At 69.3% G+C, this 56,296-nt stretch carries 55 protein-coding genes (2 of these 55 only partly in view); 40 read left to right on the top strand and 15 right to left on the bottom strand.

Annotated features, from left to right (window positions below; all coding sequences use genetic code 11):
* The 3 genes in view from K6T84_RS10060 to nusB are tightly spaced (at most 15 nt apart) and all read left to right on the top strand, a layout consistent with a single transcriptional unit that may run on beyond the window.
* Positions 1 to 393, top strand: the end of a protein-coding gene (locus K6T84_RS10060; RefSeq protein ID WP_225400189.1) for a M24 family metallopeptidase. It extends 717 nt beyond the left edge of the window; 393 of the gene's 1,110 nt are visible here — the last part of the coding sequence; its start codon lies off the left edge, out of view; its stop codon occupies positions 391 to 393.
* A 15-nt stretch (positions 394 to 408) separates the two neighbouring features.
* A complete protein-coding gene (efp, locus tag K6T84_RS10055; RefSeq protein ID WP_224860731.1) occupies positions 409 to 972 on the top strand; it encodes an elongation factor P in 564 nt (187 codons plus the stop codon).
* A gap of 2 nt (positions 973 to 974) precedes the next feature.
* On the top strand, positions 975 to 1,490 hold the full coding sequence (gene nusB / locus K6T84_RS10050) for a transcription antitermination factor NusB (protein ID WP_225400188.1): 516 nt from the start codon (positions 975 to 977) through the stop codon (positions 1,488 to 1,490).
* Positions 1,491 to 1,496: 6 nt separating this feature from the next.
* Here the strand turns inward: nusB and K6T84_RS10045 are convergent, their stop codons facing one another.
* The gene (locus K6T84_RS10045) at positions 1,497 to 1,772 is read right to left on the bottom strand and encodes a hypothetical protein (protein ID WP_225400187.1); all 276 of its coding nucleotides are present in this window, start codon (positions 1,770 to 1,772) and stop codon (positions 1,497 to 1,499) included.
* A gap of 143 nt (positions 1,773 to 1,915) precedes the next feature.
* Here K6T84_RS10045 and K6T84_RS10040 point away from each other — a divergent pair, with 143 nt between their 5' ends.
* Positions 1,916 to 4,633, top strand: coding sequence for an aminotransferase class I/II-fold pyridoxal phosphate-dependent enzyme (locus tag K6T84_RS10040; RefSeq protein ID WP_225400186.1), 2,718 nt, complete (start codon positions 1,916 to 1,918; stop codon positions 4,631 to 4,633).
* Positions 4,634 to 4,723: 90 nt separating this feature from the next.
* Here K6T84_RS10040 and K6T84_RS10035 read toward each other — a convergent pair whose 3' ends face one another.
* Positions 4,724 to 5,689, bottom strand: a complete 966-nt coding sequence (locus K6T84_RS10035; protein WP_225400185.1) for an ERCC4 domain-containing protein — start codon at positions 5,687 to 5,689, stop codon at positions 4,724 to 4,726.
* A gap of 112 nt (positions 5,690 to 5,801) precedes the next feature.
* On the opposite strand from K6T84_RS10035, the gene K6T84_RS10030 reads away from it, so the two are divergent.
* From K6T84_RS10030 to K6T84_RS10020, 3 genes are read left to right on the top strand one after another with little or no spacing between them, the layout of a single operon-like run.
* On the top strand, positions 5,802 to 6,377 hold the full coding sequence (locus tag K6T84_RS10030) for a TetR/AcrR family transcriptional regulator (RefSeq protein WP_225400184.1): 576 nt from the start codon (positions 5,802 to 5,804) through the stop codon (positions 6,375 to 6,377).
* 40 nt (positions 6,378 to 6,417) lie between these two features.
* Positions 6,418 to 7,578, top strand: a complete 1,161-nt coding sequence (locus K6T84_RS10025; protein WP_225400183.1) for an acyl-CoA dehydrogenase family protein — start codon at positions 6,418 to 6,420, stop codon at positions 7,576 to 7,578.
* 8 nt (positions 7,579 to 7,586) lie between these two features.
* Positions 7,587 to 8,210, top strand: a complete 624-nt coding sequence (locus K6T84_RS10020; RefSeq protein ID WP_224860717.1) for an FMN-dependent NADH-azoreductase — start codon at positions 7,587 to 7,589, stop codon at positions 8,208 to 8,210.
* Position 8,211: 1 nt separating this feature from the next.
* On the opposite strand, the gene K6T84_RS10015 is transcribed toward K6T84_RS10020, so the two are convergent.
* Positions 8,212 to 9,414 (bottom strand): serine hydrolase domain-containing protein, encoded by a 1,203-nt coding sequence (locus K6T84_RS10015; protein WP_225400182.1) that lies wholly within the window; start codon positions 9,412 to 9,414, stop codon positions 8,212 to 8,214.
* Between the two features lie 119 nt (positions 9,415 to 9,533).
* On the opposite strand from K6T84_RS10015, the gene pyrR reads away from it, so the two are divergent.
* The 12 genes from pyrR (at position 9,534) to metK (ending at position 22,621) form a co-directional block, all read left to right on the top strand.
* Entirely contained in the window at positions 9,534 to 10,109 is a 576-nt protein-coding gene (gene pyrR / locus K6T84_RS10010; protein WP_225400181.1) for a bifunctional pyr operon transcriptional regulator/uracil phosphoribosyltransferase PyrR, read from the top strand.
* Positions 10,106 to 11,080 (top strand): aspartate carbamoyltransferase catalytic subunit, encoded by a 975-nt coding sequence (locus K6T84_RS10005; protein WP_225400180.1) that lies wholly within the window; start codon positions 10,106 to 10,108, stop codon positions 11,078 to 11,080. The genes pyrR and K6T84_RS10005 overlap by 4 nt, the downstream gene beginning before the upstream one ends.
* Complete coding sequence (locus K6T84_RS10000) at positions 11,077 to 12,381, top strand: dihydroorotase (protein ID WP_225400179.1); 1,305 nt, start codon at positions 11,077 to 11,079, stop codon at positions 12,379 to 12,381. Before K6T84_RS10005 ends, K6T84_RS10000 begins: the two co-directional genes overlap by 4 nt.
* Positions 12,378 to 12,896, top strand: a complete 519-nt coding sequence (locus K6T84_RS09995; protein ID WP_224860707.1) for a PH-like domain-containing protein — start codon at positions 12,378 to 12,380, stop codon at positions 12,894 to 12,896. Before K6T84_RS10000 ends, K6T84_RS09995 begins: the two co-directional genes overlap by 4 nt.
* Entirely contained in the window at positions 12,893 to 14,020 is a 1,128-nt protein-coding gene (gene carA, locus K6T84_RS09990; protein WP_225400178.1) for a glutamine-hydrolyzing carbamoyl-phosphate synthase small subunit, read from the top strand. Before K6T84_RS09995 ends, carA begins: the two co-directional genes overlap by 4 nt.
* Before the next feature lie 94 nt (positions 14,021 to 14,114).
* A complete protein-coding gene (gene carB, locus K6T84_RS09985; RefSeq protein WP_225400177.1) occupies positions 14,115 to 17,459 on the top strand; it encodes a carbamoyl-phosphate synthase large subunit in 3,345 nt (1,114 codons plus the stop codon).
* On the top strand, positions 17,459 to 18,280 hold the full coding sequence (pyrF, locus tag K6T84_RS09980) for an orotidine-5'-phosphate decarboxylase (protein WP_225400176.1): 822 nt from the start codon (positions 17,459 to 17,461) through the stop codon (positions 18,278 to 18,280). Before carB ends, pyrF begins: the two co-directional genes overlap by 1 nt.
* 399 nt (positions 18,281 to 18,679) lie before the next feature.
* Positions 18,680 to 18,997: an integration host factor, actinobacterial type gene (gene mihF, locus K6T84_RS09975; RefSeq protein WP_085263782.1), complete on the top strand. Its 318-nt coding sequence runs from the start codon at positions 18,680 to 18,682 to the stop codon at positions 18,995 to 18,997.
* A gap of 7 nt (positions 18,998 to 19,004) precedes the next feature.
* Positions 19,005 to 19,607, top strand: coding sequence for a guanylate kinase (gmk, locus tag K6T84_RS09970; RefSeq protein ID WP_225400175.1), 603 nt, complete (start codon positions 19,005 to 19,007; stop codon positions 19,605 to 19,607).
* A gap of 62 nt (positions 19,608 to 19,669) precedes the next feature.
* The gene (rpoZ, locus tag K6T84_RS09965) at positions 19,670 to 19,984 is read left to right on the top strand and encodes a DNA-directed RNA polymerase subunit omega (protein ID WP_224860690.1); all 315 of its coding nucleotides are present in this window, start codon (positions 19,670 to 19,672) and stop codon (positions 19,982 to 19,984) included.
* Positions 19,985 to 20,007: 23 nt separating this feature from the next.
* Entirely contained in the window at positions 20,008 to 21,258 is a 1,251-nt protein-coding gene (gene coaBC, locus K6T84_RS09960; RefSeq protein WP_224860688.1) for a bifunctional phosphopantothenoylcysteine decarboxylase/phosphopantothenate--cysteine ligase CoaBC, read from the top strand.
* A 151-nt stretch (positions 21,259 to 21,409) separates the two neighbouring features.
* Positions 21,410 to 22,621, top strand: a complete 1,212-nt coding sequence (metK, locus tag K6T84_RS09955) for a methionine adenosyltransferase (RefSeq protein ID WP_224860686.1) — start codon at positions 21,410 to 21,412, stop codon at positions 22,619 to 22,621.
* An 86-nt stretch (positions 22,622 to 22,707) separates the two neighbouring features.
* Here metK and K6T84_RS09950 read toward each other — a convergent pair whose 3' ends face one another.
* The 3 genes from K6T84_RS09950 to K6T84_RS09940 are packed head-to-tail and all read right to left on the bottom strand — an operon-like array spanning position 22,708 to position 25,500.
* Positions 22,708 to 24,189 (bottom strand): flavin-containing monooxygenase, encoded by a 1,482-nt coding sequence (locus K6T84_RS09950; protein WP_225400174.1) that lies wholly within the window; start codon positions 24,187 to 24,189, stop codon positions 22,708 to 22,710.
* Positions 24,186 to 24,569: a VOC family protein gene (locus K6T84_RS09945; RefSeq protein WP_225400173.1), complete on the bottom strand. Its 384-nt coding sequence runs from the start codon at positions 24,567 to 24,569 to the stop codon at positions 24,186 to 24,188. Before K6T84_RS09945 ends, K6T84_RS09950 begins: the two co-directional genes overlap by 4 nt.
* A 4-nt stretch (positions 24,570 to 24,573) precedes the next feature.
* Positions 24,574 to 25,500: an alpha/beta hydrolase gene (locus K6T84_RS09940; RefSeq protein ID WP_225400172.1), complete on the bottom strand. Its 927-nt coding sequence runs from the start codon at positions 25,498 to 25,500 to the stop codon at positions 24,574 to 24,576.
* Between K6T84_RS09940 and K6T84_RS09935 the strand changes: the two genes are divergently transcribed.
* Positions 25,499 to 26,221 carry a lysoplasmalogenase gene (locus K6T84_RS09935; RefSeq protein WP_225402018.1) on the top strand — a complete coding sequence of 241 codons (723 nt, stop codon included), beginning with the start codon at positions 25,499 to 25,501 and terminating at the stop codon, positions 26,219 to 26,221. The genes K6T84_RS09940 and K6T84_RS09935 overlap by 2 nt on opposite strands.
* Positions 26,222 to 26,228: 7 nt before the next feature.
* Here K6T84_RS09935 and K6T84_RS09930 read toward each other — a convergent pair whose 3' ends face one another.
* On the bottom strand, positions 26,229 to 27,581 hold the full coding sequence (locus K6T84_RS09930; RefSeq protein WP_225400171.1) for an alpha/beta hydrolase: 1,353 nt from the start codon (positions 27,579 to 27,581) through the stop codon (positions 26,229 to 26,231).
* Positions 27,582 to 27,730: 149 nt separating this feature from the next.
* Here K6T84_RS09930 and K6T84_RS09925 point away from each other — a divergent pair, with 149 nt between their 5' ends.
* Positions 27,731 to 29,674 carry a primosomal protein N' gene (locus tag K6T84_RS09925; protein WP_225402017.1) on the top strand — a complete coding sequence of 648 codons (1,944 nt, stop codon included), beginning with the start codon at positions 27,731 to 27,733 and terminating at the stop codon, positions 29,672 to 29,674.
* A gap of 137 nt (positions 29,675 to 29,811) precedes the next feature.
* The gene (locus K6T84_RS09920) at positions 29,812 to 30,687 is read left to right on the top strand and encodes a universal stress protein (protein WP_225400170.1); all 876 of its coding nucleotides are present in this window, start codon (positions 29,812 to 29,814) and stop codon (positions 30,685 to 30,687) included.
* Positions 30,688 to 30,702: 15 nt separating this feature from the next.
* Here the strand turns inward: K6T84_RS09920 and K6T84_RS09915 are convergent, their stop codons facing one another.
* Complete coding sequence (locus K6T84_RS09915; protein WP_329786674.1) at positions 30,703 to 31,686, bottom strand: alpha/beta hydrolase; 984 nt, start codon at positions 31,684 to 31,686, stop codon at positions 30,703 to 30,705.
* A 117-nt stretch (positions 31,687 to 31,803) separates the two neighbouring features.
* On the opposite strand from K6T84_RS09915, the gene fmt reads away from it, so the two are divergent.
* From fmt to ribD, 4 genes are read left to right on the top strand one after another with little or no spacing between them, the layout of a single operon-like run.
* Positions 31,804 to 32,736 (top strand): methionyl-tRNA formyltransferase, encoded by a 933-nt coding sequence (fmt, locus tag K6T84_RS09910; protein WP_225400169.1) that lies wholly within the window; start codon positions 31,804 to 31,806, stop codon positions 32,734 to 32,736.
* Entirely contained in the window at positions 32,733 to 34,097 is a 1,365-nt protein-coding gene (locus K6T84_RS09905; RefSeq protein WP_225400168.1) for an RsmB/NOP family class I SAM-dependent RNA methyltransferase, read from the top strand. Before fmt ends, K6T84_RS09905 begins: the two co-directional genes overlap by 4 nt.
* A 4-nt stretch (positions 34,098 to 34,101) precedes the next feature.
* Positions 34,102 to 34,779: a ribulose-phosphate 3-epimerase gene (rpe, locus tag K6T84_RS09900; protein WP_224860670.1), complete on the top strand. Its 678-nt coding sequence runs from the start codon at positions 34,102 to 34,104 to the stop codon at positions 34,777 to 34,779.
* A 32-nt stretch (positions 34,780 to 34,811) separates the two neighbouring features.
* Positions 34,812 to 35,795, top strand: a complete 984-nt coding sequence (gene ribD / locus K6T84_RS09895) for a bifunctional diaminohydroxyphosphoribosylaminopyrimidine deaminase/5-amino-6-(5-phosphoribosylamino)uracil reductase RibD (RefSeq protein ID WP_224865810.1) — start codon at positions 34,812 to 34,814, stop codon at positions 35,793 to 35,795.
* A gap of 1 nt (position 35,796) precedes the next feature.
* On the opposite strand, the gene K6T84_RS09890 is transcribed toward ribD, so the two are convergent.
* Both K6T84_RS09890 and K6T84_RS09885 read right to left on the bottom strand, forming a co-directional pair.
* Entirely contained in the window at positions 35,797 to 37,338 is a 1,542-nt protein-coding gene (locus tag K6T84_RS09890) for an MFS transporter (protein ID WP_224865808.1), read from the bottom strand.
* The gene (locus K6T84_RS09885; protein ID WP_225400167.1) at positions 37,338 to 38,036 is read right to left on the bottom strand and encodes an LppX_LprAFG lipoprotein; all 699 of its coding nucleotides are present in this window, start codon (positions 38,034 to 38,036) and stop codon (positions 37,338 to 37,340) included. Before K6T84_RS09885 ends, K6T84_RS09890 begins: the two co-directional genes overlap by 1 nt.
* 41 nt (positions 38,037 to 38,077) lie before the next feature.
* Here K6T84_RS09885 and K6T84_RS09880 point away from each other — a divergent pair, with 41 nt between their 5' ends.
* The 10 genes from K6T84_RS09880 (at position 38,078) to K6T84_RS09835 (ending at position 48,686) form a co-directional block, all read left to right on the top strand.
* A complete protein-coding gene (locus tag K6T84_RS09880; protein WP_225400166.1) occupies positions 38,078 to 38,686 on the top strand; it encodes a riboflavin synthase in 609 nt (202 codons plus the stop codon).
* A gap of 97 nt (positions 38,687 to 38,783) precedes the next feature.
* Positions 38,784 to 40,061 (top strand): bifunctional 3,4-dihydroxy-2-butanone-4-phosphate synthase/GTP cyclohydrolase II, encoded by a 1,278-nt coding sequence (locus K6T84_RS09875; protein ID WP_224860636.1) that lies wholly within the window; start codon positions 38,784 to 38,786, stop codon positions 40,059 to 40,061.
* Entirely contained in the window at positions 40,062 to 40,544 is a 483-nt protein-coding gene (gene ribH / locus K6T84_RS09870; protein WP_224860634.1) for a 6,7-dimethyl-8-ribityllumazine synthase, read from the top strand.
* A 44-nt stretch (positions 40,545 to 40,588) separates the two neighbouring features.
* A complete protein-coding gene (locus K6T84_RS09865) occupies positions 40,589 to 41,008 on the top strand; it encodes a PH domain-containing protein (RefSeq protein ID WP_408066087.1) in 420 nt (139 codons plus the stop codon).
* Between the two features lie 10 nt (positions 41,009 to 41,018).
* Entirely contained in the window at positions 41,019 to 42,983 is a 1,965-nt protein-coding gene (uvrC, locus tag K6T84_RS09860; protein ID WP_224860630.1) for an excinuclease ABC subunit UvrC, read from the top strand.
* On the top strand, positions 42,980 to 43,915 hold the full coding sequence (gene rapZ, locus K6T84_RS09855) for an RNase adapter RapZ (RefSeq protein WP_224860628.1): 936 nt from the start codon (positions 42,980 to 42,982) through the stop codon (positions 43,913 to 43,915). Before uvrC ends, rapZ begins: the two co-directional genes overlap by 4 nt.
* Positions 43,912 to 44,991 carry a uridine diphosphate-N-acetylglucosamine-binding protein YvcK gene (gene yvcK, locus K6T84_RS09850; protein WP_225400165.1) on the top strand — a complete coding sequence of 360 codons (1,080 nt, stop codon included), beginning with the start codon at positions 43,912 to 43,914 and terminating at the stop codon, positions 44,989 to 44,991. The genes rapZ and yvcK overlap by 4 nt, the downstream gene beginning before the upstream one ends.
* Entirely contained in the window at positions 44,982 to 45,965 is a 984-nt protein-coding gene (whiA, locus tag K6T84_RS09845) for a DNA-binding protein WhiA (RefSeq protein ID WP_526025538.1), read from the top strand. Before yvcK ends, whiA begins: the two co-directional genes overlap by 10 nt.
* A gap of 98 nt (positions 45,966 to 46,063) precedes the next feature.
* A complete protein-coding gene (locus K6T84_RS09840; protein ID WP_225400164.1) occupies positions 46,064 to 46,870 on the top strand; it encodes an esterase/lipase family protein in 807 nt (268 codons plus the stop codon).
* A gap of 55 nt (positions 46,871 to 46,925) precedes the next feature.
* Positions 46,926 to 48,686 carry a DUF3556 domain-containing protein gene (locus K6T84_RS09835; protein WP_224860622.1) on the top strand — a complete coding sequence of 587 codons (1,761 nt, stop codon included), beginning with the start codon at positions 46,926 to 46,928 and terminating at the stop codon, positions 48,684 to 48,686.
* Here the strand turns inward: K6T84_RS09835 and K6T84_RS09830 are convergent.
* On the bottom strand, positions 48,670 to 49,305 hold the full coding sequence (locus K6T84_RS09830) for a DsbA family oxidoreductase (protein ID WP_224860620.1): 636 nt from the start codon (positions 49,303 to 49,305) through the stop codon (positions 48,670 to 48,672). The genes K6T84_RS09835 and K6T84_RS09830 overlap by 17 nt on opposite strands.
* 162 nt (positions 49,306 to 49,467) lie before the next feature.
* Between K6T84_RS09830 and gap the strand changes: the two genes are divergently transcribed.
* From gap to secG, 4 genes are read left to right on the top strand one after another with little or no spacing between them, the layout of a single operon-like run.
* The gene (gap, locus tag K6T84_RS09825; RefSeq protein ID WP_224860618.1) at positions 49,468 to 50,490 is read left to right on the top strand and encodes a type I glyceraldehyde-3-phosphate dehydrogenase; all 1,023 of its coding nucleotides are present in this window, start codon (positions 49,468 to 49,470) and stop codon (positions 50,488 to 50,490) included.
* A gap of 5 nt (positions 50,491 to 50,495) precedes the next feature.
* On the top strand, positions 50,496 to 51,722 hold the full coding sequence (locus K6T84_RS09820; protein ID WP_224860616.1) for a phosphoglycerate kinase: 1,227 nt from the start codon (positions 50,496 to 50,498) through the stop codon (positions 51,720 to 51,722).
* A 21-nt stretch (positions 51,723 to 51,743) separates the two neighbouring features.
* Positions 51,744 to 52,529 carry a triose-phosphate isomerase gene (gene tpiA / locus K6T84_RS09815; protein WP_224860614.1) on the top strand — a complete coding sequence of 262 codons (786 nt, stop codon included), beginning with the start codon at positions 51,744 to 51,746 and terminating at the stop codon, positions 52,527 to 52,529.
* Between the two features lie 29 nt (positions 52,530 to 52,558).
* Entirely contained in the window at positions 52,559 to 52,801 is a 243-nt protein-coding gene (gene secG / locus K6T84_RS09810; RefSeq protein WP_224860612.1) for a preprotein translocase subunit SecG, read from the top strand.
* Here secG and K6T84_RS09805 read toward each other — a convergent pair.
* The 4 genes in view from K6T84_RS09805 to zwf are tightly spaced (at most 55 nt apart) and all read right to left on the bottom strand, a layout consistent with a single transcriptional unit that may run on beyond the window.
* A complete protein-coding gene (locus tag K6T84_RS09805; protein ID WP_225396323.1) occupies positions 52,798 to 53,196 on the bottom strand; it encodes an ATPase in 399 nt (132 codons plus the stop codon). The two genes, secG and K6T84_RS09805, sit on opposite strands and share 4 nt — an antisense overlap.
* Before the next feature lie 21 nt (positions 53,197 to 53,217).
* Entirely contained in the window at positions 53,218 to 53,970 is a 753-nt protein-coding gene (gene pgl, locus K6T84_RS09800; protein WP_225396322.1) for a 6-phosphogluconolactonase, read from the bottom strand.
* Positions 53,967 to 54,881 carry a glucose-6-phosphate dehydrogenase assembly protein OpcA gene (opcA, locus tag K6T84_RS09795; RefSeq protein WP_224860606.1) on the bottom strand — a complete coding sequence of 305 codons (915 nt, stop codon included), beginning with the start codon at positions 54,879 to 54,881 and terminating at the stop codon, positions 53,967 to 53,969. Before opcA ends, pgl begins: the two co-directional genes overlap by 4 nt.
* 55 nt (positions 54,882 to 54,936) lie before the next feature.
* Positions 54,937 to 56,296 carry the 3' portion of a glucose-6-phosphate dehydrogenase gene (gene zwf / locus K6T84_RS09790; protein WP_224860604.1) on the bottom strand. 194 nt of this gene lie beyond the right edge of the window, so 1,360 of the gene's 1,554 nt are visible here — the last part of the coding sequence; its start codon lies off the right edge, out of view; the stop codon is at positions 54,937 to 54,939.

Here is a 56,296-nt window from a genome sequence, read left to right as displayed (position 1 = left end):
ACCTTCGTGCTGGGCCCGGCCGCCGACTGGCAGCGGGACATCTACCGGTTGGTCGCCGACGCCCAGCGGGCCGGCCGGATGGCGCTGGTACCCGGCGCGGGATTGCGTGACGTCGACACCGCGGCGCGCACGGTGATCGCCGATGCCGGCTACGGGGAAAGCTTCGGCCACGGCCTCGGCCACGGGGTGGGGTTGCGGATACACGAAGCGCCGGGGATCAATGCGACGGCCGACGGTACACTGCTTGCCGGTGCTGTGGTGACTGTGGAACCCGGCGTCTATCTGGCTGATCGTGGCGGCGTCCGCATCGAGGACACGCTCGTGGTCGCGGATACTGCCGGGCAGGCCCCGGACCTGCTGACTCGGTTCCCCAAGGAACTGACCATTCTCTAGGAGACGTGAACGACCGTGGCTTCAACCGCTGACTTCAAGAACGGCCTGGTACTGGTGATCGACGGCCAGTTGTGGCAGATCACCGAGTTCCAGCACGTCAAGCCGGGCAAGGGCCCGGCCTTCGTGCGCACCAAGCTCAAGAACGTGGTGTCGGGCAAGGTCGTGGACAAGACCTACAACGCCGGTGTGAAGGTGGAGACCGCCACCGTCGACCGCCGCGACGCCACCTACCTCTACCGCGACGGCAACGACTTCGTGTTCATGGACAGCGAGGACTACGAGCAGCATCCGCTGCCCGAGGCGCTGGTCGGCGACTCGGCGAACTACCTGCTGGAGAGCATGCTGGTGCAGATCGCCTTCCACAACGGGGTACCGCTGTACCTGGAGCTGCCGGTCAGCGTCGAGCTCGTCGTCGCGAACACCGAGCCCGGCCTGCAGGGCGACCGCTCCAGTGCGGGCACCAAGCCGGCCACCATGGAGACCGGCGCCCAGATCAACGTGCCGCTGTTCATCAACACCGGCGACAAGCTGAAGGTCGACACCCGCGACGGCAGCTACCTGGGACGGGTCAACTCCTGATCATGCCCGCTGGCAAGCCGGTTAAAGGCCGGCACCAGGCGCGTAAGCGTGCGGTCGACCTGCTCTTCGAGTCCGAGGCGCGGGGACTCACACCGGCCGAGGGCGCACAGCTGCGGGCGGCGCTGGCCGCCGAGCAGCCCGACGTCGCGGCGCTGCACCCCTACACGCTCACGGTGGCCAATGGTGTCAGCACCCACAGTGCTCACATCGACGACCTGATCACCTCCCACCTGCAGGGCTGGAAGCTGGAGCGTCTGCCGGCCGTCGACCGGGCCATCCTGCGGGTGGCGATCTGGGAGCTGTTGCACGCCGAAGACGTACCGGAGCCGGTCGCCGTGGACGAAGCGGTGAAGCTGGCCAAGGAACTGTCCACCGATGAGTCGCCGGGCTTCGTCAACGGCGTACTGGGCCAGGTGATGCTGGTGACCCCGCAGCTGCGTGCGGCGTCGCGGGCGGTCCGGGAGTCCGTCGAGAGTACCGAGCCAACCGAACCCGCCGAGCCCGCTGAGCCCGAATAGTTCGCCTCAGTGCCGCGGGGGACAGCTGCCCTGCGGCCCGCGTGCTACACAGCGAGCGAGCTCGCCGCCGCTGTCGCGCAGGCACCACAGGTAGAAGGTGTCGCCGATCTTGTTGACGCCCTCGAACGGCTCAGCGGTGATCTCACCGCCGTCGACGGTGACCGATTCGCCGGCCACCGATGCGGCGAATCCGGCCGCGCTCAGGCGATCGCAGGCCTCCTGCGCGGTCTGTGCGCCGGCCAGCGCGGCGGTATAGGTGTCGATCTCGGCGATGTTGCCCACCTGACCGAGGCTACCGACGCCCCCGACCCGCGCCCACGGTATTTAGCAGGTGGATCGCAGGCCGTTGTGCCCTTGCGCGCCCACCGGACCCCACCCCCGGCGAAAGCACCCCATCGCGCGATGAAGCGGGCCACACTGGCCCTATGACGTCTGGCAGTGACGGGCGAGGGCGCAGGCTCAGGGTGTCGGCGCTGGCGGCGGTGGCCAATCCGTCGTACTCGAGGGTCGACACCTGGAACCTGCTCGACGACGCCTGCCGGCAACTCGCCGCGGCCGACCGGACCGGGCTGGACACCGCCCATCACGCCGCCCAGGTGAAACGCCTGCTGGACAGGATCGGCGCCTACGAGCGGTACTGGCTGTTCCCGGGCGCGGCGAACCTGGCGACATTCCGCGGCTACCTCGAGTCGATGGCCACGGTCTCACTCACCGAGCACGTCTCCCTGGTCGTGCGGTTGCTGTCGGACTACGGCGACCGGGCGGCGCTGTTCGACCTGGGCTCACCGCTGTCGGACCAGGAGCTGGTGGCGGCGGCCCGCCACCAGCAGTTCTACACGGTGCTTTTGGCCGACGACTCGTCGCCGAACGCCCCCGAGTGCCTGGCCGAATGCCTGCGTGAGCTGCGCAATGCCGACGACGAGGTGCAGATCGAGCTGCTGGTGGTGTCCAGCGTGGAGGACGCCGTGACCGCGGTGGCGCTCAACGGCGAGATCCAGGCCGCGATCGTTCGCCATGACCTGCCGCTGCGGTCGCGCGACCGAGTGCCGCTGATGAACACCCTGCTGGGGGCCACCGACGACGCCGGGATCGTCGACTGCGGCCGTGATGCCATCGAGTGTGGCGAGTGGATCCGCTTGCTGCGTCCGCACATCGACCTCTACCTGCTCACCGATGAGTCGATAGCTGCCGACACCCAGGCCGAACCCGACGTCTACGACCGCACCTTCTACCGGCTCAACGACGTCACCGACCTGCACAGCACCGTGCTGGCCGGCATTCGGAAGCGTTATGCGACACCATTTTTCGATGCGTTGCGCGCCTATGCCGCCGAGCCGGTCGGTCAGTTCCACGCGCTTCCGGTGGCGCGCGGAGCCAGCATCTTCAACTCCCGCTCCCTACAGGACATGGGAGAGTTCTACGGCCGAAACATCTTCATGGCTGAAACATCCACCACCTCAGGTGGATTGGACTCGTTACTGGACCCGCACGGCAACATCCGGGCGGCGATGGACAAAGCCGCTCTGACCTGGAATGCCGACCACACCTATTTCGTCACCAACGGCACGTCCACGGCCAACAAGATCGTCGTGCAGGCGTTGACCCGGCCGGGCGACATCGTGCTGATCGACCGCAACTGCCACAAATCCCACCACTACGGCCTGGTGCTGGCCGGTGCGTACCCGATGTACCTGGACGCCTACCCACTGGCGCCGTTCGCGATCTACGGAGCGGTGGCGTTGCACACGATCAAGCGCGCGCTGCTGGACCTGGAGGCCGCCGGTCAGTTGCACAAGGTGCGGATGCTGCTGCTGACCAACTGCACCTTCGACGGGGTGGTCTACAACCCGCAACGGGTGATGGAGGAGATTCTGGCGATCAAGCCGGACATCTGCTTCCTGTGGGACGAGGCGTGGTACGCGTTCGCCACCGCGGTGCCGTGGGCCCGGCAACGCACCGCGATGGTCGCCGCCGAACGGCTTGAGGCCAAGATCAATTCAGCCGAGTACGCCGCGGAATACCGGGCGTGGTGTGACGCGATGGCCGGGGTCGAGCGCTCCCAATGGACCGAGCATCGGCTGCTGCCGGCCCCCGGCACCCGGATACGCGTCTATGCCACCCACTCCACCCACAAGTCGCTGTCCGCGCTGCGGCAGGCGTCGATGATCCACGTGCGCGATCAGGACTTCAACTCCCTGGCCCGCGAGTCGTTCACCGAGGCGTTCCTGACCCACACCTCGACCTCGCCGAATCAGCAGCTGCTGGCATCGCTGGACCTGGCCCGACGGCAGGTCGACATCGAAGGGTTCCAGATGGTCCGGCGGGTCTACGACATGGCGCTGGTGTTTCGCCACCGCGTCCGCAAGGACCGGTTGATCGGCAAGTGGTTCCGCATCCTCGACGAGGACGACCTGGTGCCCGACCGGTTCCGGGCGTCGACGGTGAGCTCCTACCGTCAGGTCCGCCAGGGTGCGCTGGCGGAGTGGAACGAGGCCTGGCGCTCCGACGAATTCGTGCTCGATCCCACCCGGGTCACGCTGTTCGTCGGCAAGACCGGGATGAACGGCTACGACTTCCGCGAGAAGATCCTCATGGGCCAGTTCGGAATTCAGATCAACAAGACTTCGATAAATTCCGTGCTGCTGATCTTCACCATCGGGGTCACCTGGTCCAGCGTGCACTACCTGCTCGACGCGCTGCGCCGGGTCGCCACCGACCTGGATCGCGCCTGGAACGCCGCCAGCACCGACGACCGGGCGCTGCAGCAGCGTCGCGTCGCCGAGATCACCGGGGATCTGCCGCCGCTGCCGGATTTCAGCGAGTTCGCCGACGTGTTCCGGCCCGACGAAGCGAGCCCGTTCGGCGACATGCGGTCGGCGTTCTACGGCGGCTACGAGGAGTCCGATCGCGAGCACGTGTTGATCACCGACGCCGCCCTGCGCGTCGCCGACGGCGCCAAGCTGGTGTCCACCACCTTCGTGGTGCCGTATCCGCCGGGGTTCCCGGTCCTGGTCCCCGGGCAGGTGATCTCCAAGGAGATCCTGTTCTTCCTGACCGAACTCGACGTCAAGGAGATCCACGGCTACAACCCCGACCTGGGGTTGTCGGTGTTCACCCAGGAGGCGCTGGCCCGGTTCGGCTGACGTCTTTCTCCCGCGAGCGCGCGTGTTTGTCCGCCGACACGCCGTCTGCGGTGACATTCTGGGCGCGCTCGTGGCCCGGCTTGAGCGGCATCACCCGTGCCGATCCCGCCACGCTTCGATGATCTCGGGCCGCAGCCGACCCCGGTCCGACACTGGAAGACCGGCAGAGCGCGCCCACGCGCGGACCTCGGCGCTGCTGGGCCCGGGTTGAGCCGGGGCGGCGACGATCGTAGGTTCAGGACCCAACGTGGTTGCGGCGTAGCTGTTGTCGGCCGCCCAGGTGTGTGCGGCGGCCAGATACCGGTAGGTGTACTCCTGGGCCAGTTTGCGGGTCTGGCAGAACACGATCGGCACGTTCGGGAAGGCCACCTGCAGCTCGGCCAGGCTATCGGCGATCGCAGCGGGCCGGGCATGGGTGAGGGTGAAGATCTCCGAGAACCGGTCTTCGACGACGACGACGGCGCGGGGCAGCGCGGCGAGCTCGGTCAGCTGGTACTTGAGCGTCCCGGTGAGCAGACAGCTGGCCAGATCGGCCAGAGATTTGCGTTCGACTGCCGCCAGTAGTCGGCCCTCGATGGTCAGCCCGTAGTCCCCGCAGGGCAGGGCGCGGCGGCTGGTGGTCACCGGTTTGCCGGCGAAATCGTAGCCGTAGCGTTCGTGGGAGTCGACGATGATCGCCAGCTCGGCGATGCCCGCGGCCCGAGCGGTGGGGGTGCGCACCCCGGGCCGGGACTGCTTGGCGGTGCGCGGGCTCTGCCAGAACACGACGTCGCGGCCGCGGGCGGTGGTGAAGACCAGCTGGGAGCGATTCTCCCGCGACCGGGCAGCCACGACATCGATCGCGGCGCCGCGCCGCCGGCAGGAGCGCAGTTCGACCGATTCGACGATCGCCGGCTCGTCGGGCCAATAGTCCGCGGACAGCGGATGACAGTACAGCGCCTTGGTGCGCGGCCAGACGTCGGAGGTGGCGAACACCTGCCCGCCATCCAGCGGCAACCGCAGCAGATAACGCAGCCGGGAATCCGCATTGGGATTGGTGGCGATCAACAGCTCCACGACACCCGAGGCTAGTGTGGGCGTCGCGCCTAGGCAGACCCGGCTGCACGCTCGCGGCCCAGCCCGCGGAAACCGGACGCACCCGCATCCGGGGTCAGTACGCTGACTCGCCATGGCTGCCTCCGACTCCGCCGGCTATGGAACCAATGCCCGCCTGTCGGTGCAGGACTGGGTGCAGGCCGGCTTCGAACTGCTGGCCTCAGAGGGCATCAAGGCCCTGACCATTGACCGGCTCTGCCGGGGGCTCGGGGTCACCAAGGGCAGCTTCTACTGGCATTTCACCGACCTGAAGGCCTATCGGCAGGCCCTGGTCGACACCTGGGCGGCCGTGCGGGACGCAGACCGCGGTGACTTCGACGCGATGGATGCGCTGCCGCCGCGTGAGCGACTGGTCGCGATGATGAATTCGTTGGTGGGCCCGCGGCATTGGATGCTGGAGCGCGCGATGCGGGAGTGGGCGCGGTCGGAGCCCAGCGTCGCCGAAGCGGTGCGTGCCTCGGATCGCCGGGTACACAAGGCGGTTCGGCAGGTGTTTCTCGACTACGGCTTTGACGCCGAGGAGGCCGAGATGCGTGCGGGCGCCACTTTCGCCGCCGGGATCGGGTTTCTGCACCTGTCCGGTTCACGCCCGGGCCGGCTTGCCGCGGAACGCCGCGAGAAGTTCGTGGATGTGATGCTGCGGCACTGATCCATACCGTCCATACTAAAAGGTATGGTAGCGTCCGGGCATGACAGTCAGCACGGACTACGGTGTGACCGATGCCTTCATCGCGGCCCTGGCGCAACGCGCCGCCGAGGCTGAAGAGCTGCGCCGGCTTCCGGCCGAAACCCTCGAGGACTACCGAGTCTCCGGGCTGGCCGGTCTGCTGTTGCCGGCCCGCTACGGCGGCGAGCAGGCCGACTTCGGCCAGATCCTCGACCCGATCCGGCGAATGGCGCACGGCTGCGCCTCCAGTGCCTGGACGCTGGGCTTCTACACCCTGCACAACTGGATGCTGGCGCTGTTCGGCGAGCAGGCCCAGGACGAGGTGTTCGCCAATGGGCCGGTGCGCTGCCCGGCACCGCTGGCCCCGACCGGCCGCGGGGTGCCCGACGGTGAAGGCATCCGGTTGTCCGGACGGTGGTCGTGGGCCACCGGGGTGATGGATGCCGACTGGATCCTGGTCGGCGCGATCTGCGGGCCTGACGACGCGCCCTACCCGGCGCTGGCGCTGCTGCCGGCCGGTGACATCACCGTCGAGGACGTCTGGCACACCGCCGGCATGCGCGCCACCGGCTCCAACGACGTCGTCGTCACCGACGCCTGGGTGCCTGCCCACCGCCTGGTCAAAGTCGTCGACATCTACTCCGGCACCGCGCCGGGCGCGGCACTGCACGACGCCTCGGCCTACCGGTGGCCGATGGTCCCGGCCCTGGCACTGGTCGCGGCGATGCCCGCGCTCGGCTCGGCCGAGCGGGTCGCCGACCTCTTCGCGCAGCGCCTGTCCGAGCGGGTGCTGGCCTATTCCGGTGCGGCGCAGAAGAATCAGCCCGCTGCGCAGATTCGCCTCGGGGATGCCCGGGTCCGGTTGCGGGCCCTGCGCGGGTTGCTCGACGACACGGTGGGTGGGCTGCAGGGCGCGGTCGACGCCGGTGACCGGATCGGACGGGCCATGCGGGCCGACGCCCGCGCGGGCGCCGCCCACATCGTGCACGAGTCACGGGCGGTGATCGCCGATCTGCTCGAATCATCGGGCGCCAGCGTGCATTTCCTGACCAATCCGATGCAGCGCGCCAAACGCGACGTCGACATCATCTGCGGACATGTGGTGTTCGACTACGACGTGGCACGCGAGCTGGCGGGTGCGCTGGAGGTCGGCGTGAAGATCTCCCCGATCGCGATGATCTGATGGCCTCAATGAGAACGCTGTGGGTGGAAGCCAGCCCGAAACAGGAACATTCGCTGTCGTCGACCCTGGCCCAGGCCTTCTTGGATGCCGCGCCTGCCGCCGCGGTCGGTGAGGTGCAGCGGTTCTCGGTGTGGACCGACGAGATGCTGGTGTTCGGGCGAGATGCCGCACTCGCCAAGTTCGCGCCGCTTTACGGCGAGCGGCGAAGCCCGGAGCAGAAGCAGATCTGGGCGCAGGTGCTGGCCGAGATCGACCGGGTCCGCTCGTTCGACCGGCTGGTGGTGTCGTCACCGATGTGGAATTGGCATGTGCCGCATGCGCTGAAGGCCTGGATCGACGTGATCGTGCAACCGATGGCCAGCTTCACACTCAACGAGCGCGGCGAACATGTGGGGACGCTGGGGGAGGGCAAGCCGGTGCAACTCATCTTGACCCGTTCCAGCGCCTACGACGGCAATCGCGCCGACCTGCAGGACTTCCAGCGGCCCTATCTGGAGTATGTGTTCACCATGCTCGGCTACAGCGTCCAGACCCTGGTGTTCGAGCCGACCACGCGGTGGACTCCCGAGGAGCGGGCACACATGCGCGAAGCGGCTCTGGACAAGGCTCGCCGTGCGGGGGCGAGCCTCTAGCTCACAGGCCCAGCGCCGCGTAGGTGCGGCGCACGAACTTCGGTTGCGCGATCCGCAGTTTGGCCACCGCGGTGTTTCCGGCGATCGCCGCGGCCGCCTCGGTGGACAGCGTCGGGGAGTTCTGCACCAGATAGATCAGGATCAGATCCGCCGACGGATCGGCCTGCCACCAGGTGCCGTAGGCGCCCGGCCAGCTGAACGCACCCGCACCTCCGGGGCCGTACAGCGGCCGGGATTTCGCCGGGTCGGTCACCACCGACAGGTTCAGCCCGAACCCGCGGCCCACCCAGAACGGTGCCCCCAGAAACGGATGCCGGCGTTGGTCGTCGGTGAGCCGGTCGGTGCGCATGGCCCGTGCCGAAGACTCCGACAATATCCGTGTTCCGTCGAACATGCCGTCCGCCAACAACATTCGCGCAAATGACAGATAGTCGTCAGCGGTGGACATCAGCCCGCCGCCGGCGTTGGGGAAGGCCGGCATGGTGATCGGCATCGGGCCCATCGCGTCGTCGCGCAGCGTGTCGCCGTCGACGCGATACATGGTTGCGCTGCGCCGGCGGCTCTCCGGGGAGATGCAGAAGCCGGTGTCGGCCATGCCCAGCGGACCCAGGATCCGCTCGTCGAGCACCTGCGGCAGCGGCTTGCCCGCGATGCGCGACAACAGCACGCCCAGCACGTCGATGCCGTGGCCGTAGGTGACCCGCTCGCCGGGCTGATCCACCAAGGGCAGCGCGGCCAGAGCGGTCAACCAGGCGTCGGGACCCTGCCCGAACGGCAGCCGCTGATACTCCCGGGCGATCGGGCCGGGCACCGAGAACCCGTAGCCGATACCGCAGCGGTGCGTCATCAGGTCCTCGACCGTCAGCGGCCGCCGGGCCGGTACGGTCTGCGTCAAGGGGCCGGCCGGATCGGACAGCACCTGCGGCGCGGACAACTCCGGTAGCCAGTGCGCGATCGGATCGGTCAGGCGCAGTCGGCCTTCATCGACAAGGATCATCGCGGCAGCCACCGTGACGGGTTTGGTCATCGAGGCGATCCGGAACACCGTGTCGCGGGTCATCGGCAGTCCGGCTCCGACATCGCGGTGGCCGATCTCGTTGACCTGCAGCACCTGCCCGCGCTGCCACACCAGGGTGACCGCTCCGGACAGCAGACCGGCGTCGCAGGCCTCGCGGAGGGACGCCTGGTTCGGGTCGAGATTCACCTGCCCAGGCTATCGACGCCATGGGCGCGGCGGCCCGAGCGGGTGCTAGGCTACCCGGCAGTTCGACATCCTTTAACGATCCGTCCCGAGAGGCGGAGAAGGAGGTCCAGCGGTTTCCCATGGGCGCTGCCGGTAATTCCAGCACCGACCGAGAGTTGATGTCCTCGGCGGATGTGGGTCGCACGGTTTCTCGTATCGCGCATCAGATCATCGAGAAGACCGCTCTGGACGGTCCCGATGACCCCGGCGGCGTACCCCGGGTGGTGCTTTTGGGCATTCCGACCCGCGGGGTCACCCTGGCGCAGCGACTGGCCGTCAAGATCAGCGAATTCTGCGGCGTGGACGTCGCGCACGGCGCGCTCGACATCACCCTGTACCGCGACGATCTGATGCGCCAACCGCCACGGCCCCTGGAGACCACCTCCATTCCGGCCGGCGGCATCGACGACGCGTGCGTGATCCTGGTCGACGACGTCCTGTTCGCCGGCCGGTCGGTGCGCGCCGCACTCGACGCGCTGCGCGACGTGGGCCGGCCCCGGATCGTGCAACTGGCGGTGCTGGTCGACCGGGGCCACCGTGAACTGCCCGTTCGCGCCGACTACGTCGGCAAGAACGTGCCGACCGCACGCGGCGAGAGCGTGCACGTCTTATTGGCCGAACATGATGGACGTGACGCGGTGGTGATCACCCGATGAGTACCCGACACCTGCTGGCGGCGGGAGACCTGAGCCGGGATGCGGCCACCGCGATCCTCGACGACGCCGACCGGTTCGCCCAGGCGCTGGTGGGCCGGGAGGTCAAGAAGCTGCCCACCCTGCGCGGACGCACGGTGATCACCATGTTCTACGAGAACTCCACCCGCACCCGGGTCTCGTTCGAGGTGGCCGGCAAGTGGATGAGCGCCGACGTGATCAACGTGAGCGCGTCCGGGTCCTCGGTGAGCAAAGGGGAGTCGCTGCGCGACACCGCCCTGACCCTGCGGGCCGCCGGCGCCGACGCGCTCATCATCCGGCACCCGTCCTCGGGGGCAGCCCACCTGCTCGCCGAGTGGACCTGCGGTGCCGACGGCGGCCCTGCGGTGATCAACGCCGGCGACGGCACCCACGAGCACCCCACCCAGGCGCTGCTGGACGCATTGACCCTGCGTCAGCGCCTCGGCGGTATCGAGGGCCGGCGGGTGGTGATCGTCGGCGACATCGTGCATTCCCGGGTGGCCCGTTCCAATGTGAGCCTGCTGGCCACCCTGGGTGCCGAGGTGGTACTGGTGGCCCCGCCGACCCTGCTGCCCACCGGCGTGGCCGACTGGCCGGTGACGGTCTCGCATGACTTCGACGCCGAGCTGCCGGCCGCCGACGCGGTGCTGATGCTGCGAGTGCAGGCCGAGCGGATGACCGGCGGGTTCTTCCCGTCGACCCGCGAGTACTCGGTGCGCTACGGACTCTCCGAGAAGCGGCGCGCCATGCTGGCCGAGCATGCGGCGGTGCTGCACCCCGGCCCGATGCTGCGCGGTATGGAGATCGCCTCTTCGGTGGCTGATTCGCCGCAATCGGCTGTGCTGCAACAGGTTTCCAATGGAGTGCATGTGCGGATGGCGGTGCTGTTCCATCTGCTGGTGGGTAGCGAAGCCGCGGGGTCGGCGGCGTCGTCGGAAGAGGTGGAGCTGTGAGCGTGCTCATCCGCGGCGTGCGGTGCTACGGCGAAGGCGATCAGCTCGACGTGCTGGTCGGCACCCCCGGTTTCGAGGGGCAGATCGCGCAGATCGGCGCGAGCCTGACCGCGCCGGACGGCTGCGAGGTGATCGACGCGGCCGGCCAGGTGCTGCTGCCCGGCTTCGTGGACCTGCACACCCACCTGCGCGAACCGGGCCGGGAATACGCCGAGGACATCGAAACCGGCTCGGCGGCAGCGGCTCTGGGCGGCTACACCGCGGTGTTCGCGATGGCCAACACCGACCCGGTCGCCGACTCGCCGGTGGTCACCGACCACGTCTGGGCGCGCGGCCGCCAGGTTGGGCTGGTCGACGTGCACCCGGTCGGCGCGGTCACCGTCGGGCTGGGAGGCACCCAGCTGACCGAGATGGGCATGATGGCCGCCGGTGCGGCGGGCGTGCGGATGTTCTCCGATGACGGTGTGTGCGTCGCCGATCCGCTGGTGATGCGCCGGGCACTGGAGTACGCGACCGGCTTGGGGGTGCTGATCGCCCAGCACGCCGAGGAGCCCCGGCTTACCGTCGGATCGGTGGCCCATGAGGGTCCCACCGCGGCCCGGCTCGGGCTGGCCGGCTGGCCGCGTGTCGCCGAGGAGTCGATCGTGGCGCGCGACGTGCTGCTGGCCCGCGATGCGCGCGCCCGCCTGCACATCTGCCACGCCTCCACCGCCGGGACCGTGGAGCTCATCAAATGGGCCAAGGGACAAGGGATTGCGGTGACCGCGGAGGTCACTCCGCACCACCTGATGCTCGACGACAGCCGGCTGGCCGACTACGACGGCCGCAACCGGGTCAACCCGCCGCTGCGGGAGGCGTCCGATGCCGCCGCGCTGCGCCAGGCGCTGGCCGACGGCGTCATCGACTGCGTGGCCACCGACCACGCCCCGCACGCCGACCAGGAGAAGACCTGCGAGTTCGCTCATGCCCGCCCCGGGATGCTCGGCCTGCAGACCGCGCTGTCGGTGGTGGTGGCAACCATGGTCGAACCGGGACTGCTCGGCTGGCGAGACGTGGCGCGGGTGATGAGCGAGCGGCCGGCGGCGATCGTCGGCCTGCCCGACCAGGGCCGCCCGCTGGAGGTGGGAGAGCCGGCCAACCTGACGGTGGTCGACGCGCAGGCGAGCTGGGTGGTGACCGGCACCGAGTTGGCCAGCCGGTCGGCGAACACCCCCTATGAGGAGATGACGTTGCCGGCCACCGTCACCGCGACGCTGCTGCGCGGCCGGGTGACCGCCCGCGACGGGAGGTCACCGGCGTGAACACGCCCACGATGGTGGGGTCGCTGATCTTCGCCGCGGTGCTGGTGGTCATCATCGGCCTGCTGATCCGGTTGATGATGCGCGGCTGGCGGCACCGCGGGCAGTTGCAGGACGCACTGATCGGCGCCCTGCCCTCGGTGCCCGACACCGTCGGTGCGCCCAGTGTCGGGGCCACCCGAGGCGTCTACCTGGGCTGCACCCTGGCCCCGAAGTGGAACGACCGGGTGGTGGTCTCGGACCTGGGCTATCGCACCAAGGCGGTACTCACTCGGTACCCCGAGGGAATCATGGTGCAGCGCAGCGGAGCTCAGCCGATCTGGATACCGGAAGACTCGATCACCGCGGTGCGCACCGAAAGCGGCATCGCCGGACGGGTCATTCCCACGCTGCCCACCCGGCCTCACGACGGCGTGCTTGCGATCCGCTGGCGACTGCCGTCGGGCACCGAGATGGACACCGGCTTCCGCGCCGACGACCGTGCCGAATACACCCGCTGGCTAAAGGATGAACGATGAGCAACACAGCAGCCGCCCTGGTTCTCGAGGACGGCAGGGTCTTCACCGGAACCCGGTTCGGGGCCGTGGGCCAGAGCCTGGGTGAGGCGGTGTTCTCCACCGGCATGTCCGGCTACCAGGAGACGCTGACCGACCCCAGCTACCACCGGCAGATCGTGGTGGCCACCGCCCCGCAGATCGGCAACACCGGCTGGAATCACGAAGACGGCGAGAGCCGCGACGACAAGATCTGGGTGGCCGGCTACGTCGTGCGTGACCCGTCGCCGCGCGCGTCGAACTGGCGGGCCACCGGAACCCTCGATGACGAATTGGTGCGCCAGGGCATCGTCGGGGTGGCCGGTGTGGACACCCGCACCGTGGTGCGCCACCTGCGCAATCACGGCTCGATGAAGGCCGGGGTGTTCTCCGGCGATGCGCTGGCTCCGGAAGAGGAGTTGGTGCGCCGGGTTCGTGAGCAGCCGGCGATGCTCGGCGCCGATCTCGCCGGTCAGGTCAGCACCGACGCCGAGTATGTGGTGGAACCCGAAGGGGCGCACCGGTTCACCGTCGCCGCGCTGGACCTGGGTATCAAGACCAACACGCCGCGCAACTTCGCCCGTCGTGGAATTCGCAGCCACGTGCTGCCGTCGTCGGTCAGCTTCGATGAGATCGCCGCACTGGGGCCCGACGGGGTGTTCCTGTCCAACGGACCCGGGGACCCGGCCACCGCAGAGGCCATGGTCGCGCTGACCCGCGAGGTGCTGGGGGCCGGAATCCCGCTGTTCGGAATCTGTTTCGGCAACCAGATTCTGGGCCGGGCGCTGGGGCTGAAGACCTACAAGATGACGTTCGGGCACCGGGGCATCAACATCCCGGTGATCGACCACGCCACCGGCCGGGTGGCTGTCACCGCGCAGAACCACGGCTTCGCCCTGGAAGGTGAGGCAGGCCAGCGTTTCGACACCGAGTTCGGTCCGGGACTGGTCAGTCACACCTGCGCCAACGACGGCGTCGTCGAGGGAGTGAAACTGGCTGACGGCCGGGCGTTCTCGGTGCAGTACCACCCGGAGGCCGCGGCCGGACCGCACGACGCCGAGTACCTGTTCGACCAGTTCGTAGACCTGATGGCAGGGGAGAAGCAGTGAACCCACCTCCGCCGAGCGTGCACAAGCGTTCGCTGCGACCTGGGATTTGCCGTACATTTGCGCGCGCTCGCGCCCAGATCGGAGAGGGAAAATAGTGCCGCGCCGTACCGACCTGCGCCACGTCCTGGTGATCGGCTCCGGACCGATCGTGATCGGCCAGGCCTGCGAATTCGACTACTCCGGCACTCAGGCGTGCCGGGTGCTCAAAGCCGAAGGCCTGCAGGTGAGTCTGGTCAACTCCAACCCGGCCACGATCATGACCGACCCGGAATACGCCGACAACACCTACGTCGAGCCGATCACCTGGGAGTTCGTCGAGAAGGTGCTGGCCCAACAGGCCGAGCGCGGCAACAAGGTCGACGCGCTGCTGGCCACCCTGGGTGGGCAGACCGCGCTCAACACCGCTGTCGCACTTCATGAGAACGGAGTGCTGGAACGCTACGGCGTCGAGCTGATCGGCGCCGACTTCGAGGCCATCCAGCGCGGCGAGGACCGCCAGCAGTTCAAGGACATCGTCGCCAAGGTCGGCGGCGAGTCGGCCCGCTCCCGGGTCTGCTACACCATGGCCGAGGTCACCGAGACCGTGGCCGAACTCGGGTTACCGGTAGTCGTGCGGCCCTCTTTCACGATGGGTGGCCTGGGCTCCGGTCTGGCCTCCAGCCTCGAGGAGGTCGCCCGGATGGCCGGCGACGGCCTGGCGGCCTCACCGACGGCCAACGTGCTGATCGAGGAATCCATCTACGGCTGGAAGGAATTCGAGCTCGAGCTGATGCGCGACGGCCATGACAACGTCGTCGTGGTCTGCTCGATCGAGAACGTCGACCCGATGGGCGTGCACACCGGCGACTCGGTGACCGTCGCACCGGCGATGACGCTGACCGACCGGGAATACCAGACGATGCGCAGCCTGGGCATCGCGATCCTGCGCGAGGTCGGGGTGGACACCGGCGGCTGCAACATCCAGTTCGCGGTCGACCCGAAAGACGGTCGGCTCATCGTCATCGAGATGAACCCGCGGGTGTCGCGGTCGAGCGCGCTGGCGTCGAAGGCCACCGGTTTTCCGATCGCCAAGATCGCCGCCAAACTCGCGATCGGCTACACCCTCGACGAGATCATCAACGACATCACCGGCGAGACCCCGGCCTGCTTCGAACCGGCGCTGGACTACGTGGTGGTCAAGGCGCCGCGTTTCGCGTTCGAGAAGTTCCCCGGCGCCGACCCACGCCTGACCACCACCATGAAATCGGTGGGCGAGGCGATGTCGTTGGGCCGCAACTTCATCGAGTCGCTCGGCAAGGTGATGCGGTCGCTGGAGACCGACCGGGCCGGATTCTGGACCAAACCCGACCCCGAGGAGGATTCAGCCGACGCGGCGCTGGAGCGGCTGCGAGTTCCCACCGAAGGCCGGCTCTACGACATCGAGTTGGCACTGCGGCAGGGTGCTTCGGTGGAGCAGGTCGCCGAGGCCTCCGGGGTGGACCCGTGGTTCGTCGAGCAGATCAACGGCCTGGTGGCGCTGCGCGCCGAGGTCGTCGACACCCCGGTGCTCGACGCCGACCTGTTGCGCCGCTGCAAATACAGCGGCCTATCGGATCATCAGATCGCGGCACTGCGGCCGGAACTCGCCGGCGAGGACGGGGTACGGCTGCTGCGAAACCGGCTGGGCATCCACCCGGTCTTCAAGACCGTCGACACCTGCGCGGCCGAGTTCGAATCCCAAACCCCTTACCACTACAGCACTTTCGAGCTGGACCCGGCCGCTGAGACCGAGGTGGCCCCGCAATCGGCCAAACCCAAGGTGCTCATCCTGGGCTCCGGGCCGAACCGGATCGGGCAGGGAATCGAGTTCGACTACAGCTGCGTGCACGCCGCTATCACCTTGACCCAGGACGGGTTTGAAACCGTGATGGTCAACTGCAACCCCGAGACGGTCTCCACCGACTACGACACCGCCGACCGGCTCTACTTCGAACCGCTGACATTCGAAGACGTGCTGGAGGTGTACTACGCCGAACAGCAGTCCGGTAAGGGTGGACCCGGTGTCGTCGGCGTCATCGTGCAACTCGGTGGACAGACCCCGCTGCGGCTGGCCCAGCGGCTGGCCGACGCCGGGGTCCCCATCGTCGGAACCAGCCCGGAGGCCATCGACCTGGCCGAGGACCGCGGCGCCTTCGGCGACGTGCTGACCTCGGCCGGCCTGCCCGCGCCGCGATACGGCACCGCGACCACGTTCGATCAGGCCAAGCGGATCGCGGCCGAGATCGGCTACCCGGTGCTGGTGCGTCCGTCCTACGTGCTGGGCGGACGCGGCATGGAGATCGTCTACGACGAGGAGACCCTGCGCGGCTACATCACCCGGGCCACCGAACTGTCGCCGGAACACCCCGTGCTGGTCGACCGGTTCCTCGAGGACGCCATCGAGATCGACGTCGACGCCCTGTGCGACGGCACCGAGGTCTACGTCGGCGGGATCATGGAACACATCGAGGAAGCAGGTATCCATTCCGGCGACTCGGCGTGCGCACTGCCGCCGGTGACGTTGGGGCGCAGCGATATCGAGAAGGTGCGGCGCGCCACCGAGTCGATCGCCCACGGCGTCGGTGTGGTGGGTCTGCTCAACGTGCAGTTCGCCCTCAAGGACGACGTGCTCTACGTGCTGGAGGCCAATCCGCGGGCCAGCCGGACGGTGCCGTTCGTGTCCAAGGCGACCGCGGTGCCGCTGGCCAAGGCGTGCGCGCGAGTCATGCTGGGCGCCACCATCGCCGAGTTGCGGGCCGAGGGCCTGCTGGCGGCCGACGGCGACGGCGCCACCGTCGGCCCGCACGCGCCGATCGCGGTGAAAGAAGCGGTCCTTCCGTTTCATCGGTTCCGCCGCGCGGACGGATCCGGGATCGACTCGCTGTTGGGCCCGGAGATGAAGTCCACCGGCGAGGTGATGGGCATCGACCGGGATTTCGGCACCGCGTTTGCCAAGAGCCAGACCGCGGCCTACGGCTCGCTGCCGGCCAACGGCACGGTGTTCGTGTCGGTGGCCAATCACGACAAGCGTTCGCTGGTGTTCCCGGTCAAACGCCTGGCCGATCTGGGGTTCCGGGTCCTTGCCACCGAGGGGACCGCGGAGATGCTGCACCGCAACGGTATTCCCTGCGATGTGGTGCGCAAACATTTCGAGGAGCCCAGTCCCGAGCGGCCGGCCCTGTCCGCGGTGGAGGCGATCCGGGCCGGCGAGGTCGACCTGGTGATCAACACCCCCTACGGCAACTCCGGTCCGCGGGTGGACGGCTACGAGATCCGCTCGGCCGCGGTGAGCATGAACATCCCGTGCGTCACCACCGTGCAGGGTGCCGCCGCAGCGGTGCAGGGCATCGAGGCCGGTATCCGGGGCGACATCGGGGTGCGCTCACTGCAGGAGTTGCACAGCACGCTCGGCGGGAAGTGATGACGGCCGGGTTCGGGACGCGCCTGGCAGAGGCGACTGCGGCCCGCGGGCCGCTGTGCCTGGGCATCGACCCGCACCCCGAGCTGCTCGCCGCGTGGGGCCTGCCCGCGACGTCAGACGGCCTGGCCGTGTTCAGCGAGACGTGCGTGAGCGCGTTCGCCGAGTTCGCCGTCGTCAAGCCGCAGGTGGCGTTCTTCGAGGCGTACGGATCAGCCGGGTTCGCAGTGCTGGAGCGCACCGTCGCCGCGCTGCGCGAGGCCGGCGTGCTGGTGCTTGCCGACGCCAAACGCGGCGACATCGGTACGACGATGGCGGCCTACGCCGCGGCCTGGGCCGGTGATTCGCCGCTGGCGGCCGACGCGGTGACCGCCTCGCCGTATCTGGGCTTCGGGTCGCTGCAGCCGCTGCTGGACACCGCGGAGGCCAACCGGCGGGGCGTCTTCGTGCTGGCCGCCACCTCGAACCCGGAGGGTGCCGCTGTGCAGCGTGCCACCGCGGCCGACGGCCGCACCGTCGCGCAGACGATCGTCGACGCCGCCGCCGCGCTGAATCGGGGCACCGGATCCGGATCGGTCGGCGTCGTGGTGGGCGCAACGCTGTCCGACGTGCCCGACCTGAGCGCTCTGGGCGGCCCGGTACTGGTGCCGGGCGTCGGAGCCCAGGGTGGACGTCCCGAGGCGCTGGCCGGCCTGGGCGGGGCCGCTGCGGGCACGCTGCTGCCGGCGGTCTCCCGCGAGGTGCTGCGGGCCGGCCCCGACGTCGCGGCGCTACGGGCGGCGGGGGAGCGGCTGCGCGACGCCGTGGCGTATCTGGCCGGGTAAGCGGGGAATCCCCGCGGAACCGGTTTCGACACGCCCGACACGCCGTGGAGTGCGAATTCAATGTCGTCGTTGTCCGTGGCAGCTCGAAGCGCCGTTGCGGGGACACTTCGCGCCGCCCGGGCCGGGCGGTTGATCTGATCAAACGCCCAGGTCATGCTGGGTTTTCTTGGCCGTGCATGCTGCCGCTGCGGCTCGCCGGATCCGGCTCGCCGCAACCCGGCCGGGTGGGGCCGGACCCGCCCGGCACCGGCCCCGCACGCTGGGCATTTGTAGCCGGAATCGGGGGGTGGGGTTAGATTTCGTCAGACGGCGTGGGTACGGTCGTCGTCTCTGGCAGGAGTACCCGGCCGAGACAAGGAAAACATCGGTGTCCGCCGATGACGATGAGACGGAGGAATCGTGGCCCTTCCCCAGTTGACCGACGAGCAGCGCGCTGCCGCTTTGGAGAAGGCGGCCGCCGCGCGTCGAATCCGAGCGGAGCTCAAGGACCGCCTGAAGCGCGGTGGCACCAACCTGAAGCAGGTGCTGAAGGATGCCGAGACCGATGAGGTCCTGGGCAAGATGAAGGTCTCCGCACTGCTGGAGGCGCTGCCCAAGGTCGGCAAGGTCAAGGCGCAGGAGATCATGACCGAACTCGAAATCGCCCCCACCCGCCGTCTGCGCGGCCTGGGCGACCGGCAGCGCAAGGCGCTGCTGGAGAAGTTCGACTTCTCCTGATCCGACAGTGAATGCCGGTGGAGGACCGGACAGCCGGTACGCGGGACGCGTCGTGGTGCTGTCCGGTCCCTCCGCGGTCGGAAAATCCAGCGTTGTCCGCTGCCTGCGCGAGCGGGTGCCGAACCTGTACTTCAGCGTCTCGGCGACCACTCGTGCACCGCGGCCCGGTGAGGTCGACGGTGTCGACTACCGGTTCGTGACGCCCGAGGAGTTCGACCGGCTTATCGACACCGATGCGCTGCTGGAGTGGGCCGACATCCACGGTGGCCTGCAGCGATCGGGCACCCCGGCCGCCCCGGTGGACGACGCGACCCGCTCCGGGCGCCCGGTCCTGATCGAGGTCGACCTGGCTGGCGCACGGTCCATCAAGAAGGCTCTTCCCGAAGCCGTCACGGTGTTTCTGGCGCCCCCGGATTGGGAGACGCTGCAGGCCAGGCTGGCCGGCCGCGGCACCGAATCCGAGGACGTCATGGCACGCCGGCTGGCCACCGCACGCGCCGAATTGGCGGCCCAAGGCGACTTCGACCGGGTGGTGGTGAACGCTCGATTGGAAACCGCCTGCTCAGAATTGGTATCCTTGCTGGTGGACAGCACACCGGGTCCGGCCTGACCGACCCGAACCCCCAGTCATCGCACAGCTCAAGACAGCACAAGCGCAGGAGAATGTCTCACGTGAGTACCGCACAGGCCGAGTCGACCACCGACGCCGACGAGTTCGACCCGTCGACCATCGGCGGGTACGACACGCCGCTCGGCATCACCAACCCGCCCATCGATGAGCTGCTGCAGCGTGCGTCGAGCAAGTACGCCCTGGTGATCTACGCGGCCAAGCGCGCGCGCCAGATCAACGACTACTACAACCAGCTCGGGGAGGGCATCCTCGAGTACGTCGGGCCGCTGGTCGAGCCCGGCCTGCAGGAGAAGCCGCTGTCGATCGCGATGCGCGAGATCCACGGCGACCTGCTCGAATACACCGAAGGCGAGTAGCAGAGGTTCGGGGGCGCGTAGCCGTGGATGCCAAACGGGTCGTCGTCGGCGTCTCCGGCGGCATCGCCGCCTACAAGGCGTGCACCGTGGTGCGGCAGCTGGCCGAAGCCGGCCACTCGGTGCGCGTACTGCCCACCGAGTCCGCGCTGCGCTTTGTCGGCGCCGCGACCTTCGAGGCGCTCTCCGGCAATCCGGTGCACACCGGGGTCTTCGATGACGTTCCGCAGGTGCCGCATGTGGCCATCGGCCAGCAGGCCGACCTGGTGGTGGTGGCTCCGGCGACCGCGGACCTGCTGGCCCGCGCGGTGGCCGGCCGCGCCGACGACCTGCTGACCGCCACCCTGCTCACCGCCCGCTGTCCGGTGCTGTTCGCCCCGGCTATGCACACCGAGATGTGGCAGCACCCGGCCACCGTCGCCAATGTGGCGACCCTGCGGGAGCGCGGCGCGGTGGTCCTCGAGCCCGCCTCGGGACGGCTGACCGGTGCCGACACCGGACCGGGCCGGCTGCCCGAGGCCGAGGAGATCAACACGTTCGCCTCGCTGCTGCTCGAACGCGCCGATGCGCTGCGCTACGACCTGGCCGGCCAGCGGGTGCTGGTTACCGCGGGCGGCACCCGCGAGCCGATAGACCCCGTTCGCTTCATCGGTAACCGCAGTTCGGGCAAGCAGGGCTACGCGGTGGCCCGGGTGGCCGCCCAGCGCGGCGCTGAGGTCACGCTGATCGCCGCGCACACCGCAGGCCTGGCCGACCCGGCCGGCGTCGACGTGGTGCACGTCAGCTCCGCCCAGCAGCTGCATGACGCGGTGACCAAGCACGCCCCGGAGGCCGACGTGCTGGTGATGGCCGCCGCCGTCGCCGACTTCCGTCCGACCCGGATGGCCCCGGCCAAGATCAAGAAGAGCGCCGACGCCGAGGATCAGGCTCCCACCATCGATCTGGTCCGCAACGACGACGTGCTGGCCGGTGCGGTCCGGGCCCGCAATGACGGGCAGTTGCCCCACATGCGCGCCATCGTCGGATTCGCCGCCGAGACCGGCGACGAGAACGGCGACGTGCTGTTCCACGCGCGGGCGAAACTGCGCCGCAAGGGCTGCGATCTGCTGGTGGTCAACGCCGTCGGGGACGGACTGGCCTTCGAGGTGGACCACAACGACGGGTGGCTGCTGGCCGCCGACGGCACCGAGTCCGCCCTCGAACCCGGCTCCAAGACGTTGATGGCCAGCCGGATCGTCGACGCGGTCGCGGACTTCCTGCATGTGCACGATCGATGAGAGCGCTGCTACGGTAGCGAGCCGGGGGTTATGACGTAGGCCGGGCGCCGGCTGCGGGTATTGCCCACTGGCGTAGCGGGCAGAGCGCAGACGCTATATTTGCCCGGCCTATCTTTTGTACAGCGCGGTGACGCGCGGAAGGGTTGACATTGTGAGCGAAAAGGGTCGGCTGTTCACCAGTGAGTCGGTGACCGAGGGACACCCCGACAAGATCTGTGACGCCATCAGTGACTCGGTGCTCGACGCACTGCTGGCCGATGACCCCCGCTCACGGGTCGCGGTGGAAACTCTGGTCACCACCGGCCAGGTCCACGTGGTCGGTGAGGTGACGACCAATGCGCGTGAAGCGTTCGCCAACATCACCAACGTCGTCCGCGAGCGCATTCTGGAGATCGGCTACGACTCCTCGGACAAGGGCTTCGACGGCGAGACCTGCGGGGTCAACATCGGGATCGGTGCCCAGTCGCCCGACATCGCCCAGGGCGTCGACACCGCCCACGAGGCCCGGGTCGAGGGTGCCGCCGACCCGCTGGACTCCCAGGGCGCCGGCGACCAGGGCCTGATGTTCGGCTACGCGATCGCCGACACCCCCGAACTGATGCCGCTGCCGATCGCGCTGGCCCACCGGCTGTCGCGCAGGCTGACCGAGGTCCGTAAGAACGGCACGCTGGGATACCTGCGTCCCGACGGCAAGACCCAGGTCACCATCGAATACGAGGATGACGTCCCGACCCGGCTGGACACCGTGGTGATCTCCACCCAGCACGCCGAGGGCATCGACCTGGTGAACACCCTGGACCCGGATCTCCGGGAGCACGTGATCAGCACCGTGCTCGCAGAGCTGGCCCACGACACGCTGGATTCCTCGTCGACCCGCATCCTGATCAACCCGACCGGCAACTTCGTCGTCGGCGGCCCGATGGGTGATGCCGGCCTGACCGGCCGCAAGATCATCGTCGACACCTACGGCGGCTGGGCGCGGCACGGCGGTGGCGCCTTCTCCGGCAAGGACCCGTCGAAGGTGGACCGCTCGGCCGCGTACGCGATGCGCTGGGTGGCCAAGAACATCGTCGCCGCGGGTCTGGCGCAGCGCGTCGAGGTGCAGGTCGCCTACGCCATCGGCAAGGCCGCACCGGTCGGTCTGTTCATCGAGACCTTCGGCACCGCAACCGTCGACCCGGTCAAGATCGAGAAGATCGTGCCCGAGGTCTTCGACCTGCGCCCGGGCGCGATCGTGCGGGACCTGGACCTGCTGCGGCCGATCTACGCGCCGACCGCCGCCTACGGTCACTTCGGCCGCACCGACATCGACCTGCCGTGGGAGCGGCTCGACAAGGTCGAGGACCTCCAGCGCGCCATCTGACCGCGCCCCCGCCGAGCGTGAAGCCAAGTTCACTCTCGGCGCCGAACGTGAAGCCAACTTCACGCTCGGCGGTGAGGGACTAGGGGCTACGCGCTGAACCGGTAGTCGTCGAGGTCGAAGCGCCGGCTGCGCCAGTACGCCTCGACGGTGGTGGTTGGCCGCAGCGGCACGTCGCCGTTCTTGTCGAAGTAGTAGCTGTTGGCCTGCCGGCAGCTGTCCTGCCAGAACACCTGCCGGTGCCGCTTGCGCATCATCTCGGCGAAATACCGGTCGTTGGCGGCCTCGGAGATCTCGATGCGGGTCGCACCGCTGCTGCGGGCGCGTTTGAGGCAGCGCACGATGTGGTGGGTCTGCGCCTCGACCAGCGCGAAATACGACGACCCGACGTAGCCGTACGGCCCGAAGATGCTGAACATGTTCGGAAACCCGGGGATGCTCACGCCTTCGTAGGCCTGCAGTCGGTGCTCGTCCCAGAACTGGCTCAGCGACTGTCCACCGCTTCCGGTCACGGCGAAGGTGGGGATGTTGTCGCTGTCCATCACCTTGAACCCGGTGGCCAGGATCAGCACGTCGACCTCGTGGGCCGTTCCGTCGGCGGTCACCACACCGGTGGGGGTGATCCGCTCGATCGGGTCGACGACCAGGTGCACGTTGTCGCGGTTGAACGTCGACAGGTAGGTGTTGTGGAACCCGGGTCGTTTGCAGCCCACCGCATAACGCGGAGTGAGCTGATCGCGGACCACCGGGTCGTGCACCTGCCGGCGCAGGTACGCCCGGCCGGCGGATTCCATCTGCTTGGCCAGCGGAAACACCGTGAAGTACTGCGCGGCGATCGGGAAGGTCGCCTCGACGTAGGCCTGACTGGCCCACCTCTGCAGGGCCTTTCCGCCGGGCATGTGCATCGCCCAGCGCACCGGCGCGGCAAGCGGCAGGTCGAATTTCGGGAAACACCAGATCGGTGTGCGCTGAAAGACGGTGAGATCGGCGACCTTCGGGGCGATCTCGGGGACCACCTGTACGGCCGAGGCGCCGGTGCCGATCACCGCGACGCGCTTGCCGGTCAGGTCCTGGGAGTGATCCCAGCGCGCGGTGTGGATGGTCACCCCGGCGAAGGTGCCGGCGCCGTCGATGTCGGGCAGGTTCGGGGTGGTCAGCACGCCGCTGGCGTTGATCAGGAACCGTGCGGTGACTTCGCCGCTATCGGTCTGCGCCCGCCAGAACCCGTGCCGGTCATCGAATTCAACTTCGATCACCTTGGTGTTGAAGCGGATTCGGGAGCGCAGATCGTATTTGTCGGTGCAGTGTTCGGCGTAAGCCTTCAGTTCACGACCGGGCGCGTAGGTGCGCGACCACGCGGCGCTCTGCTCGAACGAGAACTGATAGGAGAACGACGGAATATCCACTGCGATACCGGGATAGGTGTTCCAGTGCCAGGTACCGCCGACCCCGTCGCCGGCCTCGACGATCAGATAGTCGGCCATGCCGGCCGCATCCAGGCTGATCGCCGCGCCGATGCCGGAGAAACCGGCTCCGACGATCAGAACCTCATGGTCGGGTTGTTCGGTCACTGATCGCTCCTGTCGATTCGCCACGGCGGATTCCGGCGGGCCTCGCCGGCGGCGTACAGGCACAGCCGGTGCCCGTCGGGGTCGGGCAGCCGGGCTTCTCGCCACAACCACGGCATATCGGCTGGGGGACTGGTGAACTCGACCGAGCCGTTCAGGCGCCGGTATTCGGCGTCGAGGTCGTCGCATTCGAAGTAGACGGTCACCTGTTCGGCCGGGCGGACCGCATCGAGGAGTTCCACCGAAAAGGTGCTGTCGCCGTCAGGGCATTCGAACCGCAGATAGTGGTCGGTCTTGACGATCAGTCGCAGGCCCAGCAGCCGGTAGAACCGCTCGGCACGGTCCAGGTCGGTACTGCCGATGGTGACCTGGTTCAGTCTCATCGGACTACTTCAGGGCGGCTTTCAGTGCGGCCAGCCCGCGGTCGGCGGCCTCGGTGGCCGCCGGGATCGCCCCGGCATAGCCCAGGTAGCCGTGAATCAGCGTCTCGGCGTTGTCCACCTGCACCGGCACCCCGGCAGCGGCCAGCAGCTCGCCGTAGCGAATGCCGTCGTCGCGCAGCGGGTCGTGGCCGGCCACCGCGATGTAGGCCGGCGGCAGTCCCACCAGATTCGCGGCGCGGGCCGGTGCCAGGGTCGCCGGCGGGTCGCTCAGGTCGAGGTGCCCGGCGTAGGCCAGGCTCAACGCGGTGATCGCCTCGGTGTCGATGATCGGTGCGTGGGCGTTCTCGGTGAACGACGGCAGGCTGATGTCGTAGGTGGTTGCCGGATACCACAGCAGCTGGAAGGCGATATCCGGGCCGCCGGCATCGCGGGCCAGCTGCGACACGACGGCGGCCAGGTTCCCGCCGGCCGAGTCGCCGGCCACCGCGAGCCGGGCCGGGTCGACACCCAGTTCGTCGGCGTGCGCCGCCACCCACTTGGTGGCCGCGAAGGCGTCGTCGACGGCGGCCGGGAACGGGTGCTCAGGGGCCAGCCGGTAGTCCACCGACACCACCACCGCGTCGGCGCCGGCGGCGTGCAGGCGAGCGGTGCCGTCATGGGTGTCGAGGTCGCCGGCGACGAATCCGCCGCCGTGGAAGAACACCACGACCGGGGCACCGGAGGCCGGGGCGCCGGCCGGACGGTAGATGCGGATCGGCAGGTCCCCGCCCGGGCCGTCGATGACGCGGTCTTCGCTGGGCACCTCCGGGTGGACCGGCAGGCGCGGCAGGTCCCGCATCAGCCGGCGCGCGGCGTCCGCACCGTCGTCGAGTGACAGCCGGAACGGAACCGCGTCCAGTACCTTCAGCACTATGGGGTCGATAGCGGGCATGGACACACCGTACGCAACACGCCAGGTTTCCCTCGCGTGGGCTGCCGCGGGTTGGGCCGGCGCGGCCTACGGCGTCTTTCTGACAGCGCTGGCCTTCTCCGCGACTCCCGGCGACGCGCTGACCGGACACTGGGTCGGACAGCCGGCGTTCAAGACGTTGATGGCGGTGCTGCTGGCGGTCGCCGCCGCCGGCCACCCGATCCGCCGTGAGGCACGCTGGCTGGTCCCGGCCCTGATGTTCTCGGCCGCCGGCGACTGGCTACTGGCCATCCCGTGGTGGGAGCCGTCATTCGTCGCCGGCCTGTCGGCATTCCTGTTGGCGCACTTGTGTTTTCTGGGCGCACTGATCCCGCGAGCGATGGTGTCCGGCCCGGGTCTGATCGGGGTGGGCGTGGTCTGCGTGAGCTGCGTGGGCCTGCTGGTCTGGTTCTGGCCCGGCCTGGTCCGTGAGGGTATGACCGTTCCGGTCGTGGTCTACGTCGCGGTGCTCGCCGCCATGGTGTGTGCCGCCCTGCTGGCCGACCTGCCCACTCGCTGGACCGCGGTGGGTGCGGTGTGTTTCGCGGTGTCGGACTCGATGATCGCGATCAGCCGGTTCGTACTGCGCGACGAGGTGCTGGCCGTGCCGGTCTGGTGGACCTACGCCGCGGCCCAGGTGCTCATCACGGCGGGGTTCTTCTTCGGCCGGACCGTTGTTGAAAAGCAGCCGGCCCAGGCCTGAGAACCCTTTAGTGCCGGTGGTTTCCGCTGCCGAGGCGCAGTCGTTCCGGATCGAACGCGGGCAGCCGGCGTCGGTGTAACGCCGTCATGTGATCGCGTGCCAGTGCGTCGCCGTGCCCGGAGGCGATGTCGCCGATGCTGAACAACGCCTCGCCGCTGGGACGGAAATACGAACTGTGCGCACGTATCGGAGATGCCAGGCCGCCGACCTCGGCCTTGAACCGGGTGGCCCCGTATCCTTCGACGGCCGGGTCGGCGCCGAGCCCCACCTTGGCCGACGTGGTGGGAACGGGGAGTTGTGGATGCCCGCCCAGTCGAGTGATCGGATCCATTGACGACGCACCGACATACACGTGCCCGGCCGGCGAGAGGCGAAAGTCGGCGGCGCTGCGCGCCAGGTCGGTCCCGGGTGACCCGACGAGCACCACGTCGTGGGCGCGCATCCCGAACGCCGCGGCGGCATCGGCGACCGTCGTCGACCCATAGGAGTGCCCGATCACCGTGACGTGCGCGGCACCGCGGTGGGTGAGCGCCAGGGCGTTGACGTCGGCGGCCAGCGACCGTCCACCGACGCGAGCCGAATCAGGGTGCACCACTTGCGGATCAAAAAGACTATCCGGGGTCCGGTAGCCCATCCAGACGATCACCGAATTACTGCGGCCCGGGTCCGCGTGGCAGGCCTCCTGGAAGACGTTCACACCGTCGGGCTGCGACAGGTAACCGTCGCGCACGCTGCAGTGCGCGCCCGGCACCAGCACCGTGGTGTTGTCGGCGGTGTCGGGGTCGCCGATCGCGATCGCGGCCCGGCCCCGTCCTTCGAAGGCCGCCGGATCGTAGGTCAGCAGCAGTGCCGGGCCGGCTTCGGCGCTGACCCGCAGACCGTCGAGGACCTGCATGGCGTTGTCGTAGCGGCGCATGTCCTCGGCACTGATCGCCTGCGTGGCGTTGCGCACCCGGTCGATATCGGCGGCCAGGGCCTGCCGGTTGATCCGATCGCGTTCGGCCGCGGGCACGCCGTACCCGTCGCCCGCCGAACGCAGCATCGTCGTCCGCGACCGGGCGTCGGCCATGGCGTCGGTGATCACCGTGCGGATGTCACGGGCCTTGGCCGCCAAGAACAGCTGCAACTGGCGGGAACCGGTAGGGGTGTCCCACGCCTGCGTCCGCGCATCGGAGGCCACGTCGGCTATCTCGTCGCCGATCGCGTCGAGGCGACGTCGGCTCACGCGGGCATGATCGGCCGCATCGTGCAGCGTCGCGGTCAGCAGCCGATCGCTGTCCGCCGCCGACCGGAACGCACCGGCCAGGGCCGCCTCACGCATTCGGGCGGCCTGGACGTGGGCGCCGCGCAGCTCGGACATACCCCGGCAAGCTAATTCGGTCGCGACCCCGCCGTATTCGCCGATGCACACGAAGATTGGCCTGTGAGCCGGCGGCTACCGCGTTCGGGGGAGTCTGCTACACCTGCGTAGTGACCGTCGACAGCGAGCCAATAGCGCGGGTGCTGCCGATGTTGTCGGTGCCGCACCTGGACCGCGAGTTCGACTACCTGGTCACCCCCGAGCAGTCCGAGCAGGCCCAGCCGGGGGTCCGGGTGCGGGTGCGTTTCCACGGCCGGCTGGTGGACGCCTTCGTCTGGGAGCGCCGCGCCGACACCGACCACACCGGCCGGCTGGGCCGCCTGGAACGGGTGATCTCGGCCGAACCCGTGCTCACCGCCGAAGTGCGCCGGCTGGTCGAGGCGGTGGCGGCCCGCTACGGCGGCAGCCGCGCCGACGTCCTGCGACTGGCGATTCCGCCCCGGCATGCCCGGGTAGAACGCGAACCCGCGCCCGCGCCGACACTGCCGGTGATCGATCCGGTCGATCCGGCGGCTTGGGGGCGCTACCGCGCGGGCAGTCAGTTCCTGACCGCGCTGGGCGAGGGCCGCGCGGCGCGGGCGGTTTGGCAGGTGCTGCCCGGCGATTCGTGGTGCGAGCGCTTCGCCGAGGCAGCCGCCGCCGCGATCCGGGCGGGCCGCACCGCGCTGGCGATCGTGCCCGACCAGCGCGATGTGGATGCCCTGGCGCGCGCGGCGGTCACCCGGATCGACGAGTCGGCCGTCGTCGCGCTGTCGGCGGGCCTGGGCCCGACCACCCGCTACCGGCGCTGGCTGGCGGTGCTGCGCGGCGGGGCCCGGCTGGTGATCGGCACCCGCAGCGCGGTGTTCGCCCCGATCGCCGATCTGGGCCTGGTGATGGTGTTCGACGACGGTGACGACAGCCTGGCCGAGCCGCGGTCGCCCTACCCGCACGCGCGAGAGGTGGCGATGCTGCGGGCCCACCTGACCGGCTGCGCCGCGCTGATCGGGGGATACGCCCGCACCGCCGAGGCGCAGGCACTGGTACGCAGCGGATGGGCCCATGACCTGGTGGCCTCTCGCACGGTGCTGCGGGCGGCCGCACCGCGGGTGGTGGCGCTCGATGACAGCGGCTACGCCGACGAGCGCGACGGGGCGGCCCGTACCGCCCGTTTGCCGTCGATCGCGCTGCAGGCCGCGCGCACCGCGTTGACCGCGGGTGCTCCGGTGCTGGTGCAGGTGCCGCGACGCGGCTACGTGCCGTCGCTGGCCTGCGCACGCTGCCGCGCCATCGCCCGCTGCCGGCACTGCACCGGGCCGCTGGCGCTTCCCGAACACGGCGGCGCGGCCACCTGCCGGTGGTGCGGGCGCGCCGACCCGGCGCTGAAATGTGCGCGTTGCGGGTCCGAGGCGGTGCGCGCCGTGGTGATCGGCGCCCGGCGCACCGCCGAAGAGCTCGGCCGGGCATTTCCCGGTACCACCGTGATCACCTCGGCCGGTGACACCATCGTCGCGCACACCGACGACGGGCCCGCCCTGGTGATCGCCACGCCCGGCGCCGAGCCTCGCGCGCCGAGCGGTTACGGGGCGGCGCTGCTGCTGGACAGCTGGGCGCTGCTGGGCCGGCAGGATCTTCGTGCGGCCGAGGACACCCTGCGGCGCTGGATGGCGGCCGCGGCGCTGGTGCGTCCCCGGGAGTCGGGCGGGGTGGTGACGGTGGTCGCCGAATCCTCGATCCCCACCGTGCAGGCCCTGATCCGCTGGGACCCGGTCGGCCATGCCGACGCCGAGCTGTCCGCCCGCGCCGAGGTCGGCCTGCCGCCGGCGGTGCACATCGCCGCCGTCGACGGCGACCCGGATTCGGTGACGGCCCTACTGGAGGCGGCGCACCTGCCCGACGGCGTCGAGCTGCTCGGTCCGGTACCCCTGCCGCCGGGGACGCGGCGCCCGCCGGGGGTGCCCGACAACCTGGTCGTCACGCGGATGCTGGTTCGGGTAGGCCGCGATCACGGCCTGGCACTGGCCGCGGCACTGCGGCACGGCGTCGGGGTGCTCAGCGCCCGGGGTTCGCATCATCCGGTCCGAGTGCAGATCGACCCATTGCACATCGGCTAGTGGCCGGTCAATTGAGGTCCAACTCCATCTCTTGAGGTCCAACGACTCTGCAGCACGGCGCCGGAGAACGGTAGCGTTGAGGGTATAGAGCCGGCTAGTTCGGCTGGCCGGCCCGATATTGGTTGGAGGGCCGAGCGATGTCAACAATCAAAGCGCCGCACGGAATCGTGGTGGGTGTCGACGGGTCGGCGGAATCCGAGGCCGCGGTGGCCTGGGCCACCCACGAGGCGATCCTCCGCAAGCAACCGATGACGCTGCTGCACGTGGTGGCCCCGGTCCCCGTCGGGTGGCCGCCCGACCCGAAAGTCAAGGGCATGCCCAGCTGGCAGTCCGAGGAGGCGGACAAGGTGCTCGCCCGGGCCCGCACCGTCTTCGACTCGGTCCGCCTCACTGAAACGCCGGAAGTGCACACCGAAGTGGTCTACGGCCAGGTGGTCCCGACGTTGATCGATGCCACCGAGCACAGTGTGCTGACGGTCGTCGGAAGTGTCGGACTGGGTGCCATCGGCCGGCTGCTGCTGGGCTCGGTCAGCACCAGCCTGATTCACCACGCGCACGGCCCGGTCGCGGTCATTCGCACCGATCGGGCCAGCGTCGACGATGGCCCCGTGGTGGTGGGAATCGACGGCTCACCCGCATCGGAGGCGGCGACAGCCCTGGCGTTCGACGAAGCGTCCCGCCGCGGCGTGCGGCTGGTGGCGTTGCACGCCTGGAGCGATGCCGGGGTCATTCCGCTGCTGGACGTCAACCGCAGCGAACACGAACGGCAGGCACACGAGATCCTCGCCGAACGCCTTGCGGGTTACCGGGAGCGGTACCCCGATGTGCTCGTCGAACAGCGAGTGCGCCTCGATCACCCCGCTCGTCGGCTGATCGAGGCGGCCGAGCACGCCCAGCTCGTGGTGGTCGGTAGTCGCGGCCGCGGCGGGTTCGCCAGCCAGCTGCTGGGTTCGGTGAGTTCGGCGGTGGTCCACGCCGCGGGCATTCCGGTGATCGTGGCGCGCGGGGCGTAGCAGCCGCACGCGGGCTCAGGCAGCCGAATCCGGGCGCTCGTCCCGGCCCGCCGCCGTCCGGATGTACTCACCGATCCGGCACAGCGAGCGGGTGGCCTCGGGCACCAGGGGAGCGGCCAGCTGAAAGACGTGAATCTGCCCGGGCCAGATCTCCAGTTCCACCGGGACCGCGGCGTCGGCCAGTCGCTGCGCGGCGAGCCGGGCGTCATAGGCGAGTTCCTCGGCGCCGGAGACGTGGATCAGGGTAGGCGGCAGGCCCGGCTCGATGTGTTCCAGCGGCTCGTACAGCACCCCGTCATGGGCGGCGATCAGGGCGGTCAGCGCCGCGAACGAACTGTGCGGCAGCATCGGCCCATGACCAGCCGGCCGGTTCGGATCCAGCTGCAGCAGCGGGGACAGCAATGCCAACGCCGCCGGTGTCTCACCCTCGGCGTGCAGCCGCTGCGCCAGAGTCAGGGCGAGGTATCCGCCGGCGGAATCACCGGCGATCGCAATCTGGTCGGGCTCATAACCGTGTGCCCGCAACCACCGGTAGGCGTCATGACAGTCCTGCAATGCCATCTCGATCGTGTGCTTGGGCAGCATCCGATAATCGACCGCCAGCACCGGGCTGTCGGCGAAACCGGAGAGTTTCTCGATGAGTCGCAGATGGGTGTTGATCCCGCCGAGCAGGAAGGCGCCGCCGTGGCAGTACAACACCACCCGACCAGTGCGGGATGCCACCCCGCGGGCCCGCACCAACTGCGCTTGGGCATGCGGCAGGGGCACCGCCGTCCGGGTCATACCGCGAGGAGCCGGCAGGACGCGCGCCGCGTTGTCGATGACACCGAACGGCAGCGGCCAGCCCAATGCGGCACTGCCGAGGGCCACGGCGTTGTAGAGGGTCAGCCGGACGGTACCGCTGAGCAGGCGGGCGGCCAGGCTCGGGCCGGGTTCGACCGTCCCGGAAGTCCCGACGTCTCGGTGGTCACGGTCAGCAGAACCCAGGATCGCCATCATCGCCCTCCGGACACATTCGCGATTGTTTAGTCAATTGAAGTGTTACAACGCCGTCGCGGGCTGCGGCATTCCGACGGGCGAACGGTCCTGACCGCCGGTGATCCCTAAACTGTGCCGGTGCGCATTGTCTTCGCCGGCACGCCGGACACCGCGTTGCCGTCGCTGCAACGGCTGATCGACTCGCCACGCCACGACGTGGTGGCGGTCCTGACCCGGCCCGACGCGGCATCCGGGCGGCGAGGCCATCTGCAGCCGTCCCCGGTGGCCCAGCGGGCGCTCGACCACGGCATCCCGGTGCTGCGACCGGCGCAGCCCAATGCCCCCGAATCGGTCGCCGCGCTGGCCGAACTCGCGCCGGAGTGCTGCCCGGTGGTCGCCTACGGCGCACTGCTGCGCGACGAGTTGCTGGCGGTGCCGGCGCACGGCTGGATCAACCTGCATTTCTCGGTGCTGCCGGCCTGGCGGGGCGCCGGACCGGTGCAGGCGGCCATCGCCGCCGGCGACGAGGTGACCGGCGCCACGACGTTTGCGATCGAGCGCGAACTGGACTCCGGACCGGTCTACGGTGTCGTGACCGAGACCATCCGGCCGGACGACACCGCGGGTGAACTGCTTGCCCGGCTGGCGATTTCGGGTGCCGAGCTGCTGACGGCCACCCTTGACGGTGTCGCAGACGGCGCGCTGACCGCGGTGCCGCAGTCATCCGACGGGGTCAGTTACGCCCCGAAGATCAGCGCCGACGACGCCCGGGTGCGCTGGGACCTGCCGGCCGCGGTCATCGACCGCCGGATCCGGGCGGTCACCCCGGCGCCGGGTGCCTGGACCCAGATCGGTGACCTGCGGGTCAAACTCGGCCCGGTCTGCCTGGTCGACGATGCGCCGAAGAACCTGCCGCCGGGCGACATTCACGTCGACCGGCGACATGTTTGGGTCGGCACCGGCACGGGACCGGTCCGGTTGGGGGAGCTGCAGCCGCCCGGAAAGAAAGCGATGAACGCCGCCGACTGGGCGCGCGGCGCCCGGCTCGACGAGGGGGTGCGGGCGTCATGACCGGGCCACGCAGGCGTGCGCGCAAACCGCTGGATCCGGCGCGCCGTGCCGCCTTCGACGTGCTGCGCGCCGTCTCCGAACGCGATGCCTATGCCAACCTGGCGCTGCCGGCGATGCTGTCAGAACGCGGGATCACCGGCCGCGACGCCGCTTTCGCGACCGAACTGACCTACGGCACCTGCCGGGCCCGCGGCCTGCTCGACGCGGTGATCGGGGCGGCGGCGCAGCGCGCACCGGAGTCGATCAACCCGGTGTTGCTGGATCTGCTGCGGCTGGGCAGTTACCAGTTGCTGCGCACCCGGGTCGAGCCGCACGCCGCGGTGTCCACCACCGTCGAGCAGGCGGGTATCGAATTCGATTCGGCGCGAGCGGGATTCGTCAACGGCGTGTTGCGCACCATCAGTACCCGCGACGAGGCGTCGTGGACCGCCGAGCTGGCCCCGGACGCCGCCACCGACCCGATCGGGCACCTGGCGTTCACCCGCGCCCACCCGCGTTGGATCGCCCAGGCGTTCGCCGACGCGCTCGGGGCCGCCGCCGGCGAGCTGGATGCGGTGCTGGCCGGCGACGACGAACGGCCCAGGGTGCACCTGGCCGCACGTCCCGGCGTCCTGACCGCGGCCGAGTTGGCGGCCGCGGTGGACGGTGAAGTCTGCCGGTATTCGCCCTACGCCGTCTACCTGCCCGGCGGTGACCCCGGCCGGATCGACGCCGTGCGCGACGCCCAGGCCCTGGTGCAGGACGAGGGCAGCCAGCTGGTGGCCCGCGCCCTGACCCTGGCCCCGGTGGACGGCGACACCGGGCGGTGGCTGGATCTGTGCGCCGGACCCGGCGGCAAGACCGCGATGCTGGCCGCGCTCGCCGCGCAGGCCGGGGCCCGGGTGACCGCGGTGGAGCAGGTGCCGCAGCGGGCCGCCCTGGTCGTCGAGAACACCCGCGGCCTCGACGTCGAGGTGCTGACCGTCGACGGCCGCGAGTCCGGCCTGCAACCCGGCTTCGACCGGGTCCTGGTGGACGCACCGTGCACCGGGCTCGGCGCCCTGCGGCGGCGCCCCGAAGCCCGCTGGCGCCGGCTGCCCGCCGACATCCCGGTGCTGGCCAAGCTGCAGCGCGAACTGCTGGCGGCGGCGATCGCGCTGACCCGGCCGGGCGGCGTGGTGCTCTACGCCACCTGTTCGCCGCACCTGTCGGAGACGGTCGGGGTGGTGGCCGACGCGGTGCGCCGGCACGGGGTGCAGCAGTTGGACACCCGGTCGCTGTTCGCACCGGCCGACCAGCTCGGTGACGGGCCGCACGTGCAGTTGTGGCCGCACCGGCACGGCACCGACGCCATGTTCGCCGCGGCGTTACAAGTAATCTGAGCCCATGTCACGACCCATGATCGCGCCGTCGATCCTGTCCGCGGATTTCGCCCGCCTCGCCGATGAGGCTGCTGCCGTCAAGGGGGCGGACTGGCTGCACGTCGACGTCATGGACGCCCACTTCGTGCCCAACCTCACCCTCGGGCTGCCGGTGGTGGAGAGCCTGCTCAAGGCCACCGACATTCCGATGGACTGTCATCTGATGATCGAGAACCCGGGCCGGTGGGCCCCGCCGTACGCCGAGGCGGGCGCCCACAACGTCACCTTCCACGCCGAGGCCACCGACGCCCCCGTCGCGGTCGCCCGCGACATCCGGGCCGCCGGGGCCAAAGCAGGCTTGTCGATCAAACCGGGCACCCCGCTGGAGCCCTACCTGGAGATCCTGCGGGACTTCGACACCCTGCTGGTGATGTCGGTGGAACCGGGCTTCGGCGGGCAGTCGTTCATCCCCGAGGTGCTCGACAAGGTGCGCACCGTGCGCAAGCTGGTGGACTCCGGGGAGCTGAACATCCTGGTCGAGATCGACGGCGGCATCAACGCCGATACCGTCGAGCAGGCCGCCGAGGCCGGTGTCGACTGCTTCGTGGCCGGCTCGGCTGTCTACAGCGCCGCAGATCCCGGCGCCGCCGTCGAAGCACTGCGCCGCCAGGCGGGCGCGGCGTCGCCGCACCTGACGCTGTGAGCGCCAACCCGGTGCTCGACGACGACGCCGCCATGCTGCTGGCCGTCGAACAGGCCGAGAAGGTCAAAGGCGCCACCTACCCCAACCCGCCGGTGGGCGCGGTCATCCTCGACCGTGAGCACCGGGTGGTCGGCGTCGGCGGCACCCAGCCGGTCGGGGAAGCGCACGCCGAGGTGGTGGCGCTGCGCCGGGCCGCCGGCTCGGCCGCCGGGGGCACCGCGGTGGTCACGCTGGAGCCGTGCGATCACCACGGCAGGACTCCGCCGTGTACCGAGGCGCTGCTGGCGGCGGGCGTGGCCCGGGTGGTCTACGCCGTCACCGACCCCAATCCGATTGCGGCCGACGGTGCCGCCCGGCTGACCGCCGCCGGTGTCGAGGTGATCGCCGGGGTGCGGGCCGACACGGTGCAGTCCGGGCCGCTGCGCGAATGGCTGCACAAGCAGCGCACCGGCCGGCCGCATGTCACCTGGAAGTACGCCACCAGCATCGACGGTCGTAGCGCCGCCGCCGACGGGTCCAGCCAGTGGATCACCAGCGAGGCGGCCCGCGCCGACCTGCACCGCCGCCGGGCTGCCGCCGAGGCCATCGTGGTGGGCACCGGCACCGTGCTCGTCGACGACCCGACTCTGACCGCCCGGCTGCCGGACGGCACCCTGGCCGATCGGCAGCCGCTGCGGGTGGTGGTGGGCGAGCGTGACATCTCCGCGGAGGCAAAGGTGCTCAACGACGACTCGCGCACAATGGTGATTCGCACCCACGATCCCGCCGAGGTGCTGCGGGCCCTTGCCGACCGCACCGATGTGCTGATCGAGGGCGGGCCGACCCTGGCGGGCGCGTTCCTGCGGGCAGGGGCGATCGATCGCATCCTGGCCTACGTGGCGCCGATCCTGCTGGGCGGGCCGGTCACCGCCGTCGACGACGTCGGGGTGTCCAGCATCGGCCGGGCGTTGCGCTGGCGGTACGACTCGGTGCAGCCGATCGGGCCCGATCTGCTGCTGAGCCTGGTCCCGAACTGACTCAGCCCGCGGTGGGCACCGTGGCTTGGGATTCCGAAGTCTCGGGGTCGGAGACGTGATCGGCATTGCTGCCGATGAACAACCCCAGCACCGCACCGGCCACACAGATCAGGGCGGTGATCCCGAAGATCTCGCCGTACATCGCCGCGAAGGCCTCTCGGGAGTTGCGCGCGATGGCTTCGACCTTCTCGGCCAGATTGCCGTTCGGCGTGGTTTTGCCGGCCAGGATCTGGTTGAACCGATAGAGCCCCCACGCGCTCAGCGCGGCCATTCCGACCAGCATCCCGGTCATCCGGGCCACCACCACACCAGCGGCGGCGATGCCGTGCTCACGCGGCGGCACCACCCGCATCACCGCTGACGTCAGCGGGCCGATCACCAGACCCAGACCCAGCCCGGCGACCAGCTGGTCGGTGTGGGCGGCCGGAAGGCTCAGCCCGAATACGTCGTGGTGGTAGGACATCAGGTCCACCGGCCACTTCGAGATGAACCAGTAGCCCACCGCGGCGACCAGCAGGCCCGCAAACGTCACCACTCGGTCACCGGCCCTGGTCGCGATCGCGCCACCTGCCACGGCACCGATCGGCAGCGCGATCAGGAACCACAGCAGCAGCATCGCTGCCTCGTTCTGGCTCTTGCCGAGCACGCCCTGACCGAACAGTTCGACGTCGACCAGGGTGACCATCAGCGCGGCGCCGGCAGCAAGGGAGGAGCCCAGCGCGGCCAGGAACGGGCCGAATCGGGCACCTTCGGGGTCGATCAGCTTGGTCGGCGACTTGATCTCCCAGACCGCGAACGCCACCAGTGCGACCGCGGCGACCGCCAGGTACACCAGGCCGTGGTCGGGCAGCGCCTGTTTTGCGCTGGGGTCGGGGTTGTAGAGCCCGATCGTCAGCAGACCCAGGATCGCCGCCAGCAGCAGCCCGCCGACCACGTCGACGCGCTCGCGGGGGCCGTCGGTGGACTTCGACGGAAGGCTGAAGTGGATCAGTGCCATGGCCAGCAGGGTCAGCGGCACGTTGATCCAGAACACGTCTCGCCAACTGGTCAGCGCCCAGACGATGAAGATGCCGTACAGCGGGCCCAGTACGCTGCCGAGCTCCTGGGCGCCGGCGATCCAGCCGAGCACCGCCGACCGGTTGCGCTGGGCCCACAGGTCGGCGCCGAGGGCGAACGTCACCGGCAGCAGCGCACCTGCCGCGATGCCCTGCACGGTGCGGCCGATCACCAGCGTCTGCAGGTCCAGCGACATGGCCGTGACCACCGAACCGGCGGCGAACAACGCCAGGCTGAACTGCAGCAGCAGCTTGCGTCCGAACCGGTCGGAGGCCCGGCCCAGCAGCGGCATCGCGGCGATGTAGCCCAGCAGATAGCAGGTGATGATCGGGGTGAGCTGCTGAATCTTGTTGATCGGGATCCCGACACCGGCTGGTTGCGGCGCCATGATGTCGCGCATGATCGTGACCACGACATAGGTGTCGAGGGCCCCGAGCAGGACAGCGATGCTGCCCGCGCTGATCGCGAGTTTGCGGTTGGCCCGCATCACGCTCCAGCCGGCTTCTCGACGGTGACCGGGGCGTTCCAGTTCGACAGCGTCATCTGGATCGAGTTACCCGCGCTGGGGTCGAGCCTCGCCTGCACCAGCTGGTGGTCGCCGTCCTCGGAGATCCAGACGGTGGCCGGGATGGGGGCGGTCGCCTTGAGCTGCGGTGCCAGCTTGTTCACGTCATCGGCGGGAACGTCGCCCGACACCCGGACGGCCTTCTCGCCGTTGATGGTGTCGCGGCCCTGCGCTTTCGGGTTCTCCATGGTGTTCAGCAGGTTGGCCAGGCCCTTTTCCGGGCTCAGGATCGCCGCGACGTCGTAGATCTTGTCGGCCGAACCGAGGTTGTCGTAGGAGTCGCCGGTGATCGCCGCGTACAGGTCGCCGTCGATCACCACGAACTTCGCGTCAAGGTCGGAGCCCAGCATGGTGATGGTGGCGCTGCCCTTGGCGGCCGTGGTCGGCTGGTTGGTCAGATCACCTTCGAGGGTCTTGACCGGGAGGTTCTTGATCTGGCCGGCGACCGACAGGGCCAGGTGCGCGCTCTTGAGCTCGGCGGTGGTGGTGGCCGATTCTTTGACCAGCGTGGCCGCGTCCGGCAGCGGTCCACCGGCGTCCTTGCCGGAGCAGCCCGCGAGCAGGGCGGCGGCGGTGGTGGCGGTGGCCAGGGCGATGAGAAGTCTGCGCATGGGTGACATCGTATAGAGGTCGCCCGGTAGGGGGCCGCTAGCCTGTTGTGATGTTCACCGGAATCGTCGAGGAGCTGGGCGAGCTGGTCAGCCGTGATGAGCTGACCGACGCCGCGCGCCTGGTCATCGAGGGGCCCACCGTCACCTCCGACGCCCGGCATGGCGACTCGATCGCCGTCAACGGCGTCTGCCTGACCGTGGTCGAGGTACTGCCCGGCGGACGGTTCTCCGCCGACGTCATGCATGAGACCCTGCAGCGGTCCAGCCTGGACAAACTGTCGCCGGGAAGCCGCGTCAACCTGGAGCGGGCGGCCTCGGTGGGCAGCCGGCTGGGTGGGCACATCGTGCAGGGACACGTCGACGGCACCGGGGCCGTGGTGGCCCGAACGCCCGCCGAGCACTGGGAGGTGGTGCGCATCGCACTGCCCCGCGAACTGGCCCGCTACGTGGTGCACAAGGGCTCTATCACCGTCGACGGCATCTCGCTGACCGTGGCCGGGCTGGGTTGTGATCCGGACGACTTCTTCGAGGTGTCGTTGATTCCGACCACATTGGAACTGACCACGTTGGGACGTGCGCCGGTGGGAACGCGGGTCAACCTGGAGGTCGACGTGATAGCGAAATATGTCGAGCGACTGGTGGCAAATCCCGCTCGGTGAGTGAGGTGGCAAACCGGGCCGCTCAGGTGGTTCATACTGGACGGACGGATTGCCTCCGACCGGCGTCCGGCAGACAGCGAACCAAGGTGGAGTGAAGATGACGAAGTTGGACACCGTCGAGCGGGCGGTTGCCGACATCGCAGCGGGTAAAGCCGTCGTCGTCATCGACGACGAGGACCGCGAGAACGAAGGCGACCTGATCTTCGCCGCCGAAAAGGCCACCCCCGAACTGGTGGCCTTCATGGTGCGCTACACCTCCGGCTATCTCTGCGTGCCGCTGGACGGCGCGATCTGCGACCGGCTCGGGCTGCTGCCGATGTACGCGGTCAATCAGGACAAGCACGGCACCGCCTACACCGTGACCGTCGACGCGAAGAACAATGTGGGCACCGGTATTTCGGCGTCCGACCGGGCGACGACGATGCGACTGCTGGCCGATCCGGGCAGCGTCGCCGACGACTTCACCCGGCCGGGTCACGTGGTGCCGTTGCGCGCCAAGGACGGCGGCGTGCTGCGCCGCCCCGGGCACACCGAGGCCGCGGTCGACCTGGCCCGGATGGCCGGCCTGCAGCCGGCGGGGGCGATCTGCGAGATCGTCAGCCAAAAAGACGAGGGCGCCATGGCCCAGACCGATGAACTGCGGGTCTTCGCCGACGAACACGGGCTGGCGCTCATCTCGATCGCCGACATGATCGAGTGGCGGCGCAAGCACGAGAAGCACATCGAGCGGGTCGCCGAAGCGCGAATCCCGACCCGGCACGGCGAGTTCCGGGCTGTCGGCTACTCCAGCATCTACGAGGACGTCGAACACGTCGCACTGGTTCGCGGCGAGATCGCCGGGCCGCACAGTGAAGGTGACGACGTCCTGGTCCGGGTGCACTCGGAGTGTCTGACCGGCGACGTGTTCGGTTCTCGCCGTTGCGATTGCGGTCCGCAGCTCGACGCCGCGCTGGCGATGGTGGCCCAGGAGGGCCGCGGTGTGGTGCTCTACATGCGCGGGCACGAGGGCCGCGGCATCGGGCTGCTGCACAAGCTGCAGGCCTACCAACTTCAGGACTCCGGCGACGACACCGTCGACGCCAACCTCAAACTCGGGCTGCCCGCCGACGCCCGCGACTACGGGATCGGCGCACAGATCCTGGCCGACCTGGGCGTGCGCTCGATGCGGCTGCTCACCAACAACCCGGCCAAGCGGGTCGGGCTGGACGGCTACGGGCTGCACATCATCGAGCGGGTTCCGCTGCCGGTGCGGGCCAACTCCGAGAACATTCGCTATTTGATGACCAAACGCGACCGGATGGGCCACGACCTGACCGGTCTGGAGGACTTCGACGACGTGACTCCGGTTTCCGACGAGTTCGGCGGGGCGCTGTAGATGAGTCCCGCGGCGGGAGTGCCGGACATGCCGGCACTGGATGCCTCAGGTCTGCGGCTGGCCATCGTGGCCAGCACCTGGCACACCCGGATCTGTGACGCCCTGCTGGAAGGCGCCCGCAAGGTGGCCGTCGACGCCGGTGTCACCGAGCCCACGGTGGTGCGGGTGCTCGGCGCGATCGAGATCCCGGTGGTAGCCCAGGAGGTGGCCCGCAACCACGATGCGGTCGTCGCACTAGGTGTGGTGATCCGCGGCGGCACACCGCATTTCGACTACGTCTGCGACGCGGTTACGCAAGGCCTGACCCGGGTGTCGCTGGATGCGGCCACCCCCGTGGCCAACGGCGTGCTCACCGTCAACGACGAGGACCAGGCGATCGACCGCGCCGGGTTGCCCGGTTCGACCGAGGACAAGGGCGCCCAGGCCGCGGCGGCCGCGCTGAGCGCCGCGCTGACCCTGCGCGACCTGCGTGCCGCGCTGTGAGTGGGCCGAGCCCGCACTGGGAACTGGACGTGCGGCCGCGGCTGATGCGGATCGGCCTGTGGAGCGCGGCGATCCTGATCGTGGTGATCCACGTGGTGGTGAGCTTCCTGCTGACCATCCGCGCCAGCGGGGTGATCTTTCGGACCTACGACCGGGTGGCGGTCGTCGTGCTGGGTGTGATCGTGGCCTGCTCGATGCTGTTGTGGACGCGGGCCCGGGTGCGCGCGGGCGCGTCGGGGGTGTCGGTGTGCAACGGGCTCGGTAACCGGCTGATTCCGTGGTCGCAGGTGCTCGGCGTGACGTTCCCGCCCGGTAAGCGCTGGGCCCGGCTGGAGTTGCCCGACGACGAATACATCCCGCTGGTGGCCATTCAGTCCGCCGACAAGGAGGCCGCCGTGGCGGCGATGCGGACGCTGCGGGAGCTGATGGCGCGCTACCGGCCGGGCGACGGACCGCCCGACTAGCCTTGTAGTCGTGCCAGATCCCGCGACCTATCGCCCGGCACCCGGGTCCATTCCCGTCGAGCCCGGCGTCTACCGGTTCGTCGACCCCCACGGCCGGGTCATCTACGTCGGCAAGGCGAAAAGCCTGCGGTCGCGCCTGACGTCGTACTTCGCCGACGTCGCCGGCCTGCACCCGCGCACCCGCCAGATGGTGACCACCGCGGCAGGCGTCGAGTGGACGGTGGTCAACACTGAGGTCGAAGCGCTGCAACTGGAATACAACTGGATCAAGGAGTTCGATCCCCGGTTCAACGTCCGCTATCGCGACGACAAGACCTACCCGGTGCTGGCGGTCACCCTCAACGAGGAATACCCGCGGCTGATGGTCTACCGCGGACCGCGCCGCAAAGGGGTTCGCTATTTCGGGCCGTACTCGCATGCCTGGGCCATCCGGGAGACACTGGACCTGTTGCTGCGCGTCTTTCCGGCGCGCACCTGTTCGGCCGGGGTGTTCAAGCGCCACCAGCAGATCGGCCGGCCCTGCCTGCTGGGCTACATCGGCAAGTGCTCGGCTCCGTGCGTCGGGCGGGTCAGCGCGGCCGAGCACCGTGCGATCGTCGACGACTTCTGCGACTTTCTGGCCGGCAAGACCGACCGGCTGGTCCGCAGCCTGGAGCAGCAGATGCTGGCGGCCTCCGAGGAACTCGACTTCGAGCGCGCCGCACGGTTGCGTGACGACGTCGCCGCGCTCAAGCGCGCCTTGGAGAAACAGGCCGTGGTGCTCGGTGACGGCACCGACGCCGACGTGGTGGCCTTCGCCGACGACGAGTTGGAGGCCGCGGTTCAGGTGTTCCACGTGCGTGGCGGCCGGGTTCGGGGGCAGCGCGGGTGGATCATCGAAAAGCCCGGGGACCCAGGAGATTCCAGCGACTTGGAACGCCTGGTGGAGCAGTTCGTCACCCAGTTCTACGGCGACCAGGCCGAATTGGAGGGCGCCGCCGACGAGCCGGTCAACCCGGTTCCGCGCGAGGTGCTGGTGCCGTGCCTGCCGGCCAACGCCGACGAGTTGACCAGCTGGTTGTCCGGGCTGCGGGGCTCGCGGGTCTCGCTGCGGGTGCCGATGCGCGGCGACAAGCGCGTTCTGGCCGAGACCGTGGAGCGCAACGCCAAAGAGGCTCTGCAGCAACACAAGTTGAAGCGTGCGGGGGATTTTACCGCCAGATCCGCTGCGCTGCAGAACATTCAGGAGGCGCTGGGGCTGGCCGACGCGCCGCTGCGCATTGAATGCGTCGACATCAGCCATGTGCAGGGCACCGATGTGGTGGCCTCCCTGGTGGTGTTCGAGGACGGGCTGCCCCGCAAGTCCGACTACCGTCACTTCGCGATCCGCGAGGCAGCCGGGGAGGGCCGCTCCGACGACGTGGCCTCGATCGCCGAGGTGACCCGCCGCCGCTTCCGTCGGCATCTGGAAGAGAAGGACCCGGAAATGCTTGCCCCCGAAGGCAAGTCCCGCAAGTTCGCCTATCCGCCGAACCTGTATGTGGTGGACGGCGGCGCCCCGCAGGTCAACGCGGCCGCCGCGGTGCTGGCCGAACTGGGTATCACCGACGTGGCGACCATCGGCCTGGCCAAACGCCTGGAAGAGGTGTGGGTGCCTTCGGAGCCGGACCCGATCATCTTGGCGCGCCAGAGCGAAGGCCTCTACCTGTTGCAGCGCATCCGTGATGAGGCACACCGGTTCGCCATCACCTATCACCGCAGCAAGAGGTCCCGGCGGATGACCGCTTCGGTACTCGACGCCGTCCCCGGATTGGGCGAACATCGGCGCAAGGTGCTGATCTCGCATTTCGGCTCGGTGGCGCGGCTGAAGAACGCTACGGTCGAAGAGCTCACTTCGATCCCCGGGATCGGCGCGGCCACCGCCACCGCCGTCCTGGAGGCCCTGGGAGCCGACGGCGCGCCGGGCGCCGCGCAGCAGCAACGGATGTCGGGATGAACCAGGATTCAGCCAAGGGCGTGCGCGAGCGCGACGTCGCCGGTCCCGGAGACGGCGCCGGCATCGACGTCGTGCTGGTGACCGGGCTGTCCGGCGCGGGCCGCGGCACCGCGGCCAAGGTGCTCGAAGACCTGGGCTGGTACGTCGCCGACAACCTGCCGCCGGAGCTGATCGCCCGGATGGTGGATCTGGGGTTGGCGGCCGGCTCGCGGATCACCCAGCTGGCGGTGGTGATGGACGTGCGCTCGGCCGGGTTCACCGGTGACCTGGATTCGGTGCGCTCGGAGCTGGCGACCCGCGGGATCAACCCCCGGGTGCTGTTCATGGACGCTTCCGACGACGCGCTGATCCGCCGCTATGAGAACAATCGCCGCAGCCACCCGCTGCAGGGCAAACAGACACTGGCCGAGGGGATCGCCGCCGAGCGCACCATGCTGGCGCCGGTGCGTGCGGTCGCCGACCTCGTCATCGACACCTCGGTGCTCAGCGTGCGCGAACTGCGGGAGAGCATCGAGGACATGTTCGGTGGCGACGCCGTCACCGCGCCCACGTCGATCACCGTCGAGTCCTTCGGTTTCAAGTACGGCCTGCCGATGGACTCCGACATGGTGATGGACGTGCGATTCCTGCCCAACCCGCACTGGGTCGACGAGCTGCGCCCGCACACCGGGCAGCACGAGGCGGTGCGCGACTACGTGCTGAGCCAGCCGGGCGCCGACGAGTTCCTGAGCACCTACCACCGGCTACTGTCCCTGGTGGTCGGCGGCTATCGACGAGAGGGAAAGCGATACATGACCGTGGCCATCGGTTGCACCGGCGGCAAGCATCGCAGTGTCGCCATCGCCGAGGCGCTGGCGCGGCTGTTGGACAGCGAAGACACCTCCGGAGAGCTGTCGGTGCGGGTGCTGCACCGGGATCTGGGCCGTGAATGAGTATTGAGCCCGCGAGCGCCAACCGGAGCATCGTCGCGCTCGGTGGCGGACACGGTCTGTACGCGACCCTGTCGGCCGCCCGCCGGCTTACCCCGCACGTCACCGCGGTGGTCACCGTCGCCGACGACGGCGGCTCGTCGGGACGGCTGCGCGGCGAACTGGACGTGGTGCCGCCCGGGGACCTGCGGATGGCGCTGGCCGCGCTGGCGTCGGACAGTCCCAGCGGACGGTTGTGGGCGACCATCCTGCAGCACCGGTTCGGCGGTACCGGTGCGCTGGCCGGACATCCGATCGGCAACCTGCTGCTGGCCGGCCTCAACGAGGTGCTGGCCGACCCGGTGGCCGCCCTCGACGAGCTGGGCCGGATGCTGGGCGTCAAGGGCCGGGTGTTGCCGATGTGCCCGATCGCGCTGCAGATCGAGGCCGACGTCTCGGGCCTGGACGCCGACCCGCGACTGTTCCGGCTGATCCGGGGCCAGGTGGCGATTGCGACCACCCCGGGCAAGGTGCGCCGGGTGCGGCTGCTGCCGGGCAATCCGCCGGCCACCCGCCAGGCCGTCGACGCGATCATGGCCGCAGACCTGGTGGTGCTCGGTCCGGGGTCGTGGTTCACCAGCGTGATCCCGCACCTGCTGGTGCCGGGCCTGGCCTCGGCGTTGCAGGCCACCAAGGCGCGGCGCGCCCTGGTGCTCAACCTGGTGGCCGAGCCGGGGGAGACGGCGGGCTTCTCGGTGGAGCGTCACCTGCACGTATTGGCCCAGCACGCACCCGGATTCACCGTCGATGACATCGTGATCGACGATGGGCGGGTGCCCAGTGAGCGGGAGCGCGACCAGCTGCGCAGGGCGGCGGCGCTGTTCGGTGCCGAGGTTCAGTTCGTGGACGTGGCCCGACCTGGTACACCTTTACATGACCCAGGAAAGCTGGCAGCTGTGCTGGACGGGGTTCGGGAGGCCGGCGCGCCGCCGCTGACGGTCCCGACGCCGGTCCTGCCGACCGATGAGGGCGGGGGCCGGCAAACCGGCGTGAGTGGACCGAGCGGACTCGGACCAGGAGGTGGCAAGCCGTGGCGATGACGGCCGAAGTCAAAGATGAGCTGAGCCGTCTCGTGATCAGCTCGGTCAGCGCGCGCCGTGCCGAGGTGGCGGCGTTGCTGCGCTTCGCCGGCGGGCTGCACATCGTGGCGGGCCGGGTGGTGGTCGAGGCCGAGGTGGATCAGGGTGTGATCGCCCGCCGGCTGCGCAAGGACATCTTCGACCTGTACGGCTACAACGCGATCGTGCACGTGTTGACCGCCAGTGGGATGCGCAAGAACACGCGCTACGTGCTGCGGGTGACCAAGGACGGTGAGGCGCTGGCCCGCCAGACCGGTCTGCTGGATCTGCGCGGACGCCCGGTGCGCGGCCTGCCGGCCCAAGTCGTCGGCGGCAGCGTGGCTGATGCCGAAGCCGCTTGGCGCGGAGCGTTTTTGGCCCACGGATCGCTGACCGAGCCGGGCCGCTCGTCGGCGCTGGAGGTCGGCTGCCCGGGCCCGGAGGCGGCGCTCGCGCTGGTGGGTGCGGCGCGACGGCTGGGCATCAGCGCCAAGGCCCGCGAGGTGCGCGGGGCCGATCGGGTGGTGGTGCGCGACGGTGAGGCGATCGGTGCGCTGCTGACCCGGATGGGTGCCCAGGACACCCGGCTGGTCTGGGAGGAGCGTCGGATTCGCCGCGAGGTGCGCGCGACCGCCAACCGGCTGGCCAACTTCGACGACGCGAACCTGCGGCGTTCGGCGCGCGCGGCGGTGGCCGCGGCCGCGCGGGTGGAACGTGCGCTGGCGATCCTGGGCGACGGGGTGCCCGACCATCTGGCCTCGGCGGGCAAGCTGCGCGTCGAGCACCGGCAGGCATCCCTGGAGGAGCTGGGCCGGCTGGCCGACCCGCCGATGACCAAAGACGCTGTGGCCGGCCGGATTCGGCGACTGCTGTCGATGGCCGACCGCAAGGCCAAGCAGGACGGGATTCCCGACACCGAGTCGGCGGTCACGCCGGATCTGCTGGAAGACGCCTGACTTCTCCAGAGTTGCGGGTTCGGCGAGGCCGACGTCGACGGCATCGTCGCTATCCTTCGAACCGTGAAATCCAACGCCGTCCCCGCGGGACTCCCGGCATGAACCACCGGCCCGTCATCCCGAGCCGGCTGCTCTACCTCACCGAACCCGCTCGCGCCGCCGTCGATATCGGGCTGCTCGCCGGGGCGGCACCCCTGCTGGGAAATCTGCCGCGTGGTGACGGCCACCCGGTGCTGGTGCTGCCCGGCCTGGGTGCTGCCGACTCGGCGACCCTGGTCCTGCGCCGTGTGCTGCGGCGGCTGGGTTATCGGGTGCATGGCTGGGGACTGGGCACCAATTTCGGCCCGACGCCGCGGGTGCGTGACGGGATAGCCGCACGGCTCGACGCGCTTTCGGCCCGCTATCAGGTCCCGATCTCGGTGATCGGCTGGAGCCTGGGAGGCCTATATGCCCGTGAATTGGCGTGGCGCAGAACGGAATCAGTTCGCCAGGTGATCACCCTGGGTTCGCCGATCCGGCTCGCCACCGGCATGTCCGATCAGGCCGACTCCGTACCGACCGACATGTCCGACTTCCCGCAGTGGCCGCGCTGGACCCAGTGGGCCCGCTGGTACGGCGACTATCAGTCCGCGATGCACGAAGTGCGTGGCGAATCCGAGCCGCCGCCACTGCCGGTGCCCACCACCGCGCTGTACTCCGTCGTGGACGGCATCGTCGGGCGGCAGGTGTGCCTCACCGGTGTCGCGCCCCAGACCGAGAACATCGGCATCGCCGCCAGCCACATCGCCTTCGCCTACCATCCTGCGGCGGTCTACGTGATCGCCGATCGCCTGGCGCAGCCCGCCGGCGACTGGCACCCGTTCAAGCCGCCGGCGCTGCTGCGCGCGGCCTACCCGAAAAGCTGACCGGCCTCACGCCGCGGCCGTTATAACTGAACGGACTCCAGCGAGTGAGGACAACATGGGATTCATCAAACCGTCGGTCCCCGACATCGCCCCCGAGACGTGGCGCGCCGCCCCGTGGGCGACGCGTATCCAGATCTGCAGCCGGCACTGGGCCGAAGAGGGCTTCGGCACCCCGTCGGGGGTCTACCTGATCTACCTGCTCAAGATCGCGGCCTACGTCGCCGGCGCGGCGGCTGTCATCGCGACCACCCCGGGCCTGGACGGCTTGAGCCGCATCTCCGAGTGGTGGACGCAGCCGATCGTCTACCAGAAGCTCGTCCTGTTCAGCCTGCTGTTCGAGATCGTCGGCCTGGGCTGCGGATCGGGTCCGCTGACCGCCCGGTTCTGGCCGCCCATCGGCGGTGCCCTGTACTGGTTGCGGCCCAACACGATCCGGCTGCCGCCCTGGCCGGACAGGATTCCGCTGACCCGCGGCGACACCCGCACCGTCGCCGACGTCGCGTTGTACGCCGCGGTGCTGATCTGCGGTGTGCGGCTGCTGCTGTCGGCCGGTCAGGGCGACCCCGCCCCGGTGGGCCTGCTGGACCCGACGCTGGTGGTGCCGGTGGTGATCGCGCTGGTCGTGCTGGGTCTGCGCGACAAGACGATCTTCCTGGCCGCTCGCGCCGAGCACTACGGCCTGACCCTGCTGGTGTTCTTCTTCCCCTATGTCGATCAGATGGCCGCGTTCAAGCTCATCATCCTCGGATTGTGGTGGGGTGCAGCCACATCCAAGCTCAACCACCACTTTCCCTATGTGGTCGCGGTGATGACCAGCAACAACGCCCTGCTGCGGGCGAAGATCTTCACCGGCCTCAAGCGCCGGATGTACGTCGATCACCTCGATGATCTGCGCCCCACCCGGATACCGCAGCTGATGGCCCACGTCGGCGGTACCACCGCCGAATTCGTGGTGCCGGCATTACTGGTGCTGGTCGCCGGAGATCACCCGTGGCGGTGGTTCCTGATCGCCTTCATGGTGATCTTCCACCTCAACATCCTGTCCAACCTCCCGATGGGAGTCCCGTTGGAATGGAACGTGTTCTTTCTGTTCTCACTGTTCTTCCTGTTCGGGCAGCACCCCGAAGTCAGCGTCTACGACCTGCGCTCACCGCTGCTGATGGCCATCCTGTTCACCGGGCTGGTCGTGATCCCGATCGCGGGAAACATGTTTCCGCAGCAGATCTCGTTCCTGCCGGCCATGCGGTACTACGCCGGGAACTGGGCGGCCAGCTTCTGGTGCTTCCGCGGCGGCGCCGAGGACACCCTGGAGACCAAGATCGTCAAGAGCTCGCCACTGGTCATCAACCAGTTGGCGAAGTTCTACGACCCGGCGACCGTCGACCTGGTGGCCGCCAAGGTCCCGGGGGCGTTTCGTGCCATGCACCTGCACGGCCGGGCGCTCAACGGACTGCTGCCCCGGGCACTGGGCGGAGAGGGCAACGCGGCCGACTACACGATCCGGGACGGCGAGGTCATCGCCGGCCCGCTGATCGGATGGAACTTCGGCGAGGGACACCTGCACAACGAGCAGCTGCTGGCGGCGGTGCAGCGCCGCTGCGACTTCGCCGACGGCGACCTGCGGGTGATCACGCTCGAAGGCCAACCCATTCACCGGCGCGAACAGGCCTACCAGATCTTCGACGCCAAAACCGGGCTGATCGAGGCCGGCTATGTCGCGATCGCCGACATGCTCAGCCGCCAGCCGTGGCCACAGCCCGGCGACGAGCTCCCCGTCCGCATCACCAAGCGCGGTCGGGTCAAACCGGACCGGTAGCCGCCTCAGCGCGCAGTGCCGCAGCGAACGTCGCCACCTCCGCCGCCCCGGAGATCGCCGTGCGCTCGTTGATCAGGAAGTGCGGCACCGCGTGGATACCGAGTTCACCGGCTCGGCGCTCATCGTCTCGCACCTGCGCGGCGTAGGCGTCGCCGGCCAGCACCGCCGCCACCGCCGTGGCGTCCAGACCGGCCTCGACGGCCAGACCGGCCAGCACGTCGCGGTCCCCGATTGCGGCGCCTTCGGTGAAATACGCCCGCAGGAACCGCTCCTTGACATTGTCGGCCAACCCCTGTGATGCGCCCAGGTGGATCAGCCTGTGAGCGTTGAAGGTGTTGCCACGCTTGATGTTCGCATAGTCAAAGGACAGGCCCACGGCGGCAGCCGATCGGCGCTGGCCGTCGAGAAAGGCCCGGGCCCGGTCCTGGCTGAAGCCGTACTTGGCGGCCATCGCCTCGGCCAGCGGCCGATCGAGCAGGGGCGGCGCCTGCGGGTCCAGCTCGAAGCTGCGCCACGCGATGTCCGCGGAGATCCCGGTCTCGGCCAACGCGGCCTCCAGCCTGCGTTTGCCGATGTAGCAGAACGGGCACACGACGTCCGACCAGATCTGTATGCGCATGGCACTAGCCAACCGCACTGACCGCGGACTGATTCCCGCACCGGCCGCCGGTCCGGCCGGTGTCGCGGGATTAACGTCGAGACCCTGCGCCGTGTGCTACGTCACGCACTAGGCTGACTGGGAATACATCGGCTCATTTCAGCAAGACACGAGGAGTAACCAGTGACGGTCCGGGTAGGCGTGAACGGCTTCGGCCGCATCGGGCGCAACTTCTTCAGGGCATTGGACGCGCAGAAGGCGGCGGGCAACAACACCGACATCGAGATCGTCGCGGTCAACGACCTGACCGACAACGCCAGCCTCGCGCACCTGCTGAAGTTCGACTCCATCCTGGGCCGGCTGCCCCACGACGTCAGCCTCGAAGGCGACGACACCATCGTCGTCGGCAACACCAAGATCAAGGCCCTCGAGGTCAAGGAAGGCCCGGCGGCGCTGCCCTGGGGCGACCTGGGCGTCGACGTCGTCGTCGAATCCACCGGCATCTTCACCAAGCGGGACAAGGCGCAGGGCCACCTCGACGCCGGTGCCAAGAAGGTCATCATCTCCGCGCCGGCCTCCGACGAGGACATCACCATCGTGCTCGGCGTCAACGACGACAAGTACGACGGCAGCCAGAACATCATCTCCAACGCCTCGTGCACCACGAACTGCCTCGGACCGCTGGCCAAGGTCCTCAACGACGAGTTCGGCATCGTCAAGGGCCTGATGACCACCATCCACGCCTACACCCAGGACCAGAACCTGCAGGACGGCCCGCACTCCGACCTGCGTCGCGCCCGCGCCGCCGCGATCAACATCGTGCCCACCGGCACCGGTGCCGCCAAGGCCATCGGCCTGGTGCTGCCCGAGCTCAAGGGCAAACTGGACGGCTACGCGCTGCGGGTGCCGATCCCCACCGGCTCGGTCACCGACCTGACCGCCGAGCTGGCCAAGTCGGCCTCGGTCGCCGACATCAACGCCGCCATGAAGGCCGCCGCCGAGGGCCCGATGAAGGGCATCCTGAAGTACTACGACGCGCCGATCGTCTCCAGCGACATCGTCACCGACCCGCACAGCTCGCTGTACGACTCGGGCCTGACCAAGGTGATCGACAACCAGGCCAAGGTGGTCTCCTGGTACGACAACGAGTGGGGTTACTCCAACCGGCTGGTCGACCTGATCGCGCTCGTCGGCAAGTCCCTCTAAGCGCTGTGGCTCACAAGACGCTCGACGACCTGCTGGCCGAAGGGGTGACGGGTCGGGGCGTGCTGGTGCGCTCCGACCTGAACGTCCCGCTCGACGACGACGGAAACATCACCGACGCCGGACGGATCACCGCCTCGGTGCCCACCCTGCGGGCACTGTCGCAGGCCGGCGCCAAGGTGGTCGTCACCGCGCACCTGGGCCGGCCCAAGGGTGCTGTCGACCCCAAGCTGTCGCTGGCGCCGGTCGCCAAGGCACTGGGCGAGCAGCTGGGCCGGCACGTCCAGCTGGCCGGTGATGTGGTCGGCACCGACGCGCTGGCCCGCGCCGAGGGCCTGACCGACGGGGACGTGCTGCTGCTGGAGAACATCCGCTTCGACCCGCGCGAGACCAGCAAGGACGACGCCGAGCGGCTCGGGCTGGCCCGCGCACTGGCCGAGCTGGTGGCCGCACCGGACGGCTCGCCAGGGGCGTTCGTCTCCGACGGCTTCGGCGTGGTGCACCGCAAGCAGGCCTCGGTCTACGACGTGGCCACCCTGCTGCCGGCCTACGCCGGGACACTGGTCGACGCGGAGATCAAGGTCCTTGCGCAGCTCACCGAGTCGACCGAGCGGCCGTACGCGGTGGTGCTGGGCGGATCCAAGGTCTCCGACAAGCTGGGCGTGATCAAGTCGCTGGCGACCAAGGCCGATTCCATCGTGATCGGCGGCGGCATGTGCTTCACCTTCCTGGCCGCCCAGGGGCTGCCGGTGGGCACCTCGCTGCTGGAGGCCGACATGGTCGACACCTGCCGGCAGTTGCTCGACGACTACGCCGACGTGCTGCGGCTGCCGGCGGACATCGTGGTCGCCGAGAAGTTCGCCGCCGACGCGACGCCCACGACGGTCCCGGCCGAGGACATCCCGGAAGGCCAGATGGGCCTGGACATCGGCCCCGGCTCGGTGGAGCGGTTCGCCACACTGCTGTCCAACGCCAAGACCATCTTCTGGAACGGCCCGATGGGCGTCTTCGAGTTCCCGGCGTTCGCCGCGGGCACCCGGGGTGTGGCCGAGGCGATCGCGGCGGCCACCGCCAAGGGCGCGTTCAGCGTGGTGGGCGGGGGAGACTCCGCGGCCGCGGTGCGGGCCCTGGGCCTGCCCGAAGACGGCTTCTCCCACATCTCCACCGGTGGCGGGGCGTCACTGGAATACCTTGAGGGCAAACCACTCCCAGGCCTGCAGGTACTGGACAATTAAATTTTTCAAGGGGAGCTGCACATGAGTCGCAAGCCGCTGATCGCCGGCAACTGGAAGATGAACCTCAACCACTTCGAGGCCATCGCCCTGGTGCAGAAGGTGGCGTTCTCGTTGCCGGACAAGTACTTCGACAAGGTCGACGTCACCGTGCTGCCGCCGTTCACCGACCTGCGCAGCGTGCAGACCCTGGTCGACGGCGACAAGCTGCGGCTCACCTTCGGCGCCCAGGACCTCTCGCAGCACGACTCGGGCGCCTACACCGGTGAGGTCAGTGGGGCGTTTCTGGCCAAGCTGGGCTGCACCTTCGTGGTGGTGGGGCACTCCGAGCGGCGCAGCTACCACGGCGAGGACGACGCGCTGGTGGCCGCCAAGGCCGCGGCCGCCCTGCGGCACGGCCTGACCCCGATCGTCTGCATCGGCGAGCACCTGGAGATCCGCGAGGCCGGCACCCACGTCGAGCACTGCCTGGAGCAGCTGCGCGGCTCGCTGGCCGGCCTGAGCGCCGAGCAGATCGCCCAGGTCGTCATCGCCTACGAGCCGGTGTGGGCGATCGGCACCGGCCGGGTGGCCGGTGCGGCCGACGCCCAGGAGGTGTGCGCGGCGGTGCGCGCCGAGTTGGGCAAGCTCGCCTCACCGAAGATCGCCGAGACGGTCCGGGTGCTCTACGGCGGCTCGGTCAACGCCAAGAACGTCGGCGAGCTCATCGGCCAGCCCGACGTGGACGGTGGCCTGGTCGGCGGGGCGTCGCTGGACGGCGAGCAGTTCGCCATCCTGGCCGCGCTGGCCGCGGGCGGGCCGCTGCCTTGACCAAAGCCGGGAAACGGTAGGGTGGCGGCATGATTTTGACGCTGCAGATCCTCTTGGTGATCACCAGCCTGCTGGTGATCCTGCTGGTGCTGCTGCACCGCGCCAAGGGCGGCGGCCTGTCAACCCTGTTCGGTGGCGGCGTGCAGTCCAGCCTGTCGGGCTCGACCGTGGTCGAGAAGAACCTGGACCGGCTGACCTACTTCGTCATCGCCATCTGGCTGGTATCGATCATCGCGGTCGGCCTGCTGATCAAGTACCAGAATCACTTCTAACGCACGACGCGGTTGCGCATGGCGTTGAACATGCCGCGCACCGCGTTCTCGGTCGCCGCCAGCGGCGACATCGCGGTCTCGCCGACCTCGACGAGGTAGTCGATCCGGCTGACGATGGCCTCCACCGGTTCGATCAGCGCAACCAGCCGCCGGGCCAGGTCGTCGAGGCCGGCCATCGTCGCCTCCAGATGATCCAGCCCGTTGCCCAGACGTTCGACGGTGGCATTGAGACCGACCAGGGAACTGTTCAGCTCACCCATCGTGGTGCCCAGGCCGCCGAGGACGTCTTCGAGCTGTCCGACTGTCACGTCGGCGTTCAGTGCCGCCTGGGCGAGGGTCTTGAGCCGTCTGCGTTCGGGGCCTGCGCCCGGGGTCCTGTCAGCCATGTCAGTCATTATGGCGTGTCGAGGGTGTGCTCACTGCGGCAACCGCGAGGCCGCGGCCGCGTCGAGCAGCCACACCGTCTGTTCGCGGCCCACCGCACCGGCCGCCGGCACCTGAACCGGGTCGGCGCCGCCGATCGCGGCAGCCACCGCTTCGGCCTTGGCTTCGCCGGCGACCACCAGCCAGACCTGGCGGGAGCGCCGTACGGCCGGCAATGTCAGCGTGATACGCCGCGGCGGGGGCTTGGGCGAGTCGGGCACCCCGACCACCAGCCGGACCGTCTCGCGCACCGCATCGGTATCGGGGAACAGCGAGTTGATGTGGCCCTCGCCGCCCATCCCCAACAGGTGCACGTCGAAATCCGGTGCGGGCTGGCCGGGTTCGGCATTGGCCGCAAGCACCTGCTGGTAGGCCAGTGCGGCGGCATCCAGGTCGTCGCCGGCCGCGCCGTCACTGGCGGGCATGGCGTGCACGTTGTCCGCCGGGATGTCGATGCGGCCCAACAGGGCGTCGCGGGCCTGCTTGGCGTTGCGGTCGGCGTCGTCGGCGGGGACGAATCGGTCGTCGCCGAAGAACAGGTGCACCCGGGTCCAGTCAATGCGTCCGGCATGCTCGCCGAGCCGGTGCAGCAGCGCGATCCCGTTGCCGCCCCCGGTCAGCACGATCAGCGCCCGGCCCCGGTCGGCGACCGCGGCTTCGATCGCATCGGCGAGCCGATCCCCGGTGGCGGCCACCAGCTCGTCGGCGTCGGGGTAGATCTGCACGACGGTCGTCGTGGGTGTCACTGGTACTCCACCCTTTCCAGACCGCGCAGGGCGGCGCCGTAGATGACGTCCTGATCCAGCCGGCGCAGATCCTCGGCCAGACACTCGGAGGTGTCGCGTCGCGGCAGCGGCAACAGTGCGTCCGGCCGGCCGGTGCGGCTCAAGGTGGCCACCACCCCGTCCTGGGGGCGGCTGAGCGTGACGGTCTCGCTATCGCGCACCAACTCGATCTTCAGCTCTCCGACCGCGCGGCGCACCGGCCCCTCGATGCAGCTGGCCAGCCAGCCGGCCAGGATGTCCAGGGCCGGTTCGGTCGACAACCCGGAGACCAGCACCGAATTGACCGGCTCATACGGCGGCTGATCCAGCGCGGAGGCCAGCAGCGCCCGCCAGTAGGTGATCCGGCTCCAGGACAGGTCGGTGTCGCCGGGGCGGTAGCCGTCGCGGCGGCCCTTGATCGCGGCGAGCGGGTCGGTGCTGTTGGTGGCGTCGGTGATCCGTCGTACCGCCAGCGCGCCCAACGGGTCCTCGGAGGGCGAGGCGGGAGCGGCCTGCGGCCACCAGGCCACCACCGGGATGTCGGGCAGCAGGAACGGCACCACCGCCGCATCGGCGTGTGCGGCCAGTTCGCCCGCCAGCCGCAACACCACCACCTCGCCGGCGCCGGCGTCGCCGAACAGCCGCAGCTGGGCGTCCAGGCGCGTGTCGCCGGTGTCGCCGGTATCGCCGGTGCAGACCACGATCACCCGGCATGGATGCTCCTGGCTGGCCACGGTGGCCGCCTCGATCGATTCCTCCAGCAGCGCATCGCCGGACACCGCGATGATCAGGCTCAGCACCCGTCCGGTGTTGCCCGCACCGACTTGCTCGCGCAACTCGGTGAGCTTCTTGTTGATCGCCGTGGTGGACGTGTCGGGCAGGTCCAAGATCATTGGCGCCGCTCCTCCGCATCGCTCATTCTTCGTTCTGCCTCGTCGGCGGCGCGAATCACGGCCGCCGCCATTCCCGGCCCGAGCGGGCCAGCATCTCGAACGACGAACTCGGCCCCCAACTGCCGGCCGGATACTGCTCGGGTCTGCCGTGCTCGGCCCAATTGTCTAGCACCGGATCGAGTATCTCCCAAGACAATTCGACCTCGGCATTGACCGGGAACAATGACGGCTCACCCAGCAGCACATCCAGGATCAGCCGTTCGTAGGCCTCCGGCGAATCCTCGGAGAACGTCGAACCGTAGGAGAAGTCCATGTTGACGTCGCGCACCTCCATGAGGTTGCCGGGCACCTTCGACCCGAATCGCAAGGTGATTCCCTCATCGGGCTGCACCCGGATCACCAGAGCGTTCTTGCCCAGTTCGTCGGTCATGGTGGCATCGAAGGGCAGATGCGGTGCCCGCTTGAACACCAGGGCGATCTCGGTGACCCGACGCCCCAGCCGCTTGCCGGTGCGCAGATAGAACGGCACCCCCGCCCAGCGCCGGGTGTCGACCTCCAACGTGATGGCGGCATAGGTCTCGGTCGACGAATCCCGAGCGAACCCCTCTTCGTCGAGCAGCCCGACCACCTGCTCGCCACCCTGCCAGCCGCCGGTGTACTGGCCGCGGGAGGTGGTCTCGTCCAGCGGCTGCGCCAGCTTGGTGGCCGAGAGCACCTTGATCTTCTCGGCCTGTAATTCGCTGGGGGAGAAGCTGACCGGCTCCTCCATCGCGGTCAGCGCCAGCAACTGCAGCAGGTGGTTCTGGATCACGTCGCGGGCGGCGCCGATGCCGTCGTAGTAGCCGGCGCGGCCACCCAGCCCGATGTCTTCGGCCATGGTGATCTGGACGTGGTCGACGTAGTTGGCATTCCAGATCGGATCGAACAACTGATTGGCGAAGCGCAGCGCCAGGATGTTCTGCACCGTCTCCTTGCCCAGGTAGTGGTCGATGCGGAACACCGACTCCTCCGGGAAGACGCGGTTGACCACTGCGTTGAGCTCACGAGCGCTGGAAAGGTCATGGCCGAACGGCTTCTCGATCACCACCCTGCTCCAGCGGCCATCGCGCGGGCGGGCCAAACCCGAGGCGTGCAGCTTCTCGCACACCACCGGGAACGCCGCGGGCGGAATCGACAGGTAGAACGCGTGATTGCCGCCGGTGCCCCGTTCGGCGTCCAGATCCTCCAGGGTCTTCGACAACCGGGCAAACGCATCGTCGTCGTCGAACGTGCCGGCCACGAACCGGAATCCGGCAGCCAGCCGATCCCACACGGCCTGACGGAACGGGGTGCGAGCATGCTCCTTGACGGCCTGGTAGACCACGTCGGCGAAGTTCTCGTCGGCCCAGTCGCGGCGGGCGAAACCGACCAGGGCG

This window comes from Mycobacterium zoologicum (assembly GCF_020181635.2).
Lineage (GTDB): Bacteria > Actinomycetota > Actinomycetes > Mycobacteriales > Mycobacteriaceae > Mycobacterium > Mycobacterium zoologicum.
The sequence above is the reverse complement of the archived record's forward strand: the minus strand, read 5'-3'. Positions and strand labels throughout refer to the sequence as shown.

What these genes read in the sequence shown, in the direction of transcription:
- nusB (WP_225400188.1), top strand. Translation starts at nt 975, where the DNA reads ATGCCCGCTGGCAAGCCGGTTAAAGGCCGGCACCAGGCGCGTAAGCGT.
- K6T84_RS10040 (WP_225400186.1), top strand. Translation starts at nt 1,916, where the DNA reads ATGACGTCTGGCAGTGACGGGCGAGGGCGCAGGCTCAGGGTGTCGGCG.
- K6T84_RS10030 (WP_225400184.1), top strand. Translation starts at nt 5,802, where the DNA reads ATGGCTGCCTCCGACTCCGCCGGCTATGGAACCAATGCCCGCCTGTCG.
- K6T84_RS10025 (WP_225400183.1), top strand. Translation starts at nt 6,418, where the DNA reads ATGACAGTCAGCACGGACTACGGTGTGACCGATGCCTTCATCGCGGCC.
- K6T84_RS10020 (WP_224860717.1), top strand. Translation starts at nt 7,587, where the DNA reads ATGAGAACGCTGTGGGTGGAAGCCAGCCCGAAACAGGAACATTCGCTG.
- pyrR (WP_225400181.1), top strand. Translation starts at nt 9,534, where the DNA reads ATGGGCGCTGCCGGTAATTCCAGCACCGACCGAGAGTTGATGTCCTCG.
- K6T84_RS10005 (WP_225400180.1), top strand. Translation starts at nt 10,106, where the DNA reads ATGAGTACCCGACACCTGCTGGCGGCGGGAGACCTGAGCCGGGATGCG.
- carA (WP_225400178.1), top strand. Translation starts at nt 12,893, where the DNA reads ATGAGCAACACAGCAGCCGCCCTGGTTCTCGAGGACGGCAGGGTCTTC.
- pyrF (WP_225400176.1), top strand. Translation starts at nt 17,459, where the DNA reads ATGACGGCCGGGTTCGGGACGCGCCTGGCAGAGGCGACTGCGGCCCGC.
- K6T84_RS09945 (WP_225400173.1), bottom strand. Translation starts at nt 24,569, where the DNA reads ATGAGACTGAACCAGGTCACCATCGGCAGTACCGACCTGGACCGTGCC.
- K6T84_RS09935 (WP_225402018.1), top strand. Translation starts at nt 25,499, where the DNA reads ATGGACACACCGTACGCAACACGCCAGGTTTCCCTCGCGTGGGCTGCC.
- K6T84_RS09940 (WP_225400172.1), bottom strand. Translation starts at nt 25,500, where the DNA reads ATGCCCGCTATCGACCCCATAGTGCTGAAGGTACTGGACGCGGTTCCG.
- K6T84_RS09930 (WP_225400171.1), bottom strand. Translation starts at nt 27,581, where the DNA reads ATGTCCGAGCTGCGCGGCGCCCACGTCCAGGCCGCCCGAATGCGTGAG.
- K6T84_RS09925 (WP_225402017.1), top strand. Translation starts at nt 27,731, where the DNA reads ATGTTGTCGGTGCCGCACCTGGACCGCGAGTTCGACTACCTGGTCACC.
- K6T84_RS09920 (WP_225400170.1), top strand. Translation starts at nt 29,812, where the DNA reads ATGTCAACAATCAAAGCGCCGCACGGAATCGTGGTGGGTGTCGACGGG.
- K6T84_RS09915 (WP_329786674.1), bottom strand. Translation starts at nt 31,686, where the DNA reads ATGATGGCGATCCTGGGTTCTGCTGACCGTGACCACCGAGACGTCGGG.
- K6T84_RS09905 (WP_225400168.1), top strand. Translation starts at nt 32,733, where the DNA reads ATGACCGGGCCACGCAGGCGTGCGCGCAAACCGCTGGATCCGGCGCGC.
- rpe (WP_224860670.1), top strand. Translation starts at nt 34,102, where the DNA reads ATGTCACGACCCATGATCGCGCCGTCGATCCTGTCCGCGGATTTCGCC.
- ribD (WP_224865810.1), top strand. Translation starts at nt 34,812, where the DNA reads ATGCTGCTGGCCGTCGAACAGGCCGAGAAGGTCAAAGGCGCCACCTAC.
- K6T84_RS09890 (WP_224865808.1), bottom strand. Translation starts at nt 37,338, where the DNA reads ATGCGGGCCAACCGCAAACTCGCGATCAGCGCGGGCAGCATCGCTGTC.
- K6T84_RS09885 (WP_225400167.1), bottom strand. Translation starts at nt 38,036, where the DNA reads ATGTCACCCATGCGCAGACTTCTCATCGCCCTGGCCACCGCCACCACC.
- K6T84_RS09880 (WP_225400166.1), top strand. Translation starts at nt 38,078, where the DNA reads ATGTTCACCGGAATCGTCGAGGAGCTGGGCGAGCTGGTCAGCCGTGAT.
- K6T84_RS09875 (WP_224860636.1), top strand. Translation starts at nt 38,784, where the DNA reads ATGACGAAGTTGGACACCGTCGAGCGGGCGGTTGCCGACATCGCAGCG.
- ribH (WP_224860634.1), top strand. Translation starts at nt 40,062, where the DNA reads ATGAGTCCCGCGGCGGGAGTGCCGGACATGCCGGCACTGGATGCCTCA.
- K6T84_RS09865 (WP_408066087.1), top strand. Translation starts at nt 40,589, where the DNA reads ATGCGGATCGGCCTGTGGAGCGCGGCGATCCTGATCGTGGTGATCCAC.
- rapZ (WP_224860628.1), top strand. Translation starts at nt 42,980, where the DNA reads ATGAACCAGGATTCAGCCAAGGGCGTGCGCGAGCGCGACGTCGCCGGT.
- yvcK (WP_225400165.1), top strand. Translation starts at nt 43,912, where the DNA reads ATGAGTATTGAGCCCGCGAGCGCCAACCGGAGCATCGTCGCGCTCGGT.
- K6T84_RS09840 (WP_225400164.1), top strand. Translation starts at nt 46,064, where the DNA reads ATGAACCACCGGCCCGTCATCCCGAGCCGGCTGCTCTACCTCACCGAA.
- K6T84_RS09835 (WP_224860622.1), top strand. Translation starts at nt 46,926, where the DNA reads ATGGGATTCATCAAACCGTCGGTCCCCGACATCGCCCCCGAGACGTGG.
- K6T84_RS09830 (WP_224860620.1), bottom strand. Translation starts at nt 49,305, where the DNA reads ATGCGCATACAGATCTGGTCGGACGTCGTGTGCCCGTTCTGCTACATC.
- tpiA (WP_224860614.1), top strand. Translation starts at nt 51,744, where the DNA reads ATGAGTCGCAAGCCGCTGATCGCCGGCAACTGGAAGATGAACCTCAAC.
- secG (WP_224860612.1), top strand. Translation starts at nt 52,559, where the DNA reads ATGATTTTGACGCTGCAGATCCTCTTGGTGATCACCAGCCTGCTGGTG.
- K6T84_RS09805 (WP_225396323.1), bottom strand. Translation starts at nt 53,196, where the DNA reads ATGACTGACATGGCTGACAGGACCCCGGGCGCAGGCCCCGAACGCAGA.
- opcA (WP_224860606.1), bottom strand. Translation starts at nt 54,881, where the DNA reads ATGATCTTGGACCTGCCCGACACGTCCACCACGGCGATCAACAAGAAG.